This is a genomic window from Parafrankia sp. Ea1.12 (assembly GCF_900465275.1).
Lineage (GTDB): Bacteria > Actinomycetota > Actinomycetes > Frankiales > Frankiaceae > Parafrankia > Parafrankia soli.
On the sequence record NZ_UBIZ01000285.1, the window covers coordinates 1 to 57,126 of the forward strand.

A 57,126-nucleotide genomic window follows, 5' to 3' on the forward strand; every position below is an offset into this window, starting at 1 on the left:
CGTCAAGAAACCCGGCGAACCCGCCTCGACCCGCCACCCAGGCCCGCCAACGATCCGGCTCCACCCCCTCGCCCCACGCGCAGCATGACCAGATCCCAGCAAGATCAAACTACGCTTCACGGCATTGGATCAGGACAGGCAGCGGACACACCAGAAGGAGAGCCCGGCGAGGGCGAGAGTGAGGGCGACATAGATTCCGGTCTTGTACCACTGGAACGGCCAGAAGCGGCTCGCCGGGTGGTAGTGCCGCGTCAGGCTACGTTCGCCCCTGTCAACGACCTGGCGTAGCTGCTTGTCTTGGACGTGCTTGTTCCGCCAGATGATGTAGCGGCGGATCACCGATGCTTGGGTGCGGTGGTTGCGGTGGTCGGTGCCGTCCAACGCGAAGTAGCGCAGGGCGGTGAACTGGGCCTCTATGCGGTTGAGCCAGCTATTGCAGGCGGGGTGTAGGCGATCTCGACGTTGCTCGCCGCCACCCAGTCCCCGACCCGGCTGTCGACCCGGGTCGACAGGTGCGGGCTGCAGTTGTCACAGACGATCGCGATCCGGGCCTGGTTGAACGACACGCCCTCCTCACGGGGCAAGACCCGTAGGCCCTCATGGCTGATGTCGGCGACCACCCCCTCTGCGACCAGGAACTCTGCGAGTTTGGTCAGGCTCCAGGTCGAGAACGGCAGCTGGTGCTCGGAGGGACGGGACTTCGCGATCTTCTTGATCTCCCTGCGCTCGGGTGGGTGAACTTCCGGGGCCGCCCGCCGGCGTACTTCGAGTAAAGGGAGTCGAACCCGTCGGCGTTGAAGTTGTGGATCACATCGCGGACCCGGTCCTCCGACGTGAACGTCACCTCGGCGATCTTCGTCAGCCTGCGTAGCTCGCCGACCGGTTCGCGGGCGTCGTCGACCCGCAGATCGACCTCGCCGCTGACCGGACGCCCGCTTCGCGTGTCGCCGACGGCGTGGCCGGGTCGACGACCCGCAGGGCGGCGGACTGCCCGCCGCGTAGATCGCCGCCAGTCTGGTCCGCCGCAGCCAGCGCGGCGACCAACCGCGCTGGGAAGGGCTGCGTCGCCGAGGCGTCATAAGCCGCGACGGTCCGCTCGGCGACTCCGGGGTGTTCCATCAGGTTCGCCGCCACGCAGACGTCCTCGCGCCGGGCGACGCTGACCTCCGCTTCCACCCGCGGCCCTGACACGACCGCGACTCCGCCGCCGGCTGCCACGATCCCAAGCTGCGCCCCGTCCGCCCCGGGCAGCCGGGCAGCCGGGCCGCCGGGCCGCCGGGCCGCGACGTTGTCTGCCGACAACCCCGCGTGAAGCCAGTCGAGCGCCAAGTCCCCCCAGCGCCACGGCGAGTACACCGCTCGCGGTCGCGACCCCCAGCCACCCCGTCTCAGGGTCACGGGCCACGATCGAGACCGTCACCCGTGCAACCCTAGAGGTAGCAGCCGAACCCTCCGCTGGAGCTCTTCCCTCTGCCGGAGACCGCCCATCCCTGATGCCGATCGGGCACCCCGGAGAACTCTGCGAGGGTGGGCCGGCGCGTGACCTCACCGGCTCGGCAGCCTTGCCGCGCTCGTCACGACAGGTTGAGCGCGTCCGCGACCGTGGCGAGATAGTCGACGTGACCGTCAGCGGAGTCCAGGCCGCGTCCCATCGTGGCCACGGAGACGTGGGTTCCGCCGGCTTCGCGCCAGGCATCGATCTCCGCCGTGAGGTCGCCTACTCCGCCCCGGGGAAGAACCACGTAATCGGCGCCGAACTCCTCGACCGACCGGCCGAGGCCGTGCAACTTCTCGCGTAGCCGCTTCCAGGCGGCCAGGGCGTGATCGACGCCGAAGCCGCCGAAGAAGACGAAACCGTCCGCGAGCCGGGCCGCCCGGTCGAACGCGGCCTCGCCGGACCCGCCGAGCCAGATCGGGACGGGCCGGGACGGCTTCGGCACGAGCGCGGCCCGGTCGACCCGGTCGAAGCGGCCGGAGAAGTCGACGACGGGTTCGGTGAACAACCGGCGAAGCAGCGTGATCTGTTCTTCCTGCCGAGCCCCGCGGGTGCGGAAGTCCTGGCCGAGGGCCTCGTACTCGACGGAATTCCAGCCGACCCCCACACCGAGACGCAGCCGACCGCCGGACAGGAGATCGACATCGGCTGCCTGCCGGGCCACGAGTGCGGTCTGACGCTGCGGGAGAATCAGGACCCCGGTCGCGAAACCGATACGTTCGGTGATACCGGCCAGATAAGCGAACATCACGAACGGGTCGTGGAACGGGTCCTGCTCGGTGTAGGGGCCTGACAGCGCGGGCGTCCTGTCGGCATGTACGGCGCCGAGCACGTGGTCGTAGGCGAGCAGGTGGTCGAAGCCGAGGTCCTCGACGGCGGTCCCGATCCGCCGGACGGCGTTCGGATCGCCTCGAAGCTCGATCTGCGGGTAGACGACACCGATCTGCATGGACGTCATTGTGCGCTGCCGATCTTGAGGATGTTGATCGCCACCCCACTGACACGCCGGTCGGGGCGGCTCGGCCGGCTCGGCCGGGACCACACCACGGCCGATCCTTCTACCAAACGTAGAAAGTAGACTGGACCCGGTGCAACGAAGATCGCTCGCCGCGACGTCGACCGCAGCGCTCACGACCCTGACGGCAGTCGCCGTGATGATGCTGGCCGTCATTCTCGTCACGCCCCGTCCCGCCTGGGCGCACTCAACGCTACACAGCACCGACCCGGCCGACGGGTCGACCCTGGAGGCGCCACCCACCCGGATCTCGCTGGTGTTCAGCGAGGCCGTCTGGGCGGACTACGCGACTGTCGCGGTCACCCGCGCCGGCGGCGGCCAGATCCCGGCCGATCCGCCGCAGGTCACCGACACCACCCTCTCGGTCGCGGTGCGGGACGTCACAGCGGGCGACTACCACGTCGCCTGGCGTGTGGTCTCGACTGACGGGCATCCGATCAGCGGCGAGTTCTCCTTCGCGGTGGCCGCTCCCCCCGCCGCTGTGGCCACGACGGCCACACCCGAACCCGCGGCACCGCCGGGCGGCGCCACGACCCCGGGCACGGCGACCACCGCCGCGCCGCGGCCGACAGACCCCGCGCCGACGCCGCCGGCCACCTCGGAACCCGCCGGGGACGGCGGCAACGGCTGGGTCATCGGAGTGGTCATCGCCGGGCTGGCCGTACTCGGCGGCGCGGTACTGCTGATCCGACGGAACCGGGAGTAGGAACGATGGCCGTTCCCGTTGTCGCACTGGCCGCGCTGCTGGCGCTGGTCGCGCTGGTGGCCGTCGTCGCCACCGGCCCCGCGGGGGTGGACCTGCCGGGGCTGCCCGACGCCGGTTCGCTCACCCACTGGGGGCTGCCGGTGGCCCGGGTGGTCAGCGAGGTGGCCGCCGTCGGGACGGTCGGCTGGCTGCTCGCCGCGGCCGTACTCATCCCCGCCCAACAGGGCCGGCTCGGCGCGGTGGCACGCCGCCACGGGCGGGCGGCAGCGGTCTCGGCGGCGGTGTGGGCGGTGGCGGCGCTGGCCGAGCTGGTGTTCACCGCCTCCGACATCACCGCGCGCCCACCCGGCGAGGTGCTGGACCCTGCGGCGCTGCGCTCCTTCGTCTCCGCCGCCCCGCAGGGCAGGGCGCTGCTCATCGTGGCCGTCGCGGCGCTGGCCGTCGCGCTGGTGAGCGCGACGCTGATGTCGACTGTGGCCGCCGGATGGCTGCTCGCGCTCGCCTGCGCGGCGCTGCTCCCCCCGGTCGTCACCGGGCACGCGGCCGGATCGTCACAGCACGCGCTCGCCGTCATCGCGCTCGGCCTGCACATCACGGCGGCCGTGGTCTGGATGGGCGGCCTGCTGGCCCTGCTGACCATGCGGGCCCTGCCGGACACCACCTTCTTCGCCGCGTTGCGGCGCTACTCGCGGCTGGCCGCCTGGGCCGCGGGGGCCACCGCGGTCGGAGGCGTGGCCAGCGCCGCCGTCCGGCTCGGCGGGTTCGGCCCGCTGTTCGACGACCGGTACGGCCTGCTGGTGCTCGGCAAGGCCGCCGGCCTCCTCACCGCCGTCACGCTCGGCGCCCTCGTGCGCCGCCGGGTGATCACCGCTGCCGTGGCCGGCGACCGCGCCGACGCGAGTGCCGTCCGAACGGACCCCAAGCCCGCGGACACCGTCGACGCGGCCACGGCAGGCGCGGGCACGGCAGGCGCGGGCACGGCGAATGCGGCCGCCGGCGGCGTACCCACCCGCCTGAGCGCGTTCCGGCGGCTCGCCGCGGTCGAGATCTGCGTTCTCGCGGCGACGTTCGGACTGGCAGCGGGCCTGGCGCAGACGGCGCCGCCGGTCAACGACTCGGCGCTGCCGACCGACCCGACCGAGGGCCTGCTCGGCTACCCGATGCCACCGCCGATCACACCTGGACGGCTCCTCACCTCCTGGCATCCCGACTGGGTGTTCCTCGGCCTGGTCGCCCTCGCCGCCGGCCTGTACCTGACCGGGGTCATCCGGCTCGCGCGCCGCGGCGACAGCTGGCCGATCGGCCGCACGATCGGGTTCCTGACCGGACTCGCGCTGGTCGCCGTCGTGACGTCCGGCGGCCTCGGCACCTACGGGCCGGTGCTGCTCAGCGTGCACATGACCCAGCACATGATCCTCACGATGCTGGCGCCGATCCCACTGGTGCTCGGCGCGCCGATCACCCTCGCGCTGCGCGCGCTGCGGCCGGCGTCCGCGCCGTACCGCGCCGGGCCGCGCGAGTGGCTGCTCGCCGGGCTGCACTCCTGGCCCGCGCGGGTGGTGACCCATCCGCTGTTCGTCACCGCGAACTTCGCCGGCAGCCTGTACGTGCTGTACCTGAGCGACCTGCTCGGCTACCTGATGAACAGCCACCTCGGCCACCTGGCGATGAACGCCCACTTCCTGATGACGGGCTTCTACTTCTTCGAGGTCCTCATCGGCATCGACCCGCTGCCGAAGCGGCCACCGCACCCCGGGCGGGTGCTGATGCTGATGGCGGTGGTCCCGTTCCACGCCTTCCTCGGGCTCACGATCATGAGCACGTCCACGGTGCTGGGCAGCAGCTGGTACGAGCAGCTCGTCCGCCCCTGGGGGGTCAGCCCGCTGCACGACCAGGGCACGGCCGGGGGCATCACCTGGTCGTTCGGGGAGGTCCCGACCCTGGTGGTGCTGCTCGTCCTCGCCGTGCAGTGGGCCCGCACCGACGAGCGCCGCGCCCGCACCCGCGAGCGCCGCGTCGACGCCGCCGGGGTGGACGAACAGCTCGACGCCTACAACGCCTACCTCGCCCGCCTCAACGGCGGACGGTCCGCGCCGGCGAAACAGGCCGCACCGACCGTCCCGCCGGTACCGGCCCAGCGCGGCGACACCGGCTCCCCCACCACCGGACCAGGCTCCTGACCGTTCCAGCTCCCAATTCCGAAGATGATCATCTGACGTGGGTGGTGTGGCCATGCCCACTGGTTTAGCAGGCGCTATACTTCTCGAGTGGGCGGGCGACAGTGGGAGGTCTACCTCGTCGACGAGGTCCGCGAGTGGATCGACGACTTGGATACGGCTACACACGCACGAGTCGTGCAGGCTATCGACCTGCTTGCCGAGGCTGGCCCCGGATTGGGCAGGCCGCTGGTCGACACGATCAGCGGCTCGGCGGTGCCGAATCTGAAGGAACTCAGGCCGGGTACGGTGCGGGTCCTGTTCTGCTTCGACCCGTGGCGGTCGAGCATCCTGCTCGTCGCGGGAGACAAAGCCGGGCAGTGGAACGCGTGGTACGCCGAAGCGATCCCGCTGGCCGAGCAGCGCTACAAGACCTATCTCGTGGAACGCGGTCAGGAAGAGAGCGATCGGCGATGAGTGGTTACACACGGTGGGCCGACATCCGCGCCGAGCAGGTTGTCAGGGCTGGCGGAGAGGAGGCAGTCGCAGCCGGCAGACAGGAGCTCCTGGCGGTCGCGGTCGGGCACCGGCTTGCCGAGGTCCGTCGGGCGCGGGGTCTGACCCAGCAGCAGGTGGCGGAGCGCATGGGGGTGACCAAGGGCCGGATCTCGCAGATCGAGCAGGGCTCTGTCTCCGGTCAGGACATCGTCGCCAGATATGCCGCTGCTCTCGGGGGCCGGTTGCACCAGGCGATCTACTTCGACGACGGGGACATCGCCGCGATCGCATGATCGAGAACGCGCCCTTCGACACTCTGGCCACGCTAGGTCGGACGCGCAAGCACCGATATTCAGCGTCTGCGGGACGCAGCGGCTGCTACGCGGGAGAAGAGGCGGTGCCGTGGGCTACTCGTTCGCGGAGGTGACGGTCGTCCGGCATGGTCTGAGCGCCGCCAACATCGCCTTCGCCGAGGCCGAAGCCGCGGGACGGGCCGAGACCGGCATCACCGGCCGCGATGTCGACGTCCCGCTTTCCCCGTTCGGCCGGGCGCAGGCCGCCGCGCTGGGGCGGGGCCTCGCCGCGCGACCGCCCATCATGCGTCGCCCTGAGGTCGTCGTCTGCTCCCCCTACCAGCGCGCGCGAGAGACCTGGGAGATCGCCGCCACCACCGCGGAAGCCACCGGGCTACGGCTACCGGAGCCCGTCGTGGACGACCGCCTGGGCGACCGGTTGATGGGGCGGCTGGAGCTGCTGACATCCGCCGCGATCGCCGACCGGTTTCCCGCCGAGGTCGAACGAAGTCGCGCAGCGGGGCCGTTCGCCTACCGGCCGCCCGGGGGTGAGTCCTTCGGTGACATCGCGGTCCGCCTCACCTCGCTGCTGGAAGACCTGGATCGCCGCTACCCGGGCCGTCGGATGTTCCTCGTCGCGCATGACGCCGTTGTGATCATGATGCGGTATGTGATCGAGAGCCTGTCCTTCGACGACCTGGCCGCGATGGTCGCCGAGGGGCCGGTCATCAACGCGGCGATCACCCGTTTCGCCCACGATGGTGACCGGCTGACGCTGGTGGAGTACAACGCGGCCACCCACCTTTCTGACCCTGCTCAACCGCACCGGGCCCCTCCTCCTCGAGACCGGTGACGGCGCCGCCGCTGAGCCCTCCGCTCGCCGCGGATTGACCAGGTCGTCAGGAACGGGCCGGTGTCGGGCGGCTCCGGGTCGCTTCGGCGTCGAGGTGGCGGCGGGTGAAGACCCAGCTGATCTCCAGCGCGATGCCGCCGGCCAGGGCGACGGCCGCACCCGTCCACGGGCCGGTGGTGCCGACCAGCGAAAGCTGGAAGAACTCCTGCCCGTAGGGGACGGCCAGCACGACCGCGAACGCGAGCGCCATCGTCGCGACGAGCAGGATCCGCCACCAGGTGTAGGGCCGGGCGACGATCGCCAGCGCCCACAGGGCGACGAGGAACAGGGTGAGCGTCGCCATCGACGTCTCGGCGTCGAGGTCGCCGTCGTAGATGGAGCGGGCGAGGAAGTAGGAGGTCAGGGTCGCGGCGGCGGCGAGCACCCCGGCGGGCAGCGCGAAGCGCAGGACCCGGCCGACGAAGTCCGGGCGGGCCCGTTCGGCGTTCGGGGCCAGGGCCAGGAAGAAGGCGGGGATCCCGATCGTGAGTGATCCGATCAGGGTCAGGTGGCGGGGCAGGAACGGGTAGGGCACCTGGGTGATCACCACGACGATGGCGAGCAGCACCGAGTAGACCGTCTTGGTCAGGAACAGGTTCGCGACCCGCTCGATGTTGCCGATCACCCGCCGGCCCTCACCGACGACCGAGGGCAGGGTGGCGAAGCTGTTGTTCAGCAGGACGATCTGGGCGACCGCGCGGGTTGCCTGACTCCCGGAGCCCATCGAGACGCCGATGTCGGCGTCCTTGAGGGCGAGCACGTCGTTGACGCCGTCGCCGGTCATCGCGACAGCGTGCCCGCGGGACTGCAGTGCGGCGACCATCTCCCGCTTCTGCTGCGGGCTGACCCGGCCGAAGACCGAGTTCGCCTCCAGGACGTCGGCGAGGGCCTCCGGGTCGGCGGGGAGCGTGCGGGCGTCCACCGGGTTCTCGGCTCCGGGCAGGCCGAGGGTGTGGGCGACGGCGCCGACGGACAGGGCGTTGTCTCCCGAGATGATTTTGGCGGCGACGCCCTGCTCGGCGAAGTAGCGCAGCGTGTCCGAGGCGTCGGCCCGCAGGCGCTGCGCGATGACGACCAGGGCGACCGGGGTGGTCAGTCCAGGGACCTCGGCGGGGTCGGCCACGGCCCCGGCGAGGGTCGCGCCGTAGGTGGCGAGCAGCAGGACGCGCAGGCCCTGCTCGCCGAACCGGTCGGCCTCGGCGAGCGCCGGATGGCTCTCCGGGAGGAGCACGTCCGGTGCACCGAGCAGCCAGGTGGCCGCCGGGCCGGTCGGGTCGGCTGGGTCGGTGATCTCGGCGCCGCTCCACTTGCGCGCCGAGGAGAACGGCATGTCGGCCTGGACGGTCCATCCGGCGGGCGCCGGCCAGGCGTCGATGATCGCCTGCATGCTGGGGTTGGGACGTCTGTCCGCGGCGCCGAGGGTGCCGAGCACCGCTTCGGCGGTCGCCTTGCTCCCGTCGGTCTCCTTGCCTCCGCCGGTCTCGATGTCGTCGTCGAGCATGCGCAGCTCGACGACGTCCATCGCGGCTTCGGTGAGGGTGCCGGTCTTGTCCAGGCAGACGACGTCGACCCGGGCCAGCCCCTCGATCGCCGGCAGTTCCTGGACGAGGCACTGGCGGCGGCCGAGCCGGACCACGCCGACCGCGAACGCCACCGAGGTGAGCAGGACCAGGCCCTCGGGCACCATCGGGACGAGGCCGGCGACCATCCGGCGGATGCCCTCCGCCAGGTCGTCGTCGTTCACCAGGATCTGACTGATGATCAGCGCCACCCCGGTCGGGATGATCATCCAGGTGACGACCCGCAGGATGGTGTTGATGCCGTTGCGGAGCTGGGAGTGGACCAGGGTGAAGCGGCTCGCCTCCTCGGCGAGCTGGGCGGCGTAGGCGGCGCGGCCGACGCGGGTCGCGCGGAACGCGCCGGACCCGGCGACGACGAAGCTCCCCGACATGACCGTGTCGCCGGGACGTTTGTGCACCGGGTCGGCCTCGCCGGTGAGCAGCGACTCGTCGACCTCGAGGTTCTCCGCCTCGAGGACGAACCCGTCCACGGCGATCTTGTCGCCCGAGCCGAGCTCGACGACGTCGTCGAGCACGATCTCGGACGCCGCGAGCTCGGCGGCGACGCCGTCGCGCCGGACGACCGGGCGGGCCTCGCCGACGACGGCGAGCCGGTCGAGGGTCCGCTTGGCGCGGATCTCCTGGATGACGCCGATCAGGGTGTTGGCGATGATCACGCCGCCGAACAGGGCGTCCTGGACGGGGCCGACGATCACGATGAGGACGAAGAGCACGCCGATGATCGCGTTGATCCGGGTGAGGACGTTCGCCCGGACGATCTCGCCGACCGACCGGCTGGAACGGACCGGGATGTCGTTCACCCGGCCGTCGGCGACCCGCTCCGCGACCTCGGCGGCGCTCAGGCCCCGCGCGTCAGTGCCAAGGTCGGCGCCGGTCTCGGTGCCGGTGTCCATATCGGTACCGATGTCCGTGTCGGCGCTGGGATCCGTGTCGGTACCGGTGTCCGTATCGGCGCCGGGATCCGTGTCGAGGTCGGTCGCCGTGCGCGGCTCGTCCCGGGGGTCGTCCTGTTCGGTGGACGCGGACGTCGTGGCCGCTGGCCGGTCCATCGTCACTCACTTTCGTTCGGTCGGTCCTCGGATCCCGGGTGTCCCTGGGCGTGTGTCCCCCGAGCGCCAACGGTATTGGACACCCCGCCGCCGACAGTTCGGGCCTCCCGGGCCGCTCAGGCCGGCGTCGCCGGGATCCTGCCGCCGAGCACGAGCGCGAGCAGCAGCAGCCCGAGGCCGATCCGGTACACGACGAACGGCGCGAAACCGTGCGCCGAGACGTACCGGAGGAACCAGGCGATCGCCGCGTACCCGACGACGAACGCCACGACGCTCGCGCCGACCAGCGGACCCCAGGCCGGCTCGGCCGCCCGCTCGCCGGCCTCGCCCGTCGTGCCCGTCGCACCCGTCGCGGCGTGCGGCCGGACCTCGCGGTAGAGACGGTGGAGCCCGAAGGTTCCCGACACCAGGACGGCGGGAACAGCCAGCAGGAACGAGTAGCGCGCGGCCGCCTCCCGGGAGTAGCGCAGCAGGAGGCCGCCACCGATGGTCGCCCCCGAGCGGGACACCCCCGGCACCAGCGCGGCGGCCTGCGCGAGCCCGATCAGGAGCCCGTCGCGCACGGACAGCTCCGCCAGCGGCCGGCCGCCGCGCGGCGCACCGCCGATGGTCATGGCACCGCCGCGCGCCGCGCGCCGGGCCGTCAGGCTGTCGGCGGCGCCGAGCAGCGCGCCGACGCCGACCAGGGCGCCCGCGGTCAGCCGCAGATCACGGAACCGGCCTTTGATGACGTCCTCGAAGAGGTACCCGACGGCTCCGATCGGCACGGTACCGAAAATGATCAGCCAGGTGAGCCGGGCGTCCGCGGCCAGCGCCGGATCCGGCGCTGGATTCGAGTACGACCCCGACCCCGGCCTCATCTCCGGCCCCGGTCGCGCGCCGAGCGCCGTGAGCTGCCCCGGGACCGGGCCGGCAAGCGACCGCAGCCAGGCGCGGCCGAGGCGGGCGATGTCGGCGCGGAGGTAGACCATCACGGCGGCGGCCGTGCCGAGCTGGGTGACGGCGGTGAACGCGGCGCCGGGGTCGTCCCAGCCGGCCAGCGCGGCCACGACCCGCAGATGCGCGCTCGAGGAGACCGGCAGGAACTCGGTGAGCCCCTGGACCAGACCGAGGACCGCGCCTTCCGCCCAGTTCACTGCAGGATTCCGTTCACCGGGAGCACCGTATCGGCCCGCACGCGGCCGTCGGATGCCGGCTTCTCCGCCTGGCCATCCACTCGAGCCCCGCCCGTCACCTCACGTTAACCAGGCTGGCTCACCGTAACCGCAATGCCATCTGCTGCTGGAAAGGAGGCGGGGTCATGACGGAGCTTCTCGCTGGTCTGCTCGTCGAGGCGGTCGGAACGGTGCTCGTGCTGCTGGTCACCGGGCTGGTCCGCCGCTGGCTGGGCGCTTCGCCCGCGGTGGGCGCGGTCTGACCCCACTGCCACCACGGTCGCCACGGACGCGGAGACCACCGCGATCGTCCAGCCGACCGGGCCGACGGGCCGGCAGCCGAACAGGGTGCTGACCACGGGGGTCTGCACGATCCCGGCGAGCACCGCGAAGCTCCCGGCCGCCGTGGCGATCACGAGCGGATCCCGGCCGGCCAGGGCGAGCGTCTGCCCGAGCTGCGATCCGACGACGGCCAGCAGCGCCACGGTCGAGGCCCGTCCCGGGGTGCCGGTGCGTCGGGCTACGGCCCAGGCGGCGGTCGCCGCGCCCGCGGTGGTCGCGCCGCGGAGCAGGATCGCGCGGCGCAGCGGGCCGGCGAGGATCGTGTCCGCGGAGTGCGGCGGGTCACCGCCGCGGCCGCGCACCGCCAGCGCCATCGCGGGCGCCATGTCCGTCAGCAGGTTGACCAGCAGGAGCTGACGCGGGCTCAGCGGCGCCCGGCCCGCCACGGCCGCGCCGAGCAGCGTGAAGGCGACCTCGCCCGCGTTCCCGCCGACCAGCACCGACACCGCGTCGGTGACGGACTGCCACATCCGCCGGCCCTCGATGACGGCGTCTGCCAGCCGGTCGACGTCGGCGGTGGTGAGCAGCAGGTCGGCGGCCCCGGTCGCCGCCGCCGACCCGCGTCCCTGGACGGCGACGCCGACGTCCGCCGCGCGGATCGCGGCCGCGTCGTTGGTGCCGTCACCGGTCATCGCCACCGTGCGGCCCTGCCGGCGCAGGGTCATCACGAGCCGTACCTTCTGCTCCGGGGAGATCCGGGCGAAGACCGCGGCGGTGCCGACCCGGCGGCCGAACTCCTCGTCCCCGAGCTGGTCGAGCTCGGGCCCGGTGACGACGGCGCCGGCGGTGACGCGGAGCCCGACCTCGGCGGCGATCGCGGCCGCGGTGCCCGGATGATCGCCGGTGACGACGAGGACGCGCAGACCGGCACCGGTCAGTCGGCGGATCGCGGGGGCGGCCGTCGGGCGCGGCGTGTCCGCCAGCCCGACGAATCCGACGAGTTCCAGATCCCGCACGAGCGCGTCCGGGATGTCGACCGGCCCGCACGCCACCGCGGCCCGCTGCGCCAGCGGCACCGATGGTGCCGGCGGCGCCGATGGTGCGGGCGGTGCCGGGGACTGCGGGTGGAAGGGCTTCGAACGAGCCACAGCGAGCACACGCAGGCCCCGCGCGGCGAGCGCGTCGACCGTGCGGTGGGCCGCCGCGACATCCCGGGCGGGCATCCGGCAGCGGTCGAGCAGCGTCTCCGGCGACCCCTTGACCGCCAGCACCGTGGCGTCACCGGCCTGCACCATCGTGACGGCGTAGCCACGCGCGGTCTCGAACGGCAGCTCGGCGAGTCGGCGGCCCAGCGGTTCCAGCGGCTCCGCCGCGGCCAGCACGGCACGGTCGGTGGCGTGCGGGATGGGCCCGTCCGGCCGGGGGCTCGCCGCGCCGGCGACGCGAAGCACGTCATCCCGGGACGCACCGCCCACCACCGCGACCTCGCGCAGCACCAGGCGGCCCTCGGTGAGCGTGCCGGTCTTGTCGAAGCAGACGGTGTCGATCCGGCCCAGCGCCTCGACGGTGCGCGAGGAGCGCACGAGCACGCCGAGGCGGGCGAGTCGGCGGGCGGCCGCGACCTGGGCGACCGTGGCGACGAGGGGCAGACCCTCCGGCACCGCGGCGACGGCCACCGCCACCCCCGCGCCGAGCGCCTCCCGCGCCCCGGCCCCGCGCAGCACCGACAGGGCGGTCACAGCGAGCCCGCTGGCCGCGGTCAGCGGCAGCGCGAGCCGGGTGAGATCACCCAGCCGGTTCTGCACGCCCACCGGCGCCGCCGTGCCGACCACGGCGGCGCTCGCGCGGCCGGCCTCGGTGGCCTCGCCGACGGCGACGACGATTCCCCGGCCCGTGCCGGCGAGCACGGTCGTCCCCTCGAAGAGCATGCAGCTGCGGTCGGCGAGATCGGCGGACGGCGTCGGCTCGACGGACTTGCCGACAGGGACGGACTCGCCGGTCAGCGACGCCTCGTCAACCTCGAGGGTGTCCGCGGCGAGCAGCCGCGCGTCGGCGGGGACGACGTCCCCGGCCCGTACCAGGATTCGGTCACCTGGCCGCAGCTCGTCGGCCGGCAGCACGCGGAGGCCATCGGTCGTCTCGACCCGGGCGAGCGCGAGGTGGCGCGCCATCAGTCCGCGCATCGCGGCCTCGGCGCGGGCCCGCTGCGCACCGCTGAGAACGGCGTTCGTCACCGAGACCCCGGCCACCAGCGCCGCGTCGACCGTCGAGCCGAGGACGGCGCTGGCCGCCGCGCCCACCATCAGCACCGGTACGAGCGGGTCCCGCAGGTCCGCGACGACCGCGGCGCCGAGCTCCCGGGCGCCCTTCCCGAACGACCTGACCGTCGGGTGGGCGCCGGCGCCGTCCGATCGGACCCCGCCCGGCTCCGCCGGGTCGCGCGGTGCGGCGGGCAGCCGGCGGCGCACCGCCTCCGCGTCCAGCGCATGCCAGTCCGTACGCCGCACCGGCGCCGGCGGTGGACGTCGGTCCGCGCGGGACGCGGCCACGAGACCCTCAGCCATCGAGCTGACCGCGGCGGCGCTCACCGGGCCGCCCCGGGCCAGCGCTCCGGCCAGTGAGCGGCCTGGACGTCCGGAGGCTCCCCCACCGACGACGGTGGTCAGGGCGGACAGCGCCGAACCGGACACCGCCAGGGAGGCCGCCCGGCGGCTGGTCGCCCGGGCCGGCACCGGGTACTGCAGCACCCGCCACACATCGGCGAGCCCGCGCACGCAGAGCAGATCCGCGCACCAGGGCGGCCGCTCCCCGGGACGGACAAGCCCGACACCGACGTCGGCGACGTGCAGCGCGTCCGTGTCGGAGCCGCAGCCGACCACGAGGACGACCGCGCCTCTGGCCTGCGCCCGCCACACCTCGGTCGCCAGATCCGTCCCGCCGCGTACCCGTGCGTCGACGAGCGGGGTGAACTCGGCGGTGCTGACGTGCTCACCGAGCAGGACGCTGCCGCAGGCGCGCGCCGCCCGCAGCACCGCCTCCGCGTGCCCGTCCGTCTCGACACCGACGAGCCCGCTCACCACGGGCCGGGTGCCGCGCAGCTCCACGGGCAGGCCGTCGGGGTCGGCCGCCCGGCGGGCCCCGCGGGCGTGCGCGGCGACGAGCCGGACGGCGCCGTCCCGGGCCACGACCGCGCCGGGGCGGAACGGGCGCCACACGTCCAGCCCGTCCACGAGGGCGTCGACGACCGTCCAGCTGGGGCCGTCCGGTGCCGAGAGCACCCGCGCCGCGCCGGACAGCAGGGCGGCCGGCGACACCACCACGGTGTCGACACGGTCGAGGCGGCGCAGGCACGACCGCTCCAGCGCCAGTACGTCGTGACCGGCCAGCCGGCGGCCCGCCGTCGCGGCGAACACCTCCCGGCCCAGCCACGCGGCGCGGGGAACGGTGGTGAGGAGCAGGTCGCCGGCGAGCACCGGCGACCCGGACACCGCCAGGGTCGCCGCGCCGAGTGCCAGCCCGGCCGCGGCCATCCGGTCGGCGCACCGCTCCACCGGGCCGGCCGGCAGCGGGCGCGGCCGTCGCTCCCGCGCGACCTCACCGAGACGGCCGAGGGCCGCGCTGTGCGCGCCGCGGGTCGCCCGGCCCAGCTCGGGTTCGAGCCGGGTGAACGCGGCCCGCGCGGCGAGGAGCTCTCCCAGCGTGGCGCAGCGGTGCGCCGCGCCCACGAGGATCATGTCGGGGCTCTGGCTGAGCGCGGCGACCCCCGCGTTCGCCAGGCCGAGCGCGAGGTCGGTGCCCGTGCGGCCGAGCCCGCGCTCGACGGCGCGCCGGGCCCGCGGCTGGTGGTCGACCAGCGCCACGGCCGCGGCGGCGGCGCGCGGCACCGCCGGCAGCCGCAGCAACCGTCCGGCCACGGCGAAACCGAAGGCGGCGGCGTCCACGCCGAGCGCGACGAGCTCGGCGGCGACCGGTCCGGGATCACCGGGGTGCCCGTTCCGATCCTGCCCCCGCGGCCGGGCGTGCGGCCCCCCGGCTGACGGGGCTTCTGTCGACAGGGCTCTGGTCGACGGGGCTTCGGTGGCGGGCCGCGGTCGCGCCGCGGCGGCGTTCTCCACCTCGGCCACGGCGTCGATCACGTCAGCGACGTCGACCGCGTCAGCGTCGAAGGCGACCAGGAGACGACCGAGGCCCTCGTCGACCTCGGCCCAGTCGACTCCCTCAAGCGCCCGGACGGCGGCGGCCGCGTGGTCGTGCACGTCCCGCCGGAGCAGCTCGACGTGGGCGGAGCCAGCGCCGCACCACACCGCGCGGGGCCGCCGCGACGGCCGGTGAAGCTCCGCGACAAGCGCCCGCGCGGCGCTGCGAGGCGAGGGCAGCGGGAGGCGCCCCACCACCGGTCAGGCGCTCGGCGAACGGTGGCCGGTGCCGCCGTCGCGGCCCGCGCTCACGGGCCGGCTGTGCTGGGAGACATAGGTACCCGCGGCGATCGCGGCCGCGATCGGCCACTCGATGATCTCGATGGCGGCCAGCGCGCCAAGGCCCGCGTAGTAGGCGGTCCGCTTCGCCGACGGGAGGGCGAGCGGCCCGATCCGGACGCCGTCGGTCCGCGGTGGCGGCGCCACCTCCAGCCGCGCGGTGACATAGGGCAGGCGCATGACAACGACCCGCCCCGCCCGCTCCCTGCGCCCACGAAACAGCTTCTGGACGGCGGTGACCGCCGACGCGGCCGCTTCGGGAACCGTGCCAGCCGCCCGGGACACGACCGACCGGGACGTCGTCGACCGGGCCCCTGCCGGCCGGGCCGCCGCCGCCCGAGCCACCGCCGGCTGCGCGGGCTGTGGCGCCGCCGTGCGCGTCGACCGCCCCCGGGTCGCGGCGGCGCGTTCCGGCTTGGGACCGCTCCCCGTCGGACGGGTCGTGCTCCCACGCGCCGTTGTGCTCCGTGCGCTGGTCGTCCGCGCCGTAGTGCTCCGCGCGGCCGTGCTCCGTGCCGTGCCCGTGCGGGCCGTGCCGCCCCGAGCCGCCGTCCCGCGGGACGGCGTGCCCGTGGCCCTGGTGCCGGTCGCCGCGGCGCGGGCCGTCGTGCCGCGGGACGCGCCCGCCCGCGAGCCTCGGGCGGAGGTGGACCGGCCGGACGCCGGGCCCGCTGTCGAGGCCGCGGCAGTCGAACTCGCGGCAACGGGCGAGCTCGTCGCGGTGGGCGAAGACGGGGCAGGCGAGCCGCCGGCGGGCGCGGTCACGGCGGGCGAGCTGGTGGAGGCCGGCTCCATGGCGGGCGGGCGGGGCGCCGTGTGCTGGTCGGTACCCGCCTCGTCAGCCCGGGTGGGAGCGCTTCCCGACCTGGTCGCCGCCGAGGCCGTGGCACTCGCCGGCGGCACGGCGGAGAAGGGAGGGGTGACCGCCTGGATCGACTCCGGGCGACCGACCGAGCCACTGATGGCACCGGCGCCGTTACTGGACGTACCGGTCTCCGATGAACTGGTCGCCATGGTCCCGTTCCCTCCGTCGCGCGTCCCGAAGCAGCAAGCCTAGGTTAGATCATTATTACCCAGCGTATATTACTGATGACGGATCGTCGAAACCACCGGGTGACGCGACGGCTGAGCGACGAGGACTGAACAGCGCGGACCAGGGCTGGACGACGGCGTACCCGTCCAGGATCTCCGCGTCGGGGACGCATCCGGCGGGGGCCACCGAAGCGTGTTGGCCGAGCCACCTCATACGTCAGCGGGACAACTCGGACCAGAACGGCCCGGGCCGGTTCGACGTGAGGGCTGAATGACGGCGCAGCAGAATGACCGGGGGCGGGGACGGAGCCTCCGCACGAGGCCGACCGCAGCACACAGCTGACCACGGGACGTGGCCGACCGTGCCATACGACCAGCCACGGCACGAGGCCGCGAACGCCACGGGATCGACGAAAACGGTACCCGTCGACGACTAATCGCGTGCGTTCACCAGGCGTAGTCGGGCAACGACCTCATGACCGGCCTGATAAAGCGCAGAAAAGGCATGTCCCGGTTCGCAGAGGTCCTTCTCCGACAGGTCCAGGTATCGGCGACCAACATACGTGAGAGCACGGAAGGTCACCCGCCCGGACTCCGGGACAGGCGCTCGCTCCGAGTCTTCGTCGAAGGTGTCGAGGTGTGCTCCGACGACCGAGAGGAAATGGCGGGTCGCGGCGACCACGACACGGTGTGCGCCACCGCCCACCAGGCCGCCACCGGCACTCGTGTAGAGGCTGGTGGTGCCATCGGCCAACGAGACAACCGTGGCTGTGCCCTCGGTCATCCCGATTTCCATCAGCGCACCCCACACTACGGTGCCATCTATGGGACGACGCATTCCCTCGACCGCGGGATCAAGGGTGAGAACACCCTCGCGAAGTCGATGGAACAATAGTGCACAGTTGTCGGAGCGAAGAGGCACGCGGCTACCGAGCATCGTCCAAATCGTAGTGGGGGAACCCGGGTCCGTCCCAGCATCCGACCGAATCCGATCCCTAATGATCAGTGCTGACCACACTTATTGGTGGTGGGGTCGGCCGCGTGCGGACCACACGCGACTCCAAGGTCACCGTCAGGCATCACGCCGGTCTGCGGCCGTGACCGCGTCCGGCCCCTCGGGGCCAGATCCGGGCAACAGACCCGGGCCACGGACCCGGGAGGCCACCCGGGCCGAGCCGCACCTCGAGGAGGAACGCATCAGTCACTTAAGGCACACTTTCGACCCGTGAGTGTCCGGAGCACCACGGTCAGCCGCGACGGCGAGCCTCCGCCGTACACCCCGGCGGCCGACCACGGCCGTCCCGCGACGCCTACATGGTTCCTGATCTGCGCCGTCATGTGTGTCTGCCTGTGCGCGGCGGCCGGGGTGGGCGCCATCGCCGTGGTTGAGCGGCGCGCCCACGCGGTGTCGGCGATCAGTAGGCAGACGATGGCCGGCACCCAGGCGTCCTGGGACATCCACCGGCACCTGGCTGAGGCGGCGGCGGCCGAGGCCTCGACGTTCCTCGGGATCAGCACCACGCCGGGCGCGGCTCCCTACGACGACTTCGCCGCCGCGATGCGGGCCGCGAACGAGGCGATGGTGCGGGCCGGAGCCACCACCGATCCGGGGTCCGGCGGCCTCGCCTGCCCCGGGCAGGAGCCCCCCGCCACCGTCAGGCCGAGTCCGACCAGCTCCGGCCCGACCAGCTCAGCCACGGCCGGGGCCACAGCCGGAGCTGGAGCCGGAGCCGGAGCCGGGGCGGCCGGAGCCAGTGGCGGACCAGGCAAGGGCGGATCAGGCAGGGGCGGCGCCCGGTCCGCGGCGCCGCCGAGCAACGAGGCCGCGGCCGCGGCGCTGGCCACGCTGGTCTGCCTCACTCCGGTGTACACGCGCTACGTCGGCGAGGCCCGTGCCAACGACCGCATGGGCATGAGCGTCGGCGGAGCCTACCTGCGCATGGCCAACTCGCTCATGAACGACCACCTCCTGCCCGCCAGCGCGACACTCGCCCGTTCCCACACGGAGGATCAGGCGCAGGCGTTCCGGCGCGCGACCCGGGCGGGCGACGTCGCGGGGCTGGCCGTGGTCGCGTTACTCGCGCTCGCGGCGCTGGCGGCCGCCCAGGTGCTCGGCGTGCTGTGGACCCGCCGATGGCTGAATCCGGGCCTTCTCGCCGCCACGCTCCTGGTCACGGTGGGGATCATCTGGCCGCAGGCAGCCCTGGCCACCGAGCGGGCGAAACTGGCGAGCGCCCGGTCCGAGGGCTATGACGTCCAGGCGATGCTGGCTCGGGTCCGCCATCTCGCGCTGCGCGCGGAGGGGGACGTTCTCTACTGGCGGATCGCTCAGGGCGGTGAGATCGTCTTCGACGCCGACTTCGACCAGACCGCCGCGCAGCTCGCCTGCGCCGCCCGAGGCCGTGAGCCGGGCACCACACCCCTGAACGAACCGAGGGCCCTGAACGAACCGAGCAGTGCGGGCGCGGCGAGCGCGGCGGTGGAAGGCCTGCCCGGACCGCACGAAGCGGCGACTCGCGACCCGAATCTCGTGCGCTGGTGCGGTCCGGCGACGGCCCGCCCGCTCGATCCGGGCATCGTCAAACTCGTCGACACCGCCCGCCAGGCTGGGGCTACCGCGATCGACGCCCCGGTCGGCGATTCAACGCCCAGGGCCACGGGTCGGTTCATGGAGCTGGACAGGGCGCTGACGAAGGCGGACGGCGTGGCCGAGGCACGGTTCGGCACCGAGGTCGCCGGGGCCGGCGACGCGCTGCGCGGCGTGGCCGCCGGCGCGGGGGCGCTGTTCCTGCTCGCGGCGGTGCTGGCCGCCGCCGGGCTGGCGCCGCGGATCCGGGAATACGGGTGAGACGCGCCGCGCTGGTGGCGGCGGCGCTGATGACCGCAGCGGCGCTGGTCGGGTGCTCGACCGTTTCCGGTGACCTGCCCCGCGCGGCCGACCAGCCATGGGAGCCGCTGGTGACCGCGTCGGCCGAGGCAACCCAGGAGGCCCGTCCTGAGGCTGCGGTGCCCACGAACCTCGTCCCGCCCGCCGACGCCGGGGACTTCGTGTCGGGAGGCTCACTCGACAGGATCCGCAAACGCGGCTTCCTACGGGTGGGTGTCTCGCGCGACACCCAGACCCGCGGCGCGTGGAGTCCGGTGTCGCACCGGTTCGAGGGCTTCGACGTCGAGCTCGCCCAGCGGATCGCAGAGGCCCTGTTCGGTCCGGGTACGGCGGACGAGAAGGTGCGGTACCGCCCGGTCAGCTACGCGGAACGCCTGCCGGCGGTCGAGAACGGGGAGGTGGACATCCTCGTCAGCACCCTGACCTACTCGGAGTCACGGGCCGAGCGTGTGGGTTTGTCCGCGGCTTACTTCACCGCCCATCCACGGCTGCTCTCCCATCGGGAGAGCACGCACTCGGAAGCGGGGCCCGGCATCGACTCCCCGGAGGAACTCGCCGGGAAACGGGTGTGCGCCCCGCGGGGGACGACGACGCTGACGAACCTGGAGAATACCCATCAAACCCATCCCACGTTCGAGATCGTGGATCACCTTAACGAGCTGTCCGACTGTCTGGTTGCCTTCCAGCAGGGTGAGGTCGACGTCGTGGCCGCGAACGACGCGAGTCTGGTGGGGATGCTGGAACAGGATGCCACCGCCGTACTCGGAACGTTCTCAGTCGGGCGGGACAAGTACTACAGTGTCGCATTCGAGCGGGACGACACCGAGCTCGCCGGATTCGTCAACGGGGTTTTGGAGCGTCTACGGCGTGACAAGCCGGAGTGGCTGAAATTATGCGAGAGGTGGAAGGCTCCCGAGATGCCCTGCGAGGAGTCGCTGCCACCCGAGCCGCAGTGGGCGCGCTGACCAGGCACGGGGCGGGTGGTACCGGTGGTGGGGACCGCCCGGCGGCGCCCGGGAAAGGGGGATGGGTGGTGACCGGTGAAGACCGGACAGTCTCGGCGGGCGGGATCGCCCGCGACCTGACGGCCGCCCGCGAGCAGCTCGCCAGCCTCAGCGACCTCGTACGCGAAGCGCTCGACTCACCCGAGCACGTGCGTGGCCGGATCGTCGCGCCGGTCGGCCTGGTCACCTTCGCCGACCGCGACGTGCTGGAACAGGACGGCGTGGGCCTGCGCCCATGGCTCGACGACCTGGCCGCCGCCGCGCTCGGGGGCCGGCGCGACGGCGACGTCGCCCGTGGCCTCGCCGAGTGGCGCGAGCTCGCCGTCAGCACCGAGCAGGCCGCGCGGGCGGTGACGAGCGCGAACGCGGTCGGGCTGAACCAGCGCCGTGAGCTGCGTGGACGTCTCGCGGCCGTGCACGGGAAGGCCGCTCGGCTGGGGCTGGCCGAGGACGAGGAGCTCTCCGCGCTGCACGCACGGGCGTTCGAGGAGCTCTACCGGGCGCCCACCGACCTGGCCGAGGCCGAACGGCTCACCATGGCCTACGTCCGCGCCCTGCACAGCCGGGACGTCCGAGCCGAGGGGCCGGGCCGGTGAGCGAGCCGACGGGTGTCGCGTGCGTCCGGCCCGGCTGTGTCGGCGGGGTCATCATGACCAGCGGCTTCTGCAACCGGTGTGGCGCGCCCGGCCCGGAACCGGCATCGGAGACGGAAACAGAGTCGGGACCGGCACCGGCAGCGGTAGTGGTACCGGCACAGGCGGCGCCCCCGGAACGAGAAGCCGTACCGGATCAAGCGGCGACACCGGAGCAGGAAGCCGAGCAGCCAACGGAACAGGGAGCTGAACAGGCACCGGAACAGGGAGCCGAGCAGGCGCCGGACACCGCCGATCCCGTGCTGGTCACCACCCAGCCGATCAGCGTCTCCCGCCCGGCCGCCAAGGATCGCGACCCGCTGCGCCTGCCCGTCCGGCGCGACGTCGTCGTGGCGAACCGTCCCGTGCTGCTGTCGAGCCCGAACGTGCCGACGAACCTGCGCGAGTGTGCCGCGTGCGGTACCAGGGTCGCCCGGCCCGGCCCGGAGGGCGCCGTCGAGCTGGAGGGTGTCTGCCCGCGCTGCCGGCAGCCGTACTCGTTCACGGTCAAGCTCGCGGCCGGCGACCACGTCGGGCAGCAGTACACCGTGCACGGCGCGATCGGCCACGGCGGGATGGGCTGGGTGTACGCGGCGACGAACGACAACCTGGGTGACGACGACATCCAGGCCTGGGTGGTGCTCAAGGGCCTGCTCGACGTGGCGAACCCGGAGGCGCGGCGGATCGCCGAGGTGGAACGGCGGATGCTGATCTCCGTCAACCACCCGAACATCGTGAAGATCCGTGACTACGTCTCGCACCAGGGCGAGGACTACATCGTCATGGAGTACGTCCCGGGAGTGTCGCTGTCCCGGCTGGCCGAGACCCAGCCGCCCGGCCCGGACGGGCGGCCGCGGCCGCTGCCCCCCGCGGACGCCATCCGTTACCTGCTGCGGCTGCTGCCCGCGCTGAGTCACCTGCACCGGCGGGGGCTGGCGTACTGCGACCTCAAACCGGACAACATCATGGTCAGCACCGAGCAGGTCACGCTGATCGACCTCGGCGGCGCGCGGCGGCTGGACGACCAGTTCTCCAGCTTCCTGTCGACGCCCGGCTACCGCGCCCCGGAGCTGGAGGAGGGCGAGTTCCGCCCGGCGGAGGTGACCCGGCACAGCGTGCCGACCGTCGCCTCGGACGTCTTCGCCGCCGCCCGCACGCTGGCCCGGCTCGTCCTCGGCCGGTTCCCGGGCTTTTTGGACGTCCACCGGCACGGGCTGCCGCCGCGGGGTGAGCACGCGCCGCTACTCGAGTTCGAGTCCCTCGACCACCTGCTGCGCCGGGGCACGGCGAGCGACCCGGCCGACCGGTTCGCGACCGTCGCCGAGTTCGCCGAGGAGCTCACCGGGGTGCTCTACGAGATCGCCTCGCGCACCGAGGGGAACGTCCCGCCGCTGGCCAGCCGCTGGTTCGAGCCGGATCTGCATCCGACGGGCGAAGCCGACGACGGCCACGGCGAGGCCGACGAGCCGCCGACGGTCTGGGAGATCCTGCCCGACCTGCGGATCGACGCGGACGACCCGCAGGCCCGGGTGCTCGCGACGACCCCCGGGGAGGACCCGGCCGCGCTGGCCGACCGGCTCGCGGAGGTCGCGCAGCCGACCCGGCAGACGCGGCTGGCACTGGCCCGCGCCCAGATGCGCGCCGGCTACACCGACAAGGCCGAGGTGACGGTGCGGGAGCTGGCCGCCGCCTACCCGCGGGAATGGCGGGTGACCTGGTGCCAGGGCCTGCTCGACCTGGCAGCGGGGCGATCGACGCAGGCCGCCGAGGCGTTCGAGAAGGTCTACGCGCGCATGCCCGGCGAGCTGGCGCCGCGGCTCGCCGTCGCGACCGCCAGTGCCGACGCCGGCGACCGGGCCCGCGCCGCCGAGCTGTTCGACGTCGTCAGCCAGGTCGACCCGGCGATCACCAGCGCCGCGTTCGGGCTGGCCCGCTGCCTGGACGACCGGGACGGCAAGCTCGACGCCTACCGTCGGGTGCCGGCGTCCACGCACGCGTACACGGCCGCCCGAGTGCGGATGATCGGCGTGCTCGTCGGCTCGCACCTGCGCCCCGAGCAGGCCGGCGCGGTGCCGGTCGTGGTCTCCCTGGACGACCTGCGCAGCGCCGAGGCCATCCTCGAGAGCTCCCGGCCGCGGCTCGGTCTCGACCGCCGGCGCCGCGCCGAGCTGCGGCTGGACATCCTCGCCGCCGCGCTGCGCATGGTCGGCGCCGGCCCGCCGGGGCCGACCCGGACGGGGCCGAAGCAGGTGTTCGGGCGCAGGCTCGTCCCCCGTGAGCTGCGTCTCGGGCTCGAAGCGGCGTACCGGGACATCGCCCGGCTGGCCGGTGACCGCCGCGAGCGCATCCGGTATGTCGACGCGGCGAACCGGATCCGCCCGCGGACCCTCTGGTGATCTGCGGGGCGACGTGATCGGTTTTCGGGTCGACGTCTACACCGACGAATACCTCCCGGACGGCGTCACCGACGCGGATGCCCTGCTCACGGTCTGCGCCGAGGATGACGGCGCACCGGGCGAGCCGGACGTCGAGCACGTCGAGGTGATCGTCATCGACTGCTCGGGGTCGATGAGCACACCCGCCACGAAGATCTACGCCGCGCGGCGGGCCGCGTGCGCGGCCGTGGACGGCCTGCGCCCGGGGACGCTGTTCGCCGTGATCCGCGGCACCGGCACCGCCCAGGTTGTCTACCCGCCGGGCGGCGGCCTGGCCCGCGCCGCCACGGACACCCGCGACCAGGCCCGGCGGACCATCAACCGGATGAGCGCCGCCGGGGGCACCGCGATCGGGAGCTGGCTGCTGACGGCCCGGGACCTGTTCGCCGGCCATCCCGACGCCGTCCGGCACGCCATTCTGCTGACCGACGGGCGGAACGAGCACGAGAGCGCCGCGGACTTCGCGGACGCGCTGGCCGCGTGCCGGGGGCACTTCCAGTGCGACAGCCGGGGCGTGGGCCGCGGCTGGGTCGCCGCCGAGCTCACCGCGGTGTCCGACACCCTGCTGGGCACGGCCCGCGACATCGCCGACCCGGCCGACCTGGTCGCCGACTTCCAGGCGATGACGAAGGCGGCGATGGCCCGCGCGCTGCCGGCGGTCTCGCTGCGGGTGTGGATCCCGCACGGGGCACGGATCAGCACGTTCAAGCAGGTGCATCCCACCCTCGAGGACCTGCTCGAACGCGGGACGGCCGTCGGCGGGCAGGAGACCGAGTTCCCCACCGGGGCGTGGGGCGCCGGCTGCCGTGACTACCACCTCTCCGTCTCCGGCCTGCTCCCGCACCGGATCACCCGACCGAGCCGGCTCGCCCGCATCGCGGTCGTCACGGACCGGCGGCGGCTGGCCGGTGGGGACGTCCAGGCGATGTGGACCGCGGACGAGCAGCTGCACACCCAGGTCTCCCGGGAGGTGCGGCACAGCAGGGGTGTGATCGACCTGGCGGAGGCGATCAGGCTGGGCATGGCCGCGCGGGGCCGCGGCGACCTCGCCGCGGCCGGCGCGCACCTGGGCCGCGCGCTCGACCTGGCCCGCGCCAGCCACGATCAGGCGACGGCCGAGATTCTCGAGCAGGTGGTCGAGGCCGACCCGGCCGGGGACGCGCCGTGGGTGCGGCCCGACGTCGACCCCCACCTGTTCGAGGTGCTCGAGGTCCGCTACCGGTTCACCCGGGCTCTCGAACCGAGGAGGGCGCGGTGAGCACGGAAACCGGCCCGGCCGACGGTGACGGGGACAGCCCGCACAGCGAGGGCGAGGACGGGCCGGCCTACCGCCCGCCGACCGGATGGCTGGCCGGCCCCGGCCCGGGGCGGGCCTATCCCACCCCTGAGCTGTCCGGGGCAACCACCCAGCATGCCGCCGGCCGCGGCGGGACGACCGGGCGGCGCACCGATCCGGACACAGACGACGACCCCGACGAGCCCGACGACGTGCCGGACGACCCCGACGACTACGCCGACGGCGAGCCCGCGGACGACCTGCCCGCAGGCGATGCCGGCATCGCCGGCGCCGGGCCGGGCGGCCCCCCGGCCGCGGCGGGCGGGCTCGCCCTGGCCGGCTCCGGGGAGCCGCCGGCACCACGGGCCGGCCGCGGACGGCCCCCGCTGGGCAGCTGGGACCCCGACGACAGCTTCGCCCCTCGATTCCCGCGGGCCGAGGCGACGCCGGCGCACTGCCCGCACTGCCGGGCCCGCCCCGCGCCGACCGACCGGTTCTGCCTGCGCTGCCGGTACGAGTTCGCCACCGGCCGGCGTCCGGTGGTGCCGCGGGTATACCCGGCACCCGCCGCGTCGCCGCGTTGGGATGCGGTCGTCGAGGTCGACGAGGCCCACTTCGCCCGGGTGATCGGGGACGGCGTGCGCCTCCCCGAAGGCCGTCTCCCCTGGGTGGTCCACCTGGACGGGCCGGAGATCCTGATCGGCGCCGGGCCGGATGGCCCGCCGGTGGGCGTCGACCTGTCCGGGCCGGCGGACGACCCGGCGGTGTCCGGGCGGCACGCGAGCCTCGTCCGGCAGCCGGACGGCGGCTACGCCGTCGTCGACCACGGCTCCCTCAACGGGACCAGGGTGAACGACAGCAGTCAGCCGATCCCGGCCGGGCACCTCGTCTCGCTGCGTGACGGGGACCGGGTGTTCGTCGGCGCCTGGACCCGGATCACGATCCGCCGCCCGTGACAAGCACGCCGTCCGGCCAGTTCGGCTGGATGGCGTTCGGGGGCACGCCCGGGACCCGCAGGACGTCGCGCAGGTAGCGGGTGTGGAGCCTGTTCCAGGTCGGGCCGGTCATCATGTCGAGCAGCACCCGGTTGACGAAGGCGACGAAGGCGTCGTCGGCGGCCCGGTTCGCCGCGGCCTCGGCCGGGGAGAGGCCCGGCGCGAGATCCGTCCGGCCGATCGCCACGCCGTAGGGCTCGTCGAGGCCGGCGCGGCCCGCCGGGCCCAGAACGCCGTCGAACGCCTCGGGACCGAGGACGGTGACGGTGGCGTCCTCGGCACGCATCCCGGCGAGGATCGTGTCGTCGGTGGCCACCGCGTCCACCTCACCGCGCTGGAGCGCGGCCAGGCAGTCCACGATCCCCACCCGGTTCACCGCGATCGGCCGGCCGGGGCCGCGCACCAGGTTCGCGATCTTCTCGAACGAGGTGCTTCCCTGCGACGAGCAGACCGGCCGTCCAGCGAGGTCACCGACGGTGCGCAGGCCCGCGCCGGCCGGCACCAGGATGCGCATCGCGGCCTCGTAGTACACCCCGGAGAAGCGGACCCGCTCCTTGCGGGCGCAGGTCATCGTCATCGTGCCGGTGACGATGTCGACGGTGCCGTCGGCGACCAGCGCCTCCCTGTCCCGGGTGTCGACCGCGCGGAACTGCACCAGTTCGGGGTCGCCGAGAATGGCCCCGGCGATCTCGCCGGCGATGGCCGGGTCGAAGCCCTCCACCTCCATGGTGCGCCAGTTCATCGACCCGAACGGCGGGGCCACCGTGGTCACCCCGACGCGAAGGTAGCCGTACCGCCGGATCGCCTCGATCCGCGATCCGCGCGCTCCCGGCGGCGGCAGGGCGGCGAGCGGGGGCACACTCGCGCGGGCGATGCAGGGCTGCGCGGACGGACCCGGCTGGCCTGGTGTTGACGAGGGCCCCGCCGAGCCGGCGGCCGCCCCGGGACGGGCCGGGGCGGCGACGCCGTCGGCGGGCGGCAGCGGCCGAGCCTGGCGGGGCAGCGGACTGCCCGTCGTCGCGCACCCCGGCAGCGCGGCCAGCCCCAGCCCGATCCCGAGCGCGACGAGAACGGCGACGACACGGGCGCGTCTGTTCACAGGTACTCCCGGACGCGGGCACTGATCCCGATCACGCAGCAGGACGCCGCGGTGAGCAGGGCGATCGGGAGGACGGCGGCGAGGAGGCGCACGTCGGCGGCCCCGGCGTCCACCTCACCGTTGAAGCCCTCGAGATGGGCGCCCACCAGCCCGTCCACCCGGGTGATGAACCGGTCGAAGTGCTCCGACCGCAGGGTGACGCCGACGACGTCGTCGAAGACGTCCGGACTGCCGGCGCCGGCGGTCGGGCGCGGGGGCCGCCGCAGGGTCGCCACCACCTCACCGCGCTCCCGCAGCCAGGCGGTGAACTCCGCCGCCAGCTCGGCGCGCTCGGCGGGGAGCTCGGCCAGAGCGGCCGAGAGGGCACCCGCCGTCGGGGTGGGGCGGCCGTCCAGGCCGTAGCCGAGGCCGGCGACCGCGCGCTGGAAGCACGCGTCGGCGCCGTCGCCGTTTCCCAGCGACGCCAGGGACAGGTACTCGCAGGTCCGCGCCTCGAGGGCGAGAGTGCGCGAGGCGGCCAGCAGGGTCATGGGCACGAAGTCACCCCGCTGCGCGGCGGACAGCCGGCTCTGCTGCCCGCCGAGCAGGACCAGGCAGGCCACGGCGACCGCACCGAGCACGCCGGTCGCGGCCAGCAGGCCGGCGTTGAGGATCCGCCGCGTGCGGCGGTACACGTACACCTGTGCGCCGACGAGGGCGACCAGCGCACAGGCCAGCACGAGGAGCAGCAGATCCTCGCCGTGGCCGCCGGTCGCCCGGCGGTAGTCGGCGTCCACCCGGTCGCCGTAGGCGGTGACCAGCAGGTTCGTCTGGCCGAGGATGCTCGTCGCCATCAGGTCGGACGCCAGCCGCTGGTAGGAGCCGCCGACCGTGTTTCCCGCGCGGATGTTCGCCGACGCCTCGGCGACCAGCCCCACGTACTCCGGGATCAGGGTCGCGATCCGGTCCATCGCGCAGTGCGACGTCGAACCGGGTGCGCGGGCCGACTCGCACTCCCCCGGGTCGACCTCGCGCAGTTCGAGCAGCGCCGTCGTCGCCGAGCGCACCGCGGCGCTGTACTGGTTGGGGGCGGCCGGCCCGTCCCCGGCGGGAGCCGTGTCGTCACCCGCGAGCCCGGAGACGGCGGCGTCCCCGCTGTGGTCACCGGTGTAGTAGCCGCCGGCCTTCACCTCGTCGTAGTTCTCCCGGCGCTCCGCGGGCGACGACGGGCGGGACGGCACGAGGTCGACCCAGGAGAAGACGTTCGCCGCGGCGGTCGCGTCCGCCCGGGCGAGGGCCGCCCGCAGCCGCTCGGCGATGATCAGCGCAGCCGCGGACCGCTCCCGGATGCTCTCCGTCGCGTCGAGACGCTGGGCGACCACCGCGCGGCTCACCGTTCCCGCGAGCAGGAGCGCCCCGATCAGCACCGCGAGGACCCCGACGAACCGCGAGCCCGCGCCGACAGCGAGAAACTGGCGAACGGACCGGACGGCAGCCGGAGCCTGCATCGTCACAGTCACGCATCGTACACAGTTCGCACAATCACCGCAGCCGCAGTATCCGCCGCCGGCGGACGTCCGATCACGACCCGGTGAACCGCCAGGTGGGGGGGTCGCCGGGCCGCTCGTGCACGAGCCCGCGCCGTTCGAGCGCCCGCAGGTGCGCGAGCGCCTCGGAGACGGCGCTGCGCTTCATGAAACCCCCGATCTCCTCCCACGGCCGCGACCACGTCATGAGCCGGGCGACCTCCCAGGCGGTGGTCGCGCCGGGACGCAGCGCGGCGATCACCTCGGCGAACCGGTGCTCGTGGTGCAGGCGCAGCTCGGCCAGCCGGGACGACAGGCCCTCGAAGCGGTACTCGTGCGCGGGCAGCGTGCCCTCCGCGGGCAGGGCGTCGACCTTGTCCAGCGAGCGCAGGTAGTCGCCCAGCGGGTCGTCCGCGACACGCGCCTCGAACGGGATGTTCGGCGTGATCCGCGGCAGCACGTGGTCGCCGGAGAGCAGCAGCCGGTTGGCCGGCTCCCAGAAGCACAGGTGGCCCGGGGAATGGCCGGGCGTCCAGACCGCGCGCAGATCCCAGCCGGGCACGTCCGGGCGGTCCCCGTCCTCGAGCAGGATGTCCGGCTGCGGCAGCGCGGGCAGCGGGCCGGGCGGCAGCATGTCGACGGTGAAGTCCCGCAGGGCGTCGGCGGGCGCGCCGGCCCGCACCATCCCCTCGTTGACGGCCTGGAACAGCTCCATGGGGTCGGTCGGATGGTCGCGCAGCAGCGCGGCGTCCGCAGGGTGCAGCGCGATCCACGCCCCGGACGCCTCGCGCAGCCGGCCGGCGAGACCGTAGTGGTCGGGATGCATGTGGGTCGGCATGATCCCGCGCAGGTCCGTGACGGCGTAGCCGGCCGTGGCCAGGCCCGCCTCGACCGCCGCGTAGGCGGCGTCGGTGTCCCAGCCGCTGTCGATCACGTAGGCGCCGTGATCGGTCTCGAACAGGTAGACGAAAACGTGGCTCAGGCCGGACGTCGGCAACGGCACCGGAATGCTCCACAGGCCGGGCCGGAGCTGTTCCACGGGCGGCAGGCCCACCCCGGGGCGCCGCGCCACGGCGGTCACGAACCGATCACCGCCAGGCGGCCGGACTGCGTCATCCGATCACTCTCCCGCTCCGGCCCGCACGACGTCACAGGTACCGCGAGTGGGACTGGTACCGCCGACGGCGGACGGGCAGCGGTCGCCCGCTCCCAGCCGGCCGAAGCCGCACCGGACACAGAGAGCGAACAGCCGGGACGATACTAGATACCTGTTTAACACTACTAAACGACAGGCTCGAATACGCACCAAGCCCCCACGATCAAGATCGCAAATAGGAGGGCGGAGGCGGAGTCTCGTCCTTTTTGTCACACTTGGCGCATGTGGTGTGGATGGCGTTCGCGTCGCTGGGGATCAGCTGCGGTGCTTGTCGTTACGGGTGTTCTGCTGGTCGGATGCGGTGCGGATGACGGCGAGTCGTCGGGTGATGGTTCAACCGGCCCGGCGCCGACCGGCCCCGCGGCGGCTGCGGCGGACGCGGCTGCGGCGTGTGTCGCTCTGGCCCGCAGCACGGACGACCTGCGACTGCCGGCGGATGCGTCCCAGCCTTGGGTGGCTGGTGACCGGCTGAAAGGTGCGCAGCGTCTCACCGGCGCGGCGGCGGAGCAGGACGGCCGTTTCACCGTGCTGAAGGAGGCCGTCAACCGGATCGGAGACGACACCGACCGCCTGGATATCGCCGGTCTGACCGACACCATCCCGGCCGCGCTCGCCGTCTGTCGCACCGCGGGTCTGCCCGCCGACCCGGTTGAAGCGACCGACGCCCAGGCGGACGCGGCGGCGGGATGCGCCGCGGCGGCACGAACCCGGGACCAGTTCGCCATCACCGACTACCGGTCGCTCGTATTCGCGACCACACTGCGTATCGAGGGCGCCGTGGGTTTGTTGACCGCGGCGAGCGAAGCGGACAGTCGCTACCAGCCCCTCGTCGAGGGGATCGAACCGGTCCAGCAGGACCTGCAGACCCTCGCGTTCGATCAGCTGCGCACCGACGGCCCCAATCTGCTCACCGCCTGCGACCGCCAGGGATTGCCGCACGAGTAGAGACGAGACCGTCCAGAGACCTGCCGGGGTGCAGGTCGAGGACGTCGACCGCGCGGCGGACGGTCAACCCGTTCATCGGCAGCATCGAACGCCGGTGATCGGCACTGTCGCCGTCCGTACCATCCTGATGCCGCCAGCTGCAGACTTCGATCAAGATCACCGCGGCAACCTACGCCGTCAACATCGTTGACTATCTTGATGCGGGTCCTTCTGTCCGGCCCCGATAGATGGCAGGGTTCCGGTCGCGTTGTTTGGCAGGGCCGATGATCGTGTGGCCCGCGCCTATGATGATCGGCCATGGCCGAGTCTGCCCCGAGCTATCTGGCGACCGTCGCGGCGGCGTACGACGGTGTGGCCGAGGTGTATGCCGAGCTTTTCGCTGACGTGCTCGATCGCCAGCCGCTGGAGCGTGCGCTGCTGTCCGCGTTCGCCGACGTCGTGCGCGATCTCGCGGGCCCGGTCGCGGACCTTGGCTGCGGGCCCGGCTATGCGACGGCCTACCTGCACAGGTTGGGGCTGGACGTGTTCGGTGTGGACCTGTCGCCGGAGATGGTCGCCTTGGCTCGAAGCTCTCATCCAGGGTTGCGGTTCGAGGTGGGCACGATGACCGCGCTGGACCTGCCGGACCGCGCGCTCAGCGGTGCCCTCTGCCGCTACTCGCTCATCCACACCCCGCCCGCCGACATCCCCGCCGTCCTCGCCGAGGTCCGCCGCGTCCTGGCGCCCGGCGGCCACCTGCTGCTCGGCTTCCTGGCCACAGACGAGTCCGCGGCCGGGGTGCACGCCTACGACCATCGGGTGACAGGCGCCTACCGCTGGCCGCCCGACCACCTCGCCGGGTTGGCGCGGCAGGCAGGGCTTGTCGAGGTCGCCCAGTTGGTGCGAGCACCGACGGACGAAGAACGAGGCCGACAGGCACAGCTGCTGGCCCGCCGCCGGCAGGAGGCGTAAGCCTCCGCCCCCTCGCGAACGTGCGACGCCGCCCGGTACACGATCGATCAGGTCCTCGCCGACCACGACCACACCGCCCGCGCCCCCAGAACGGCCCCACGACACCCAGGGAACTGACCGCTCCTCCTGCACAGCTCGTCCAAGCGCCGCAAGCATGCCCGATACGGCGAACCAGAACGCCGAAGAACCACCGCCACTTGTCGATGAAGATCACACCCACGCCCGGACGGATTTCCGACAAGATCAGTCGGGTGGGTTAGGTCGATGATCAGGCGGGCGTCAGAGGGCCGGGCCGAGCTGTTCGAGGAGGAGCTCGAGCTGGCCGGCACTGTCGCGGGTGTGGGGGTGGTCGTCGCCGAGGAGGCGCCGGCGGCGGGTGAGGGTGTCTTCGGCCAGTTCCCGGGCTGCCTGGTGCTCTCCCAAGGCACTGAGATCGATGGCGAGGTTTTGCGCTGAGGCCAGGGTGTCGGGATGGTCCTCACCGAGGATCCGGCGGCAGCGGGTCAGGGTGTCCTCGGCCAGCTCCCGCGCCACCTGGTGCTCCCCCACCGCGGCCCGGTGGAAAGCGAGGTTGTTCGCCGAGCGCAGGGTGTGGGGGTGGTCGTCGCCGAGGATCCGGCGGCGGCGGGTCAGGGTGTCCTCGGCCAGCTCCCGCGCCGCCCGGTGCTCACCGAGGTCGGCCAGCAGAAGGGTGAGGTTGTTCGCTGAGGCCAGGGTGTCGGGGTGGTCGTGACCGAGGAGACGCCGCATTCGGTTCAGGGTGTCTTCGGCCAGCTTGCGGGCGGCCTGGTGCTCGCCGAGGGCGGCCATCTGGTTGGCGAGGTTGTTCGCCGATTGCAGGGTGAGGGAGTGGTCGTCGCCGAGGATCCGGCGACGGCGGGTCAGGGTGTCCTCGGCCAGCTCCCGCGCCGCCCGGTGCTCACCGAGGTCGGCCAGCGCGGTGGCGAGGGCGGTGGTGATGATCTGACTGTCGGGATGGTCAGGGCCAAGCGTGGTGATCCAGCGGGTGCGGGTGGTGTGGCTGAGGGTGCGGACACTGTGGTTCTGGCCGCTGCAGTGCAGGTACCAGCAGGTCCGGTGCAGCAGCAGCCGGAACCCGTCGGGTTCGGCCAGGCCGGGAAAGTCAGCGAGATGGCCTGCGACCGCGGTGACGTGGGGGGTGAGCGTGGCGTAGGTCGGCCAGGCCGAGGGGTCCTCCGCCTCGCCGGGGTAGACGGTGGCGAGCAGGTCAAGGGCACCGGCGAGGGCGATGCGCCGCTGGTCCGCGGTGAGGCGGGCCCGCAGGAGGGCGTGGACGAGGCGGTGCAGCTGGAGGGTGGTGTCGGTGCGGCGGGCGAGCGCGAGTCTGCTGATCGCGGCAAGCGCGGTGTGCGTGGTGTAGGGATCCCCGAGGGCCAGCCATTCGCTGCCGGCGGGGCGGAGTGGGATGGGTTCGGGGGCGAGGAACGCCAGCCGATCCAGCAGGCCAGCAGCACCCGGATGGTCGCTGCCGAGCCGTTCACGGGCAGCGGTGACGGTCGCGGCCAGCCCTGGATGATGCAGCGTCTCCTCAGCGAGCAGCAGAGCGGGGCGGGTGGCCAGCAGGGCCAGATAGTCGTGCACGGGGAGACCACTGGTGGCCAGGAAAGCCCCGGCCTGGTCGACGGCCAGCGGTAGATCACCGAGCGCGTCAGCGAGCTGGTCGGCGGCGGTGTCGGACAGGGTGGGCAGATAGCGGCGCAGAAGCGCGAACGATTCGGCACGGGTGAACTCGCCGACTTCGACCAACTCCACCCCGACCCGGCCCACCCCCGGATCGCGGCAGGTCACCACCAGCCGTCCCGTGGCCGGCGGAAGCATCCGCGCCAACGTCGCCGGGTCGCCGACGTTGTCATAGACCAGCAGCCAGCTCTGTCGACGTCCCAGCTCCGCCAGTGCCTCCCCCGCCCGGACCGGCAGATCCCCCGAGCCGATCCCGAGAGTGTTCGCGAGAGCGGCAAGACCGGCGAGCAGACCCGCGGGGGTTTCCGCGTCCACCCACCAGACCAGTTGGTAGTCCGCGGCATACCGCCAGGCGAACTCCACCGCCAGCTGCGACTTACCCACCCCACCGGCGCCCCGCAACGCCGCGATCGCGACACGGCCGGTACCGGCGGCGAGCTGGGTGCGCAGGCCGTCCAGGAGGGTGTCACGGCCGGTGAAGAGCAGGTTCCGCGCGGGCACGTTCCACACCGCGGGCAGCCGCCCCGGGAACACCGCCCCCACCGAGGGCGGGGCGGCCGGCCGGCCGGGGAAGCCACCGGACACCCGCACGGGGTGGACCAGGCCGACCGCCTCCAGCAGACGCCGTCGCGCTACGGGCTCGTCGACATCGAACAGGTCCCGGTAGGAGATGGTCGACAGCACCGGCGGGACTGGACAGTCGGCGACACGCAACGGGGTCAGTCTCCGCCCGGCCAGGGCGCCGGTCCACTCCTGGGTGCACCAGTGCGAAGCGAAATACGCCTGCGAACAGACCGCAACCGTCCGGGCCGCAGCGCCCATCTGCACGCTGATCCAGGTCACGAAGTTCTCCCCCGCCGGGGAATCCCACGCCTGCACCGCCACCGTGCGGCCCGCGGCTTCGAGCACCTCGGCGACCCAGGTCGCCCACGCCTCATCCGCCCCGGTGTAGGAGACGAAGAAGTCCACCCCACCGCCCGAACCCGCCGAGGACGTTGATTCCCCGCCGACCGGTCCCCGGGCCCCCGTGCCCACATCCATGCCCGCAGCTTGCCAGAACGACCACAAGCCGTCACCAACCAGACGCGTCCCGCCTCCCCGCCGCGCCAACAACCGAGCCGCAGGCAGAGGGCCGGCAAGCCGACCATCCTCAGGCACAGGTGACGGCGATCCAGCCGTCCGACACCCATCCCGGCCCTGGCCGGAAACCTATGGTTTCCCGACAAGATCGAATCAGGGGTGGCGGCCACGGCCCGCGACCGAGCTCAGCTACCCGACCACAGTCGGCGGATGTCCTCCTGGTGGCCCCGGGCCCACCGGACGACCCAGGTTCGTGGGCCCGCCGGAGAGTTGTCGCGCCATCCGACGACGTCCCAGCCGATGACTTCGGTGAACAGGTCCCGGCCGGCGTCGGCCGCGCCGAGGGCGGCCAGGTCGAGTGCGAGGTGCAGCGCCGCGTACAGGGTCAGCGGATGCTCGTCGCCGAGCCGTGCCCGCGCGCCGGCCAGCGCGCGGGTGTGCAGGTCGCGGGCGTGCGCGCCACGGCCGAGGCCACGCAGCGCGACACCGAGCACCGCCGCGGTCCACACGGTGTCCGGGTGGGCGGCGCCGGACGTCCGGCCACGGCGGGCGAGCGTCTCCGCGAGCAGGTCGTGGGCCGTCCCGTACTCCCCCAGTCGGGTCAGGGCGTGGCCGAGGCTGTGCGCCGAACGCAGGGTGTCGCGGTCGTCCGGGCCGAGCTCCGCCCGCTGCCGGGCGACGGTGTCTCGCAGCAAGCGGGCGGACTCGTCGTGGTCGCCGCTCTCCCCGGCCGCGCGCGCCAGGTTCCACGCCGAGTGCAGTGTGTCGCGGTGCTGCTCGCCGAGCACCCGCACCCGGCGGGCGTGGACGTCGCCCAGCAGTGCCCGCGCGGTGTCGTGATCGGCGAACCCGTCGGCGCGGATCGAGGCCTCGAGGTCGGCGGCGGCAAGCGTGTCCGGGTGGTCCGGGCCCAGCCGTTCACCCCAGAGGGCCCGTGCCTGGTGCGTGAGCCGTTCGCCGGCTTCGTAGCGGGCGGAGGCGGCCAGGTACCGGGCCGTGCGCAGCACCAGCCGGCGGAAGTCCGCGCACTCGTCGTCGAGCCACGTGGTGAGTGTGCGGATGTGCGGGTCGAGCGTGGCGAGTGACGGCCATGAGGCCGGGTCCGCGGGGTCGCGACCGGGCAGGTACGCACAGACCAGCAGCCGCTGCGCGCCGAGCAGGGCGGCTGGCCGCCGGCCCCCGGCCAGCCGCCGGCGCACCAGAGCCTGGACGTGCCCGTGCACGCGGATCGTGGCCCCGTCCCAGTCGGCCAGGCCGAGGCGGTCGAGCCGGGCGGCCGCGGCGGCGGTGCCGGCTGGCGCCCGGGTGAGTGTCAGGGGGTCCGCTGCGAGGAACGCCACCTGGTCGAGGAGGCCGGCCGCGGCCGGATCGACCACGTCCAGTCGCGCGCGGCTCGCTGCGACAGCCGCGGCGACCGGATCGGAAGCGGCCTCCCGCCCGAGCAGGGCCAGGTAGTCGGCGGCCGGCTGGTCGGTCGCCGCCAGGTGGCGGCCGGCCAGCGCGACCGCGAACGGGACGTCCGCCAGCGCCCCGGCGAGTGTCTCGGCGGCCGGCGGGGTGATTCCGCGGTGGTGCTGGCGTAGTAGCAGGACCGACTCGTCCCGGCGCAGCTCGCCGACCTCGAGCAGCACGGGAGTGAGCCTGGCCACCGCTGGTCCGCGGCTCGTCACGAGCAGCCGGCCGCTGTCCGGCGGTGCCACGGCGGTCAGGTCGCGGGGATCACCGACACCGTCGTAGATCAGCAGCCAGTCCGTGCGCTGGCCGAGCTCGGCCCACAGGCGGCGCAGCACGGCGGCCCGGTGGCCAGCCCCCGGCGGGGCGATGGCGGCGGCTAGCTCGGCCAGGCACGACTCGGCGCGCTCGGGAGTGTCCGCGTCCACCCACCACACCAGGCCGTAGTCGCCGGCGTGCCGATGCGCGTACTCGACGGCGAGCCGCGACGCGCCCATCCCACCCGCGCCGCGCGCGGACACCAGCCCGAGATTGCGCCCCCGGCCGACGTCACGTCCCTGACCTGCGTTGCGCCCCCGGCCGGCGCCGCGCCCCCGGCCGAAGTCGTGTCCCCGGCCAGCTCCCGGCGGACGCAGTTCGCGGTGGATGCGCTGGAGCAGCGCGTCGCGGCCCACGAAGAACGGGTCGCGGCGCGGGACGTTCCATTCGGCCGGCTGCCACTCGCCCGTGGCCCGGGTCGCGGGGAGCCTGGGACGGACACCCTCACGTGGGTCCGGTCGGCCGCCGGTCAGCACCCGCGTCACCTCGGATCTGCTCAGCGGTCAGGTCGGTGTAACCCGCGTCGATCCCCCGCGGGACGAACCCGTCGACCGGATCCCCATCTTCACCGACGGTCCGTGCTGTCGGCCGCGTCCGCGCCCGGCCGGGTAGGGGTGGCGGCATCGCCGCAGGCCAGGGGCGTGCCGCCGACTCCCGCCGCCGCCACCTCGGTGGGGATCCGCGCCGGGCGCCCGCGGGCCGTGTCACTGTTCCAGGTGGACGTCCAGCCTGATCAGGATGGACTTCGACGTCGGGGTGTTGCTGCGCTTGGCGGTGCTGTCGAGGGGCACCAGGACGTTGGTCTCCGGGAAGTAGGCGGCGGCGCAGCCGCGGGCGGTGGGATACGAGACCACCCGGAAGTCGGGGGCGCGGCGCTGCACGCCGTCGGTCCAGACCCCGACCAGGTCGACCCGGGCGCCGTCGGCGATGCCGAGCTCGGCCAGGTCGTCCGGGCTTACCAGCACGACCCGGCGGCCGTGGCGGACCCCGCGGTAGCGGTCGTCCAGCCCGTAGATCGTGGTGTTGTACTGATCATGGGAGCGGATCGTCTGTAGGAGCAGGTGGCCGGGGGGCGTCGGCCGGATCTCGCAGGTGTTCACGGTGAAGGCGGCCCGCCCGCTCGGTGTCGGGAAGGTCCGGCTGTCGCGTGGCGGGTGCGGGAGCAGGAAGCCGCCGGGCTCGTCGAGGCGGGCCTCGTAGTCGGCGAACCCAGGGACCACGTTCGCGATGTGCGCGCGTACCCGCCGGTAGTCCTCGGCCAGCGCCGCCCAGTCCACCGCAGGCGCGGCGTTGGCGGCGGAGGCAGCGGTGTCCGCGGGCGCGGTGGCTGTGACGGAGTGGCCGAGGGTCGCCGCGGCCAGGCCGCAGATGATCGCGATCTCGGAGCGCAGCTCGGGCCCGGCCGGGGCCAGCCGGCCGCGGGAGGCGTGGACGGAGCCCATCGAGTCCTCGACGCTGACCCGCTGCGGGCCGCCGGCCTGGACGTCCAGCTCGGTGCGGCCGAGTGTGGGCAGGATGAGGGCGCGCTCGCCGGTGATGGCGTGCGAGCGGTTGAGCGCGGTGGAGACCTGTACGGTGAGCCGGCACCGGCGGATCGCGTTCTCGGTGACGGCCGAGTCCGGCGTCGCGGCGACGAAGTTGCCGCCCATCGCGACGAACACCTTCACCCGGCCGTCGCGCATGGCCCGGATGGTGTCGACGACGTCCAGGCCGTGGTGGCGGGGCGGCGCGAAGCCGAACTCGGTGCCGAGGGCGTCCAGGAACGCGTCGGGCATCCGCTCCCAGATGCCCATCGTCCGGTCGCCCTGGACGTTGGAGTGGCCGCGCACCGGGCAGACCCCCGCGCCGGGACGGCCGATGTTGCCCCGCAGCAGCAGGAAGTTCACCACCTCCCGGATCGTCGCTACGGCGTCCGGGTGCTGGGTCAGTCCCATCGCCCAGCAGACGATCACCTTGTCGGCGGCGAGGACCCGCCCGGCGAGCTCGTCGATCTCATCTGGGCGTAGACCGGTGGCGGTGGCGACGTCGCCGGGGGTCAGGTGGGCGCGTACGTGCGCCGCGAACTCCTCGAACCCGGTCGTGTGCCCGGCGATGAAGGCCTGGTCGAGGACGGTGCCGGGGCTGGCCTCCTCGGCGGCGAGCAGCCGGGCGGACAGCGCCTGGAACAGGGCCATGTCCCCACCGAGGCGGATCTGCAGGAACTGGTCGGCGAGCGCGGTGCCCCGGCCGAGCACCCCGGAGACCCGCTGCGGGTTACGGAACCGCATCAGCGCCGCCTCGGGCAGCGGGTTGACCGCGACGACACTGCCACCGGCCCGCTTCAGCCGCTCCAGCGACGTCAGCATCCGCGGATGGTTCGTGCCCGGATTCTGCCCGACGACGAGCACCAGGTCCGCCGTCTCCAGGTCCTCCAGGGTGACGGAGCCCTTGCCGACCCCGATCGTCTCGGTCAGCGCGGCACCCGACGACTCGTGGCACATGTTCGAGCAGTCCGGAAGATTGTTCGTGCCGAACGCCCGGGCGAAGAGCTGGTAAAGGAAAGCGGCCTCGTTGCTCGTCCGCCCCGAGGTGTAGAAGGCGGCCTCGTCCGGGTTTTCCAGGCCGGTCAGCTCGTCCGCGACGATCCGGAACGCCTCGTCCCAGCCGACGGGGACGTAATGGTCGCTGCCCGCGGCCTTGTACACGGGGTTGATGAGCCGGCCCTGCTCACCGAGCCAGTGCCCGGAGCGGGTGGCGAGGTCGGTCAGGCTGTGCGCGGCGAAGAACTCCGGTGTCACCCGGGCCCGGGTGGCCTCCTGCGCGACGGCCTTCGCGCCGTTCTCGCAGAACTCGGCGCGTGAACGGTCGTCCGGCCGCGGGTCGGGCCAGGCGCAGCCGGGGCAGTCGTAACCGTCGTCCTGGTTGAGCAGCCGCAGGGTCTGCACGGAACGGCGCACGCCCATCAGCTCCCGGCAGCGCGCCAGCGCGTGTGCCACGCCGGAAACACCGGCGGCGGACGTCGCCGGTTCACCGATCCTCAGTTCGCCGGTGCACGGTTCGCCGGTGCGCGGTTCGCCGGTCCTCAGCTCGGGGTCCATAGCGGTCCGTCCGTCGTCGGGGAGCTCGCTGGTCGGGCGGCCGTCCGTCCGACGCTACGCGCGGCGCGTGCGAACGGGGAGGTCCGCCGCGTCAGTCGAGGGGACGCCCCCGGTCGCGCAGGGCGTCCAGGACGGGTGCGTACATCCGTTCCTTGATGGTGCCCAGGGTGGTCCCCGCCCGGCCGGCCTGGGCTCGCGCGATCTCCACGCCGGTGCCGCGTACCTCCTCCTCCGCCACCGCGCGATCGACGATGGCGGCGGCGCAGGCGTCGCGGCCGCCGTAGCGGCGGGCCGTGGTCATCGCCTCGTGCGCGGTCTGCGGGCTCAGCCGGGCCTGGATCAGCGCGGACATCGCCGGGGTGAAGGGGATGTCGATGTCGGCTTCGGGCAGGCACCAGTAGCCGCGGTCGGCCCGCATCACCCGGAAGTCGTGCGCCAGGGAGAACATCGCGCCCGCGGCGAACGTGTGCCCCTGCAGCGCGGCCACGGTGACCACCGGCAGGGCCAGCATCCGGGCCAGCAGTTCGTGGACGCTGACCGCGTACTCCTGCTGCCGGTCGGCGTTCGCGAGCAGCCAGTCCAGGTCCAACCCATTGGAGAAGTACTTTCCGGTCGCGGCGGTCACCAGGGCCCGAGGCCCCGATGCCTTCTCCACCTCGTCCAGTGCCGCCTCGACGGAGGCGATCCAGTCCGGGTGGAAACGGTTCTCCCCGTCGCCGATGTCGAGGACGAACACGTCGTCATGGCGGTCGAGCGTGGGCACGGCGGCTCCTTCTGGACGGACGGCGGATCGGGCTGGTGGGACTGACTCTGCGGGACCGGGCTGGCGGGGGTTCGGCCGGTGGCGTCGACCAGGCCGAAGACCACCTGCCCCGCAACGGTTCCCGTACCCGCACCACTTCGACCCACAGCTGGATCACTCTGTCGCGCACGCGACCCCGATGCACTGCTCCTGATGCAGCGCGTCAGAAGAAATGTCCGTATCGTCCCGAAAGTCAACAAGGGACGACAATGAGACACGCCCGGACCCGATGGACCCAACTACCCCGCCTGGCGGCGGTCGTGACGGCGATGGGACTCGCTCTGACCCTGGGCGCCTGCGGGGGTGGCTCGGACGACGCCGGCGAGGCCGCGGCCACCGGTTCCCAGGCGGGCTCAGGGGCGAGCGGTCCACTCAACGGCATCGAGACCAAGCCCGCCGCGGAGATCATCTCGGCGGCCGCCAACGCGCTGCGCGGCGCCGACAGCGTGCACTTCGCCGGCGACGGGGTCGACGAGGGCAAGCCGGCGTCGGTCGACCTGCGACTGGACTCCCACGGCGCCGTCACCGGGTCCATGGACACCAACGGCATGCACCTCGAGGTGCTGCGGGTCGGCGGCGTGGCCTACGTGCGCGGCGAGGGGCTGGTGGCGGCGTACCCGGGCGCCCGTCCCGAGCAGTGGGTCAAGACCGGGCCGCTTCCCAACGACGACAACCTGAGCCTCGACGGCGCGGCGGACGACATCGAGGACATGGCCGACGATCTCAAGGCCGGCGAGACCCCGACCATCGAGCAGGTGACCGAACAGGGCCAGCCCGCGGTGAAGGTGACGACGAAGTCCCACACCCTGTACGTCGCGAACGTCGGCGAGCCCCTGCCCCTGCGCCAGACCGGCACCGGCGTGGACAGCGGCACGCTCGACGCCACGTTCACCGAGTACGGGCAGCCGGTCACGGCCACCGCCCCCACCGACGTCTTCGAGATCCCGCAAGCCGCCTCCTGATCCGGGTTCCGCCGGGTCATCCGGCAGCGCCCGCCGGGTGCGCGCTTCCGCGCGCCCGGCGGGCTTCACGCGTCCGCGGTCGACCGTGACCGCCGCCACGGCGGCCCTCCGCCCGGTTTTCCGAATACAACCGGGATCAATAAGAAACAGAAAACGGCAACGACGAACACTGGTTCGCTGTTATCTCGAACACAGCCCATCCGGGAATCCCCGGGCGACAGTCCGGCCACGGCACGACCGGCCGGCATCCAAGCGGCGCAGGTCACACATTCGGACGAGCTATGTGAAAAGGCCATCACCCACGAGGGAGGTGATTTGCCGGCGGCCCGCCATATCGTGGGAAGCCAAGTAACCCGCGGGAACCCCGGCTACCGTGCTGCGGCCATTGGCCACGGCCAGCGGGAGCCACGGCGAGTGGGAGCCGCGGGCGCGCGCACCGAGGAGCGGGTGCGCGCACGACAGCAGTGATCGGAGTACGCGCATGGCGCACGGTCAGACGGCCCCCGTCGCCGTCCAGGCATCCCCGACCCAGGTGCCCCGCCAGGCCCCCGGCCGGACCGGTCCCCGCAGTCCGCACACCGGCCGGCCCCGGTCCGGCGAGGATGCCCGCCGCTCCGGCACCGGCGGCCCCCGCACCGGCCAGCCGCTCCCCGGCGCCGACACGGCCGTCGGCCAGTGGCCGGGGACCACCGGCTCGGCGCAGGGCACACCGCCGCGCCGCCCCGGCTCCGTCCGGCGGACGACCTCGATCATGATGGAGCGCCCGGACGGCCTCACCGGCCCGCTGCACCTCACCGGTGTCGGCCGTGACCTGCTGACCACCGCCACGGGCGAGGTGGAGGTCCTCGGCGAGGCCCGGCTGCGTGTCGTCCTCGACTACATGGCCGCGCCCGGCCCCGTCCTCGAGATCGAGTCCGAGCCCGCCGTTCCCGGCCTCGCGAGCCTGGTCGGCGCCTCGGCGCGGGCCGGCTTCCGCGGCGCCGCCCGGCAGATCCTCGCGGCCGCCGACGCCGCCGGCGCAGAAGGCGACGCGGCCGACACCGACAGCGGCGTGGCCGACAGCAACGGCGACGGAGCTGGTGGGGCGTCCACCACCCGGCGCTCGCTGCTCGAGCAGCTCCTCGACGACGTGCCCGTGGCGACCCTGGTGTCGGGCTCCGCGCTCGGGCGCAACGGCATCTTCCGCGACGACCCCTCGCGGCACGCCGGCGCGGAGGCCGGCGGCAACCCGATGCTCGACGTCTGCGCCGGCTGGCAGCGGGAGGGGCTGCTCGCCCGCGTCTCCGCCGAGCGCAGCGCCGACCCCGAGGCCCCGGTGCGGACGACCATGGTCGTGGCCGGCGACCTCGCGGTCGACGAGGACCCGCTCGGGTGGCATCCGCTGCCGCCGATGGGCACCCATGCCATGCGCCGCCTGCGCCGCATCGACCTCGTCCCGATCGGCGGCGAGCCCGCCGGCGCCGGACCCGCCCGTACCGGGGCCGCGGACGGGGCCGCCGCCTTCCGGGCCGACGCCTTCTTCCGCGACACCTACCGGGAGGCGTCCGGCGCCGAGGTCGTCGTGCACGAGTACGGGATCGACGCCACGGTCGACCAGTCGGCCCGCGTCGTGCGCTCGATGGGGCGGGCCGGGGTCCTGCCGGGCCCCGAGTGCCCCCAGGCACTGGCCAGCGCCGAGCGCATCGTGGGGCTCGGCGCCGCGGACCTGCGCCGCACCGTCTCGCGCGCCTTCACCGGGACGACCACGTGCACGCACCTCAACGACACCCTGCGCTCCCTGGGCGATCTCCCCGACCTGATCGAGCGGCTCCGCTCGGCCACCGCCCGCTGAGGATGGCCGACCGGTCGCCGTCATCGGGCCTTCCGCGCCGGGCATCAGGGACAAAAGTCCTGCACCCGGAGTCCGTACCGGCCGACCTCCCGTCCGGGAGGCCGCGGCGCGTCTCCCCGCGGGTACCTTGACGATCATGACTGGTGTTCGCGTCTTCCTGCTGGACGATCATGAGATCGTCCGCCGGGGCATCCGGGAGATGCTGGAGGACTCCGGGGACATCGAGGTCGTCGGCGAGGCGTCGACCGCGGCGTCCGCGCTGCGGCGCATCCCGGCCGCCCGTCCGGACGTCGCGGTGCTCGACGCCCGGCTGCCGGACGGAAGCGGGATCGAGGTGTGCCGGGAGATCCGCTCGGCGCAGCCCGCCGTGGGCTGCCTCATCCTGACCTCCTACGACGACGACGACGCGCTCTTCGCCGCGATCATGGCGGGGGCCTCGGGGTATCTGCTGAAGCAGATCCGGGGCAACGACCTGGTCGGGGCGATCCGCACGATCGCCGCCGGGCGCTCGCTGCTCGATCCCGCCGTCACCCAGAAGGTGCTGGCCCGGCTGCGCGACGAGCCCGCCGAGGACGAGCAGCTCGCCGCGCTCGGCAGCCGCGAGCGCCAGATCCTCCGGCTGATCGCCGAGGGCATGACGAACCGCCAGATCGCGGGCTGCGTCCACCTGTCGGAGAAGACGGTGAAGAACTACGTGTCGGCGATCCTCGGCAAGCTCGGTCTGACCAGCCGCACGCAGGCCGCCGTGTTCGCGGCCCGGCTCAAGAGCTGACGGCGGCCCGGCCGCTGACACACGGGGCCGGTGGGCGGCACTCCGTCAGCTGCGCGTAAGTGCCTCCCGCCAGTGCCAGGCGGGCGAGGTGCCATCGCCGCGCGGCCGCCCCAGGTAGAGGGCGGAGGCACCGGCCACGGGGGCGGGCGGGAAGTGCCGGACCGGCCCTGGAGCGGTTTTCGAAACATTCCCGAGCAGGTGCCCGCGGACGTCCGCACCTCGCTTCGGACGTCCCGCCCGATCGGTCCATCGCCACCACCATCGGACCGCCACCGCGCCCGGACTGTCCGGTTGCCGACAGTGCGGGCCCTGACACGCAACCAGGCGTGATTACTCCGCATCATGACTGACGGAACGGCGCGCGGCCCGGCGTGCCGGCCAACCGCCGGAGGGCCCATGGACGCGTGCCGCAGCGCCGAGGAGCCAGTCACCGCGCCCGGCGGCCAGCCCGCCGCCGACCCGCTGCGGCCTGACGATCCCTCCGAGCTGGGGCACTACCGCGTTCTCGGGCGGCTCGGCGAAGGCGGGATGGGCACCGTCTTCCTCGGCGCCGCCCCCGACGGGCGGCCGGTCGCGATCAAGATGATCCGGGCGGAGGTGGCCGGCATGCCCACCTTCCGCGCCCGCTTCCGCCGGGAGGCCGAGCTCGCCCGCCGGGTGGCCCGGTTCTGCACCGCCGAGCTGCTGGACGCGGTCGACCCGCCCGACGGGCCGCCCTTCATCGTCACCGAGTTCGTGGACGGGCCCACGCTCGCCGCCGCGGTCGCGGCCGGTGGCCCGCTCGGCGCCGCCGACCTTGAGCGGGTGGCCGTCAGCGTGGCCGCGGCGCTGACCGCCATCCACGGCGCCGGCCTGGTCCACCGTGATCTCAAGCCGGCGAACGTCCTGCTGTCGTCCCTGGGGCCGCGCGTCATCGACTTCGGGATAGCCCACGCGGCGGACATCACGCACGTCACCCGGGACTCGATCGTCGGAACGCCGGCGTTCATGGCTCCCGAGCAGGCCCTGGCCCAGCCGGTGTCCGGCGCGGCCGACGTGTGGGCCTGGGCCGGCCTGGTCGCCTTCGCCGGAACCGGCCGGTTGCCGTTCGGGGACGGCCCGCCCGAGGCGCAGATCTTCCGGATCGTCCACGGCGACCCGAACCTCGACGGGCTCGACCCGGCGCTGGGCACCGTCGTCCGGCGGGCGATGAGCCGCCAGCCCACGGACCGCCCCACCGCGCAGGACCTACTGCAGCAGCTGGTCACCCTCGGCGGCGAGGTCCCGGCTTCGGCGACATCCGCACTCGCGCTCCCCGCGGCGGCCGGCGGTACGCCGCCCCAGGGTCGGGCGCCCGCGAGCGACCCGATCCCGCCCACCAGCCCAGCCGGCCCGTCCAGCTCACCCAGCCCACCCAGCTCACCCAGCGCGGCCCGGCGGACGCGACCGGAGCACCGGCCGTCCGGACGCATGCTCGTCGCAGCGCTGGCCGGGGTCGTCGTCGTCCTGGTCGGCGCCTGGCTACTGCTTCAGGCACAGCCGCCGGACGGCCGTGACAACACCGATGCCCGGGTAAGCGCCACCCCCGCTCCAGGCGACCCCACCGGTCCGTCGGACGGCCAGTCGCCAGGAGGCGGGGAGGCAAGCCCGGGCACCGCGACGGCCACCGGGCCCGGGCCGGGCGGGACCGCCGGGGAGGTCATGCCGCCCGGCGAGCCCGTCGAGATCCCGGACGTCGTCGGTCGGCCGGTCGCCGAGGCGGAGGAGGCGCTCCGCACCGCCGGGCTGACGAACATCATCCGCACCACGCGGCTCGACGACCGGCCCGCGGGCTCCGTCATCGGGATGCACCCCGCCGCGGGCAGCGAGGTGAGCCGGGACGCGGCGATCGAGCTCGACGTGTCCGACGGGCCGGGGCACACCACCGTCCCCGACCTCGTCGGGCGGTCGGAGGTGGACGCCCGCTCCGGGCTGTACAGCGCCGGCCTGGTGATGGTCATCCAGGAGAACAGCGGGCCGTCCACGGTCGGGCCGGGGCTGGTGGAGCGGACCGTCCCGGCGGGCGGGACCCAGGTCGCCCACGACACGACGGTGACGATCACCATCGTGAGCCGGCAGGTCGCGGTTCCCGACGTGGTCGACCAGAGCGCCGCCACGGCCACCGCGACGCTGCGGGACTATGGCTTCGACGTCGTCGAGGAGCGCGGCGCAGGCTCCCAGCCGGCCGGGGTCGTCATCGCCCAGCTGCCGCGGGCGGGCCTCGTCACCCGGGGGGCGACCGTCACGATCACCGTGAGCCAGCCCCGGTCGAACGGCGACTCGCAGGTCACGCAGACCCCGGAGCCACCTCCAGTCCCCTGACCAGCGCGGGATCAGGGCGGCCCGCTCCCCCGGGCCGGGGTACCCGCGGGAACGGGCCGCCCTGATCCGCGAGAGCGCTCGGGAGCTCACCCGTGTGGATCACTGCCAGGGAGGTCACCGCCCGGGTCAGCACCACGTAGAGCCGGCGCAGCCCCTGGACGGAGCCCGGCCCGGAGCCGGCGACGGACGCCGGGTCGACGAGGACCACATGGTCGAACTCGAGTCCCTTCGCGAGCGACGCGGGCACGACAGTCACCGGCCGGGACGCCCGCCCTTCCGGCACGGGCTTGTCGGTGAGCGAAGCGCCCTCGGTGGGCTCGGCGTCGCCGGTGAGCACAGCCTCGCCCGCGGGCTCGGCGTCCACGGTGAGGGCGGCGTCCTCCGTAAGGGCGGCGTCCTCCGTAAGGGCGGCGTCGTCGGTGAGGGCGGTGGCGGGCAGGCCCGCCGCGCGCAGCGACGCCGTCAGGCCGCCGACGGCCTCGTCAGGGGCGATCACCGCCACCGAACCGCCGCGGCCCAGCCCGGCACCGACCTGGCGCGCAGCCTCGCCGGCCAGGTCGTCCAGCGGGGCGGCGATCACCCGCAGCGCACCCGGGACGGCGCGGGTCGACGACACGGGAGGCAGATCCGGCGCGATGCTCGGGAGCAGACGGTCGGCGAACGAGAGGATCTCGGCCGGTACCCGGTGGCCCCGGGTCAGCACCTCCAGCCGCGCGGCGGGCTTACCGAAGTGGGCAAGCGCCTGCTCCCAGGAGCGCGCGGCCCAGGCGGTGGTGCCCTGGGCCAGATCCCCGAGGACGGTGAGCGAGCCGGTGGCGCAGCGGCGTCCGACGGCCCGGCACTGCATGGCCGAGAGGTCCTGGGCCTCGTCGACGATGACGTGCCCGAACGCCGGCACGCCGTCGATCAGGTCCAGTGCCTCGTCCAGGCAGAACAGGTCGGCGGGCGACCAGCGGACGGCCCGCCGCGACGTCGGCCGGTCGGCCAGCAGCAGGCGCTGCTCGGGCGCGGAGAGCACGCCGTCGGCGGCGTGGGCGAGCAGGGCGGGGTCGGTGAACAGCCGGTGGATCAGCCCGGCCGCGTCGGTGCGCGGCCAGACGGCGTCGACCGCCGCCCGGACGGACCGGGTGCGGGCGAGGCGCTCCACCGCGGAGTCGGCCGGCAGGTGCCCCCGCTCCTCGGCGCGGCGGACCACCGCGGCGGCGATCCGCCGGGCGAGCAGGTCCCGGGCCACGCGATGGCGGTGGCCGCCAGCCTGGATGCCGGCGGCCAGGCCGGCGATCTCGTCGCCGCTCACCGTCCACCGACCGAGCGAGCTCGTGATCAGGGCAGCCGGCGGGGAGGCGCCGGGCCGGGTGGCGCCGAGCGCCCGGCGGATCACCACGGCCATCCGGGCATCGCCCTTGATCTCGGCCACCGGCTCCGGGTCGGTTCCGCGCGCCGTCGCGACGTCCACGAGGGCAGCGAGACTACGGTGGGTGACGGTAAACTCGCCGAGCGCGGGCAGGACCGCGCCGATGTAACGCAGGAAGGCCCGGTTCGGCCCGACGACGAGCACCCCGGCGCGGCTGAGCCGCTCCCGGTAGGCGAACAGCAGGTAGGCGGCCCGGTGCAGGCCGACCGCCGTCTTGCCGGTGCCCGGCGCGCCCTGGACACAGACGCTCACCTCGAGATCGGCCCGGACGATCTCGTCCTGCTCCGGCTGGATCGTCGCGACGATGTCACGCATGGGCCCCGAGCGGGGCCGCGCGATCTCGCGGGCGAGCAGGTCGCCTCCGGCCGGCCCGCCGACCCGTGGCGCGCCCGCCGGGCCGGGCGACGGTTCGACGAGTGGCTCCTCCTCGAACGCGGTGAGCTCGGGGCCGTCGAACCCGAACCGGCGCCGCGCCACGAGCCCCATCACGTCGCCCCGATGGGCGCGGTAGTACGGACGGGCGATGTCGGTGCGCCAGTCGACGACCAGCGGATCATCGCCGGCGGCCTCCCGCACATGGCGCCGTCCCAGGTGGACGCGCCGCTTTCAGGGACGCGTTCGTCACCTTGTCAGCGACGGGGTCGCCTTCGGCGATCTCCGTCGCCTCGGCCTCGTGCCGCATCCGGACCAGCGCCGCGCGGGCGCGGTCCAGGTGACGGCGCTCGGCGGCGAGCTCCGCCGACCACGGATCCACCGACCGGGCGTCCGCCGGCCGGAGATCCGCCGGCCGGACATCCACGGACCGGGGATCCTCATCGCGCCCCTCGGCCGCGCCGTCGCCCATACCGACCCCTCCACTTTACGAAGTCAATAACTTGACCGAGTAAAGCAGATCGAAACCGCTCACCCGGCCCCGGGCACCGTCCGACCCTGAAGATCCGTCCGATCGGGGAAGTCCGCCCGGTCCGCACGATCCGCCCGGTCCGGGAGATCCACGAGTCCCGGGAGGTTCGCGAGTCCTGGAAGGTTCGCGAGTCCGGCGAGCGCGCCGAACGCCCGGCGGGCCGCCGCCTCGGCGGCGGGCAGGACGTCCACCGCGGCCGCGCCGGCGTCGAGGCGGCGCCAGTTCTCCCGGGCCAGCACCCGTTGGACGGTGAGGACCGCCGCCGCGGCGAGCCGCGCGTCCACCTGGGCGGCGGGCGAGCCGGCCGCCTCGGCGAACGCGTCCGCCAGGGCGTCCTCGTCGGCGGCGGTGTACTGGGCCATCCGGCCCAGCAGGCTCGGGGTCGAGAAGACCAGGCGATGGTAAGCGAGCACCTCGGGCGCGTCGCACAGCCCGGTGACCGGTTCGTGCTGTCGCAGGCCCGCGAGGAAATGAGCCTCGAGAGCGGCGAGCGGCGACTGGTCGGCCGACCGCGCCCGCACCACCCGGGCCGCTTCACCACGGTGGTCGAGCACGCGGTGGAGGACGAGGTCCTCCTTGGCCGGGAAGTAGCTGAACAGCGTCGGTTTCGACACCTCGGCGGCCGCGGCCACCTCGGCGACGGAGACGCGCTCGAAGCCCCGTTCCAGGAACAGCGAGACGGCGGCGGCGGACAGCGCGTCGCGGGTGCGCTGCTTCTTGCGGTCCCGCAGGCCGAGTGGCTCGGTCATCGTCGCCGCCTACCCGCTCCGCTCCCCCACGAGCCGTCGAAGGGCCTCCGGGGCGCGGCTGTGCCGCCGGGCCGCCGGGCGTCCGGCGGTTCGCTCGGGTGCGATCTCGTACTTCACGACATGCACAGTAAGGCGCGCCGGCGCCGGACCGTCACGACCCCGACGGGCCCGGGTGCGACCAGGACCCGCCGGCCGGCGCGCCAGCCGCGCCGGTGTCCGCTACCAGGCGTCAAGAGCGGCCCGGAAGGGAAAGAAGATGGGACAGGCACGCGGACCACCAGGCGTCACAGCCAGTTCCCCGGCGGCCCGCTGCACCGCTCCGGCGGCTCCGGCGGCAGGCGTCCCGCACTGCCGGCGGGCCGACGACGCAATAAAGGGGGACGGGATGACGCGACAGCGCCGATCACGCCCACCTGGGGCGGAGATCGCCGCACCGGGGACAGATCGTCACTTATCGCATCCGGGCCAGGCCCGAAGTTAACACGAAGGAAGCCTGGATTTAATTTCTGTTGAATCGCCGTGTGCAATTCTGCAGTATGCAGACAGGTGGTGCTCCCGTGGTCGATATCGTTAAGATAGCAGCGTCGATCGACGATATCCCCACCGTTGAGGAAACAGACGCGATGCTGGAGGAGCTGCGCAGGCTCCCACGCACCATGGAGACGATCAGGTTGATGGATGACCTGCTGGAGCTCCGATCGCTACTCGGCGCGACGTGCTGAGAACGCGCGCCGAGTAGCGTCGGAGGGCTTGGCGGCGCACCGCTGGACGCACTGTTCAACTGTGGTGCGCCGACATTCCGGCCTGGCCGGTCAGCAGGAGGGTGTTACTAGGCGCCGAAACCCTGCTGGCCCTGCTGGCCCTGGTTGCCCTGCTGGCCGCCACCGAAGCGCTCGCCGGCCTGACCCTGGCCGCCGCCGACACCGGCCAGCTCACGCAGGCGGTTCTCGACGTAACGCTCGCTGTGGTGCGTCTTGTCCGCGATCCGGGCGACGAGGTCATTGATGTCGGTCGCGGAGTCGAGGTCCGCCGCGCTGACCTGACCGAACTGGTCAAGGAGGCGGTAGCGGAGCTGCCGCCAGTTCTGACGGAGCTGCTGCTCCACCTGCTGGCGCTGCTGCTGCTGCTCCTGCTGGCTCATTTTCTGATCCCTTTCTCAGTGGTCATTTACTGGCGCGCACCGAGGTGCGGGGCGAACGCTACCGCAGCGACTTCGGGCAGCGTCAAACCCACGCCGGAATCCGAATGTATGCGGCCAGTCCGGGGCCACCACGGCGGAAACAGCCCGCCGGGCGCATAAACGGTGCCCAGGGTTCAGTACGAGGCCGACCGATGAATACCGGCTCGCCGGCCATCATTTCGCCGTTTCCCGCCGAAGCGGATGGCGTCGCGGCCCGACGCCACGCGCTCGCCGCTCGCATCACCGGCGAACCGCCGACCCGGCCGCGGCGGAGTGCCGCGATCGCGCCGGTTCGCCCAGGGACCGCCGGGGGCGAGAACGTGCGATCAGGAGCGCACCGAAAGTAGCGTCGGGACGTCCTGACGCAAGGAGGCTGTCATGCGTGCGTGCGACACCTGCGGAAACGATTACTGGATGTCCTTCGAGATCCGGGTCGTCAGCGGTGAGACGTACACCTTCGACTCGTTCGAGTGCGCGGTGCAGAAGCTCGCCCCGCGCTGTGAGCACTGCGACTGCCGGGTGATCGGGCACGGCGTGGAGGTCTCCGGGCGTTTCTTCTGCTGTGCGCACTGCGCACGCCAGGCGGGCGGAATGGGCCGTGAGATCCGCGACGCCGTCGGAGCGCACCCCGACGGATCGGCGGCCGGGGCGGGAGACGGTGCGCACCGGCGACGGGTCGGCCAGGCGACGGCGGGCGAGCGGTCGGATGGGTGACAAACACCCTGGAGCGCCCGTTTTCCGCAGGTGAACTGGATGGGTGACCGGACCCACCACGCAATCAGAACGCTGGCATCCGGAACGGCGGAAACGAGAACGGCGGAAACCGGAACGGCGCCGGCTCGTACGCCGGAGCCGCGTGCGAGCCTGCCCGCCGCCGGGGCCGCGAATCCGCCTGCTGCGCCCCGGCGAGCAGGCCATCGTCGACGAGGTGTTCGCCGGGCTCTCACCGAGAAGCCGTTACCTGCGTTTCCACGCGCCGCTGGGCGCCCTTCCGGCAGCGCACCGCCGCGCCCTCGTGGACGTCGACGGCCGTGACCGCATCGCGCTCGTCGCGGTGGAACGCCGTCCGCTGGGAATCGCGCGGCTGATCCGCACCGGACCGGCCGAGGCCGAGGTGTCGGTCGCGGTCGTCGACGACGCCCACCGCAACGGGGTGGCCCGTCGGCTGCTCGCCGAGCTCGAACGTCGCGCGTGTGCGGCCGGTGTCCGCGAGCTGCACGCCAACGTGCTCGCCGAGAACACCGCCGCGCTGGCGCTGTTCCGGGCGAGCTTCGCGCAGGGCCCGTGCGTGGTGGAGGGCGATGTGCTGCGCCTGACGTGCCTGCCGGGCCGCCGTGCGCGGTGGACGGCCCGGCCGGCCGGGCCGGCCCGGCGCCGCCGTGGCAGGCGCCGGGCGACGCCTGCCACGGGCTGACGCCGGACGGGACCGGTCGGGATCAGGTGACCCGGTCCGCCGGGCCGCTCTTGATCGCCTCGACGAGAGCACCGAGCTTCTCACCGGAGAGGTTCCTGGCCAGGTCCGCCTCGCTGATCATCCCGACGAGCCGCTTGTTGTCGATGACCGGCATCCGCATCACCCGGTGCTCCATCATCTCGTTCAGGACGGTGTCGAGGTCGGCGTCCGCCCGGACGAACAGCGGCTTGCCCTTCCCGAGGTCACCGGCCCGGGTCGACGCCGGGTCCCGGCCCTCCGCCACACAGTTGATCACGATGTCGCGGTCGGTGATGATGCCACCGAGGCGGTCGTCGGCGCCGCAGATCGGCAGCGCGCCGACGCCGAGGTCGCGCATCATGCGGGCCGCGCTGGCCAGTGACTCGTCCGCGCCGACGCACTTCGCGTCGCCGTGCATGATGTCCCGAGCGGTCGTCATGGCTGTTTCCCCTTCGTCGTCATGCCTGCTGGGAGCCGTCCCGCGGCTTCCGGGGAAGCCGCGATCCGACTCGACATGACATACCCACCGCGACTGGGTGCACACGATCAGTCCACAATGGCGACGGTGCGCCAGGGAGGCGGGGCGCCGGGAATCAGTGGCGGTGCGCCGGGGCCAGCTGGTGCACGGTCACCCTGCGCACGTCGCACGGGTCGCCGCCGGCGGGCGAGCACGGCTCGCACTCCGTCTCGACGGTGGCGTGCACGACGCCGTGCTTCTCCGCCAGCACCGCCTTGACCCGGTCGGAGACCGCCCGCGCCTCCTCGAGTGTCGGATGGCCGGCCACCTCGACATGGGCGCTCGCCGCGGCGACCCGGTCGGACAGGCCCCACACGTGCACGTCGTGCACCCCGGTCACGCCCTCCACGGCAAGGACGTCCGCCTGCACTGCCGCCAGGTCCAGCCCGGCGGGGGTCGCCTCGAGCAGCACCCGGGACGACTCGGCCAGCAGGCGCACGCCCTGGATCCCGATCAGTGCCGCCACGACCAGGGAGAGCGCCGGGTCGAGCCAGTACCAGCCGCCGGTGAGCCAGATGACGAGCCCGGCGCCGGCCACCGCGACCGACACCAGCGCGTCGCCGGCCAGGTGGGTGACCGCCGCCCTGGTGTTGAGATCACCGTGCCGTTCGTGGACGAAGAGCGCGCTGACCCCGTTGCCGACGGCCGCGGCGATCGCCACGATCAGGACGACCAGGCCGTCGACCGGCTCGGGGTGGGCGAGCCGCCCGGCGGCCTCGACGCAGACCAGGGTGGTCACGACCAGCACGCTCGCCGCGTTCGCCTGGGCGGCGAGCACCGGCCAGCGCAGCCCGCCGAAGGTCCGGGTGGCGGACGGCGCCTGCCTCGCGAGCCGGATCGCCATCAGCGCGAACGCGACGCCCGCCGCGTCCACGAGGTTGTGCGCGGCGTCGGCGAGCAGGGCGACCGACCCGACGAGCAGCCCGGCCGCGGCCTGGCCGACGACGATCGCGACGTTCAGGCCCGTCGCGAACGCCAGCCTGCGGCGCTGGGAGTCGAAGCCGCGCGGAGCGGACCGACCCGCCGCGTGCTCGTGCCCGCCCGGCGCGCCGGGCCCGCCGTGGGCGTGGGTGTGGCCGGAGTCGTGGCCGTGGGCGGGCCGGGTCTGCGGCGGGACGAGACCCTGACCGTTGTCGTGCCCGTGGTCGCCGTGGCGGCCTTCGGGGGTGTTCACCGGTCCACCAGGTCGGTGAGGTCGCGCGCGGCGACGCTCCCACCAGTGGGCACGAACCGGGCCGGCTGCTCCCCCGCGGGCGCGACGAGATCGCCGCCGGGCTCCCCGTGGGCGTGGTCGGGGTCGACCGCGAGCACCACGCTGAGCAGGTCGTCCAACGCGTGCGCGAGGGCGTCGTCGGCGAGCTCGTAGCGCAGGCGCCGGCCCTCGGAGACGGCTACCACCAGCCCACAGCCCCGCAGACAGGCGAGGTGGTTGGAGAGATTCGTCCGGCTCACCGAGAGGACCTCGGCGAGCTCCGTCGGGTAGGACGGGCCCCTGCGCAGCACGAGTAGCAGGCGTGCCCTGGTGGGATCGGACAGAGCGTGCCCGAACCTGGCCAGGACCTCACCGTGCACCACAAGCTTCACCATAGACTGAACAGTACAGCGACCGCTGACGTCAGTCGAGCCTGAACAATCGACACAGCCCGAACGGTCGACACAGCCACCTGGCGCCCGCCGGGCAGCGGGCAGCGGGCAGCGGGCGCGAGCCTCAGCCGGCGATCAGGTCCTCGAGGAAGAGCAGCACCCGGGCCGGGACACTGCGCCGGCCCGGCCCCGCCAGCACGGCGTGCCCACCGGGGACCACGGTCAGCTCGGTCCGGGCGGCCGTCCGGGTGGTCATCCGCACCAGCTGCAACGGGCTGATCGGGTCGTCCCGGCCGTGGATGAGCAGGATGGGGAGATCGGGCAGCACCCGCGGTGGCGGGTCGCCGACAGGTATGCCGGCGACCGGCACGTGCAGCAGCGGCAGCCCGAGCAGGACGAGCCCGTCGGGGCGCACGGCGGGTGAGCCGGCCATCGCCAGTGCGGCCAGCGCGCCCGAGTCCGAGCCGAGGAGGACGAAGGGGAGTCCGGGGCGGCGCACCTCGCCGACGGCGTGCGCCACGTTCCCGCCGGCGGGAACGACCGCGGCGGCGTAACCGTCGAGCGCCAGCCGCCGGGCGAGCCACTCGTAGGGCTCGCGGCTCTCGCCCCGCCCCATGAGTATCGCGACGGCCACCCGGACCGGCTCGGCGAGGAGGTCGTCACCCGGGACGGCGTCGTAGTCCGCGAGCGGGGGGCTGATCGTTGTCGAGGGCGTCATGGCGCCGTGGTCTCCTTCTCTGGCGCTCCGTTGCGCCGTCACGGCCCGCGGCGGGAGATACGCGAGGCTCGTGCCGCCGGCGTCACCGGCGCCGCGGCCCCGGGCCCACATGAGTCACGGCGGGGCCAGGAACCCCGGCAGACTATCTCCCGCGCCGGGGTAGCGGCGGAGGCCGGGGTGTCCGCCGAGCGACACCGCCAGGCGACACCACCGAACCGCACCGCCCACGGCGGGCCCTCCGCCGATCCCGGGGCGCGGCGCCCCGGGATCGGCGCGACCGGCGCCAGCAAGCCGTCGCCGATCCCCGACTAGCTCTCGTGGATCTGCTGCGTGAGGTAGTTCGTCGCGCCGAGCTGGGCGATCAGCGTGAGCTGGGCGTCCAGCCAGTCGATGTGCTCCTCCTCGGAGACGAGGATCTTCTCCAGCAGCACCGCCGAGCCCACGTCCTTCTTCGACCGGCACAGCGCGATTCCGTCGCGCAGAAGGCTGACCGCCTCGTCCTCCTGCGCCACATCGGTCTCCAGCTGCTCCTGCACGGTCTCGCCGATCCGCAGGGTGTGCAGCCGCTGCAGGTTGGGTAGGCCGTCCAGATAGAGAATGCGCTCAATCAGCGCATCGGCGTGTCGCATCTCGTCAATGGACTCGTGGTAGAAGTAGTCCGACAGTCGGCGATATCCCCAGTTACGCTGCATCCGCGAATGCAGGAAGTACTGGTTGATGGCCGTCAGCTCGTTCGTCAGCACCTTGTTCAACAGGTCGATGATGTCCTTGTCGCCACGCACCGTCTACATCTCTCCTCAGTCGTCTTCGACGCGCCCACAGGCCGCGGGGGTGCAGCCCTTCCGGACGAACGGCCACGGTCACCGGGACCTCCGGCACCGTTCCGGCACGTCCGCGCCGGTCCGTCCTGGGCGGCGTCGCGACGCAAGGTACCCGGACCGTCGCCGGACACCCTGGCCACCGCCACCGGAGGCCGCCGCCACCGGATTGGGCCGGCGCGCCGCAAATTCGCCCAGGAAACAGGAAATCACAGTGGAGCCCGGCGCGCATACCGGTAAGAGCGCCGCGAACCTCACATCGACGCCTATTTAGGCTAGCCTGTCCTCAGTTAGGGAAGGCTTCGCTGACGCGTCACCGGCGAGGCAGCCGCACCAGACCGAGATAGAAGTCGTCGATCCGATGAATCACCTCGGTGAAGGCCTCGAAGTCCACGGGTTTCGAGACGTAGGCGTTCGCGTGCAGCGTGTAGCTGTACAGCACGTCGTCCGGCGCCTCCGAGGTTGTCAGCACAACCACCGGGATGGACAGCAGCCGCGGGTCCGCCTTCAAAGCGCTGAGAACCTCCCGGCCGTCCATCCGCGGCATGTTGAGGTCCAGCAGGATGAGGTCGGGCCGAGGGTTCGCGGGGTCCCGCAGGTAGGCCATCGCCTCCACGCCGTCGACGGCCACGTGGAGCTCGTGGTTGACACCGCGGTCGGTCAGCGCCTCCTCAACCATCAGCGTGTCGCCGGGGTCGTCCTCCACCAGCAGGATGTTGAACGCGCGAACAGCGGCGGCAGCGGTCACGAACGGCCTCTCTTGTCACGGAGTCTGGATCAGGTCACGGAGTCTGGATCAGCTCGGAGCACCGGCCGGACGCCGTGGCGTCACGCCCGTGTCCGGCCATCGTGCGACCGCCGGGCACGACCGTCGGCGCGGCCAACGATAGGCCGATCGACAGCGGGGCGGGGCGCGGGGCGTCCACCCGCGTGCTCCCGTCCGCGGGTGCGCCACGAACCACCAGCCACCCGGACCAGCCCCGACGACGAGGCGTAGCCGTCGTGCGACGCTGAGGCTGGATCGGTCCCCACCGGGACATCGTCAAGACAGCATGGAGTGCCATCAATGCGACGTGCCGTGGACGCGGACGCGGCGCTGTTCGTGGGCTGCGCGCTGACCAACGCCCTCGGCATGACCGGGCTGGTCCGCACCTTCGGCTATCCCGGCATGCTGAACGACCCGGCCGCGGCGACGCTGGCCGCGCTGGGCTCGCGGACCTGGACCCTCACACTGTTCACCCTGCTCACGGCGGCATCCGCGGTGCTGCTCGTGCCGCTGACGACGCGAATCGTCCGCCTCGGGGCCGGCCCGGGCCCGGGCCGGCCGGCCGCGAACCCGAACCGGGCCGCCTGGGTGCTGCTCCTCACGGGGCTCGCCGCCGCGACCGCCATGATCTTCGAGTGGTCCTTCTGGCTCATCGGGGTGCCGCTACTCACCCGCAATCCGCCAGGACCCGGGCCGATCTCCCCCGGTGTGACCACCTTCGACGCGTTGCGCGTCACTCTTGGTGTCCTGTGCGGCGAGACGATCGGCCCGCTGCTGCTGGCCGCCTGGACCGTCCTGGTCGCGTCCCGTTTCGTCGCGTCCGTCTTCGATGACTGGTGGCCGCTCGCGCCCGCCCGTCCTGACCGTCCTGACCGCCCCGGACGCAGCCCGCTCGGAGGCCGGCTCGTCGGGCGCGGGCTGGTCGAACGCGGTCGCCGCGTTGTCGCCGCGGCGGCGGACTGGCTGCGGTTGGAGGTCCTGCGCTGGGCGCGGCCCGTCCTCATCGGGAGCGGCCTCGCCTGCGCCGCGCTGCTGTTCGCGGCCGCCGTCTCGGCGGCGGGCCTGCTCCCCACGCCCCACCTGCCCGTTCTCGCCCGCCTGCTGTGGAGCCTGTGGCTGGCCGGGATCGGGGCCCTGGTCTGGATCTCGCGGGCCCGGGGAGCGGGCCCCCGGCACGGGGCGGGGGCCCGCTCCCCG

General features: G+C 73.5%; 45 protein-coding genes and 3 pseudogenes. 23 read left to right on the forward strand and 25 right to left on the reverse strand.

The genetic code is table 11. The features are described 5' to 3' along the window. Positions 1-255: 255 nt before the first annotated feature. From FMEAI12_RS39890 to FMEAI12_RS13615, 3 genes and pseudogenes are all read right to left on the reverse strand, one after another. Positions 256-907, reverse strand: a pseudogene (locus tag FMEAI12_RS39890) (helix-turn-helix domain-containing protein); the annotation flags it as partial. Next, positions 859-1,398 carry a DUF1028 domain-containing protein gene (locus tag FMEAI12_RS13610; protein ID WP_112106303.1) on the reverse strand — a complete coding sequence of 180 codons (540 nt, stop codon included), beginning with the start codon at positions 1,396-1,398 and terminating at the stop codon, positions 859-861. The gene FMEAI12_RS13610 and the pseudogene FMEAI12_RS39890, both read right to left, overlap by 49 nt. A 176-nt stretch (positions 1,399-1,574) precedes the next feature. Then, a complete protein-coding gene (locus FMEAI12_RS13615) occupies positions 1,575-2,444 on the reverse strand; it encodes an LLM class F420-dependent oxidoreductase (RefSeq protein WP_112106304.1) in 870 nt (289 codons plus the stop codon). A gap of 139 nt (positions 2,445-2,583) precedes the next feature. Between FMEAI12_RS13615 and FMEAI12_RS13620 the strand changes: the two genes are divergently transcribed. From FMEAI12_RS13620 to FMEAI12_RS13640, 5 genes are all read left to right on the forward strand, one after another. After that, positions 2,584-3,216: a copper resistance CopC family protein gene (locus FMEAI12_RS13620; RefSeq protein ID WP_112106305.1), complete on the forward strand. Its 633-nt coding sequence runs from the start codon at positions 2,584-2,586 to the stop codon at positions 3,214-3,216. A gap of 5 nt (positions 3,217-3,221) precedes the next feature. Continuing rightward, a complete protein-coding gene (locus tag FMEAI12_RS13625) occupies positions 3,222-5,396 on the forward strand; it encodes a cytochrome c oxidase assembly protein (protein ID WP_112106306.1) in 2,175 nt (724 codons plus the stop codon). Positions 5,397-5,483: 87 nt separating this feature from the next. Further along, the gene (locus FMEAI12_RS13630; protein WP_112106307.1) at positions 5,484-5,849 is read left to right on the forward strand and encodes a type II toxin-antitoxin system RelE/ParE family toxin; all 366 of its coding nucleotides are present in this window, start codon (positions 5,484-5,486) and stop codon (positions 5,847-5,849) included. Further along, entirely contained in the window at positions 5,846-6,163 is a 318-nt protein-coding gene (locus FMEAI12_RS13635) for a helix-turn-helix domain-containing protein (RefSeq protein ID WP_112106308.1), read from the forward strand. The genes FMEAI12_RS13630 and FMEAI12_RS13635 overlap by 4 nt, the downstream gene beginning before the upstream one ends. Before the next feature lie 109 nt (positions 6,164-6,272). Then, positions 6,273-7,016: a histidine phosphatase family protein gene (locus FMEAI12_RS13640; protein WP_235013970.1), complete on the forward strand. Its 744-nt coding sequence runs from the start codon at positions 6,273-6,275 to the stop codon at positions 7,014-7,016. A gap of 46 nt (positions 7,017-7,062) precedes the next feature. Here the strand turns inward: FMEAI12_RS13640 and FMEAI12_RS13645 are convergent, their stop codons facing one another. From FMEAI12_RS13645 to FMEAI12_RS13660, 4 genes are all read right to left on the reverse strand, one after another. After that, complete coding sequence (locus tag FMEAI12_RS13645; protein ID WP_368672070.1) at positions 7,063-9,528, reverse strand: cation-translocating P-type ATPase; 2,466 nt, start codon at positions 9,526-9,528, stop codon at positions 7,063-7,065. Positions 9,529-9,800: 272 nt separating this feature from the next. Continuing rightward, positions 9,801-10,820 (reverse strand): undecaprenyl-diphosphate phosphatase, encoded by a 1,020-nt coding sequence (locus tag FMEAI12_RS13650; RefSeq protein WP_112106311.1) that lies wholly within the window; start codon positions 10,818-10,820, stop codon positions 9,801-9,803. A 104-nt stretch (positions 10,821-10,924) separates the two neighbouring features. Next, positions 10,925-15,424, reverse strand: coding sequence for a cation-translocating P-type ATPase (locus FMEAI12_RS13655; protein WP_235013971.1), 4,500 nt, complete (start codon positions 15,422-15,424; stop codon positions 10,925-10,927). Positions 15,425-15,517: 93 nt separating this feature from the next. After that, positions 15,518-15,775: a hypothetical protein gene (locus FMEAI12_RS13660; protein WP_235013972.1), complete on the reverse strand. Its 258-nt coding sequence runs from the start codon at positions 15,773-15,775 to the stop codon at positions 15,518-15,520. Here FMEAI12_RS13660 and FMEAI12_RS13665 point away from each other — a divergent pair. After that, positions 15,774-16,652: a hypothetical protein gene (locus FMEAI12_RS13665; protein ID WP_165938712.1), complete on the forward strand. Its 879-nt coding sequence runs from the start codon at positions 15,774-15,776 to the stop codon at positions 16,650-16,652. The genes FMEAI12_RS13660 and FMEAI12_RS13665 overlap by 2 nt on opposite strands. Before the next feature lie 408 nt (positions 16,653-17,060). On the opposite strand, the gene FMEAI12_RS13670 is transcribed toward FMEAI12_RS13665, so the two are convergent. After that, positions 17,061-17,411, reverse strand: a complete 351-nt coding sequence (locus tag FMEAI12_RS13670) for a hypothetical protein (RefSeq protein WP_235013973.1) — start codon at positions 17,409-17,411, stop codon at positions 17,061-17,063. Positions 17,412-17,852: 441 nt separating this feature from the next. Between FMEAI12_RS13670 and FMEAI12_RS13675 the strand changes: the two genes are divergently transcribed. The 6 genes from FMEAI12_RS13675 to FMEAI12_RS13700 all read left to right on the forward strand — a co-directional run bounded on the left by FMEAI12_RS13675 (position 17,853) and on the right by FMEAI12_RS13700 (position 25,817). Beyond that, positions 17,853-19,475 carry a hypothetical protein gene (locus FMEAI12_RS13675; protein ID WP_235013974.1) on the forward strand — a complete coding sequence of 541 codons (1,623 nt, stop codon included), beginning with the start codon at positions 17,853-17,855 and terminating at the stop codon, positions 19,473-19,475. Further along, complete coding sequence (locus FMEAI12_RS13680) at positions 19,472-20,479, forward strand: glutamate ABC transporter substrate-binding protein (protein WP_112106315.1); 1,008 nt, start codon at positions 19,472-19,474, stop codon at positions 20,477-20,479. The genes FMEAI12_RS13675 and FMEAI12_RS13680 overlap by 4 nt, the downstream gene beginning before the upstream one ends. Before the next feature lie 68 nt (positions 20,480-20,547). Further along, positions 20,548-21,114 carry a hypothetical protein gene (locus tag FMEAI12_RS13685; protein WP_235013975.1) on the forward strand — a complete coding sequence of 189 codons (567 nt, stop codon included), beginning with the start codon at positions 20,548-20,550 and terminating at the stop codon, positions 21,112-21,114. Positions 21,115-21,410: 296 nt separating this feature from the next. Further along, entirely contained in the window at positions 21,411-23,546 is a 2,136-nt protein-coding gene (locus FMEAI12_RS13690; protein ID WP_235013976.1) for a serine/threonine-protein kinase, read from the forward strand. 13 nt (positions 23,547-23,559) lie between these two features. Then, positions 23,560-24,843 (forward strand): VWA domain-containing protein, encoded by a 1,284-nt coding sequence (locus FMEAI12_RS13695; RefSeq protein ID WP_112106335.1) that lies wholly within the window; start codon positions 23,560-23,562, stop codon positions 24,841-24,843. Beyond that, positions 24,840-25,817 (forward strand): FHA domain-containing protein, encoded by a 978-nt coding sequence (locus FMEAI12_RS13700; protein ID WP_235013977.1) that lies wholly within the window; start codon positions 24,840-24,842, stop codon positions 25,815-25,817. The genes FMEAI12_RS13695 and FMEAI12_RS13700 overlap by 4 nt, the downstream gene beginning before the upstream one ends. On the opposite strand, the gene FMEAI12_RS13705 is transcribed toward FMEAI12_RS13700, so the two are convergent. The 3 genes from FMEAI12_RS13705 to FMEAI12_RS13715 form a co-directional block, all read right to left on the reverse strand. Next, positions 25,798-26,955 (reverse strand): transporter substrate-binding domain-containing protein, encoded by a 1,158-nt coding sequence (locus FMEAI12_RS13705; RefSeq protein ID WP_071064498.1) that lies wholly within the window; start codon positions 26,953-26,955, stop codon positions 25,798-25,800. The genes FMEAI12_RS13700 and FMEAI12_RS13705 overlap by 20 nt on opposite strands. After that, on the reverse strand, positions 26,952-28,442 hold the full coding sequence (locus tag FMEAI12_RS13710) for a hypothetical protein (RefSeq protein ID WP_235013983.1): 1,491 nt from the start codon (positions 28,440-28,442) through the stop codon (positions 26,952-26,954). Before FMEAI12_RS13710 ends, FMEAI12_RS13705 begins: the two co-directional genes overlap by 4 nt. Positions 28,443-28,515: 73 nt before the next feature. Continuing rightward, positions 28,516-29,541 (reverse strand): MBL fold metallo-hydrolase, encoded by a 1,026-nt coding sequence (locus tag FMEAI12_RS13715; protein WP_200835278.1) that lies wholly within the window; start codon positions 29,539-29,541, stop codon positions 28,516-28,518. 528 nt (positions 29,542-30,069) lie between these two features. On the opposite strand from FMEAI12_RS13715, the gene FMEAI12_RS13720 reads away from it, so the two are divergent. Both FMEAI12_RS13720 and FMEAI12_RS13725 read left to right on the forward strand, forming a co-directional pair. After that, positions 30,070-30,561 (forward strand): hypothetical protein, encoded by a 492-nt coding sequence (locus FMEAI12_RS13720; RefSeq protein WP_112106319.1) that lies wholly within the window; start codon positions 30,070-30,072, stop codon positions 30,559-30,561. Positions 30,562-30,858: 297 nt separating this feature from the next. Then, complete coding sequence (locus FMEAI12_RS13725) at positions 30,859-31,512, forward strand: class I SAM-dependent methyltransferase (protein ID WP_112106320.1); 654 nt, start codon at positions 30,859-30,861, stop codon at positions 31,510-31,512. Positions 31,513-31,791: 279 nt separating this feature from the next. Here FMEAI12_RS13725 and fxsT read toward each other — a convergent pair whose 3' ends face one another. The 4 genes from fxsT to FMEAI12_RS13750 all read right to left on the reverse strand — a co-directional run bounded on the left by fxsT (position 31,792) and on the right by FMEAI12_RS13750 (position 39,903). Continuing rightward, on the reverse strand, positions 31,792-34,254 hold the full coding sequence (fxsT, locus tag FMEAI12_RS13730) for an FxSxx-COOH system tetratricopeptide repeat protein (protein WP_112106321.1): 2,463 nt from the start codon (positions 34,252-34,254) through the stop codon (positions 31,792-31,794). A 224-nt stretch (positions 34,255-34,478) separates the two neighbouring features. Next, positions 34,479-36,548, reverse strand: coding sequence for a tetratricopeptide repeat protein (locus tag FMEAI12_RS13735; RefSeq protein ID WP_235013978.1), 2,070 nt, complete (start codon positions 36,546-36,548; stop codon positions 34,479-34,481). Positions 36,549-36,767: 219 nt separating this feature from the next. Next, entirely contained in the window at positions 36,768-39,140 is a 2,373-nt protein-coding gene (locus FMEAI12_RS13745; RefSeq protein ID WP_112106324.1) for an FdhF/YdeP family oxidoreductase, read from the reverse strand. 91 nt (positions 39,141-39,231) lie between these two features. Then, on the reverse strand, positions 39,232-39,903 hold the full coding sequence (locus FMEAI12_RS13750) for an enoyl-CoA hydratase-related protein (RefSeq protein ID WP_112106325.1): 672 nt from the start codon (positions 39,901-39,903) through the stop codon (positions 39,232-39,234). Between the two features lie 308 nt (positions 39,904-40,211). On the opposite strand from FMEAI12_RS13750, the gene FMEAI12_RS13755 reads away from it, so the two are divergent. The 4 genes from FMEAI12_RS13755 to FMEAI12_RS13770 all read left to right on the forward strand — a co-directional run bounded on the left by FMEAI12_RS13755 (position 40,212) and on the right by FMEAI12_RS13770 (position 45,847). Continuing rightward, on the forward strand, positions 40,212-40,904 hold the full coding sequence (locus tag FMEAI12_RS13755; protein WP_112106337.1) for a hypothetical protein: 693 nt from the start codon (positions 40,212-40,214) through the stop codon (positions 40,902-40,904). 481 nt (positions 40,905-41,385) lie between these two features. After that, on the forward strand, positions 41,386-42,735 hold the full coding sequence (locus tag FMEAI12_RS13760; protein WP_112106326.1) for a DUF2889 domain-containing protein: 1,350 nt from the start codon (positions 41,386-41,388) through the stop codon (positions 42,733-42,735). A gap of 136 nt (positions 42,736-42,871) precedes the next feature. After that, positions 42,872-43,507 (forward strand): response regulator transcription factor, encoded by a 636-nt coding sequence (locus FMEAI12_RS13765; protein ID WP_020460044.1) that lies wholly within the window; start codon positions 42,872-42,874, stop codon positions 43,505-43,507. A 396-nt stretch (positions 43,508-43,903) separates the two neighbouring features. Beyond that, positions 43,904-45,847 carry a PASTA domain-containing protein gene (locus tag FMEAI12_RS13770; RefSeq protein WP_112106327.1) on the forward strand — a complete coding sequence of 648 codons (1,944 nt, stop codon included), beginning with the start codon at positions 43,904-43,906 and terminating at the stop codon, positions 45,845-45,847. On the opposite strand, the gene FMEAI12_RS13775 is transcribed toward FMEAI12_RS13770, so the two are convergent. From FMEAI12_RS13775 to FMEAI12_RS13780, 3 genes are read right to left on the reverse strand one after another with little or no spacing between them, the layout of a single operon-like run. Then, the gene (locus tag FMEAI12_RS13775) at positions 45,813-47,837 is read right to left on the reverse strand and encodes an AAA family ATPase (RefSeq protein ID WP_235013979.1); all 2,025 of its coding nucleotides are present in this window, start codon (positions 47,835-47,837) and stop codon (positions 45,813-45,815) included. The two genes, FMEAI12_RS13770 and FMEAI12_RS13775, sit on opposite strands and share 35 nt — an antisense overlap. Further along, positions 47,815-48,105, reverse strand: a complete 291-nt coding sequence (locus FMEAI12_RS38115) for a hypothetical protein (RefSeq protein ID WP_235013980.1) — start codon at positions 48,103-48,105, stop codon at positions 47,815-47,817. Before FMEAI12_RS38115 ends, FMEAI12_RS13775 begins: the two co-directional genes overlap by 23 nt. Positions 48,106-48,164: 59 nt before the next feature. Further along, complete coding sequence (locus FMEAI12_RS13780; protein WP_112106328.1) at positions 48,165-48,914, reverse strand: TetR/AcrR family transcriptional regulator; 750 nt, start codon at positions 48,912-48,914, stop codon at positions 48,165-48,167. Between the two features lie 557 nt (positions 48,915-49,471). Between FMEAI12_RS13780 and FMEAI12_RS37125 the strand changes: the two genes are divergently transcribed. Beyond that, positions 49,472-49,636, forward strand: coding sequence for a hypothetical protein (locus FMEAI12_RS37125; RefSeq protein ID WP_020460040.1), 165 nt, complete (start codon positions 49,472-49,474; stop codon positions 49,634-49,636). 107 nt (positions 49,637-49,743) lie between these two features. Here FMEAI12_RS37125 and FMEAI12_RS13785 read toward each other — a convergent pair whose 3' ends face one another. Next, a complete protein-coding gene (locus tag FMEAI12_RS13785) occupies positions 49,744-50,055 on the reverse strand; it encodes a hypothetical protein (RefSeq protein ID WP_071066897.1) in 312 nt (103 codons plus the stop codon). 417 nt (positions 50,056-50,472) lie between these two features. Between FMEAI12_RS13785 and FMEAI12_RS13790 the strand changes: the two are divergent. Both FMEAI12_RS13790 and FMEAI12_RS38120 read left to right on the forward strand, forming a co-directional pair. Next, positions 50,473-50,724, forward strand: a pseudogene (locus FMEAI12_RS13790) (Prokaryotic metallothionein); the annotation flags it as partial. A 226-nt stretch (positions 50,725-50,950) separates the two neighbouring features. After that, positions 50,951-51,508 carry a GNAT family N-acetyltransferase gene (locus FMEAI12_RS38120; RefSeq protein ID WP_235013982.1) on the forward strand — a complete coding sequence of 186 codons (558 nt, stop codon included), beginning with the start codon at positions 50,951-50,953 and terminating at the stop codon, positions 51,506-51,508. 22 nt (positions 51,509-51,530) lie between these two features. On the opposite strand, the gene FMEAI12_RS13800 is transcribed toward FMEAI12_RS38120, so the two are convergent. The 4 genes from FMEAI12_RS13800 to FMEAI12_RS13815 all read right to left on the reverse strand — a co-directional run bounded on the left by FMEAI12_RS13800 (position 51,531) and on the right by FMEAI12_RS13815 (position 54,345). Continuing rightward, positions 51,531-51,965 carry a CBS domain-containing protein gene (locus FMEAI12_RS13800; protein WP_020460036.1) on the reverse strand — a complete coding sequence of 145 codons (435 nt, stop codon included), beginning with the start codon at positions 51,963-51,965 and terminating at the stop codon, positions 51,531-51,533. 154 nt (positions 51,966-52,119) lie between these two features. After that, positions 52,120-53,217 (reverse strand): cation diffusion facilitator family transporter, encoded by a 1,098-nt coding sequence (locus tag FMEAI12_RS13805; protein ID WP_112106329.1) that lies wholly within the window; start codon positions 53,215-53,217, stop codon positions 52,120-52,122. Beyond that, positions 53,214-53,630: a helix-turn-helix transcriptional regulator gene (locus FMEAI12_RS13810; protein WP_071066894.1), complete on the reverse strand. Its 417-nt coding sequence runs from the start codon at positions 53,628-53,630 to the stop codon at positions 53,214-53,216. Before FMEAI12_RS13810 ends, FMEAI12_RS13805 begins: the two co-directional genes overlap by 4 nt. Positions 53,631-53,751: 121 nt before the next feature. Continuing rightward, the gene (locus tag FMEAI12_RS13815; protein WP_020460033.1) at positions 53,752-54,345 is read right to left on the reverse strand and encodes a non-heme haloperoxidase; all 594 of its coding nucleotides are present in this window, start codon (positions 54,343-54,345) and stop codon (positions 53,752-53,754) included. 177 nt (positions 54,346-54,522) lie between these two features. Between FMEAI12_RS13815 and FMEAI12_RS39235 the strand changes: the two genes are divergently transcribed. After that, complete coding sequence (locus tag FMEAI12_RS39235) at positions 54,523-54,657, forward strand: hypothetical protein (RefSeq protein WP_255565694.1); 135 nt, start codon at positions 54,523-54,525, stop codon at positions 54,655-54,657. On the opposite strand, the gene bfr is transcribed toward FMEAI12_RS39235, so the two are convergent. Then, a complete protein-coding gene (gene bfr, locus FMEAI12_RS13825) occupies positions 54,654-55,127 on the reverse strand; it encodes a bacterioferritin (RefSeq protein WP_112106331.1) in 474 nt (157 codons plus the stop codon). The two genes, FMEAI12_RS39235 and bfr, sit on opposite strands and share 4 nt — an antisense overlap. Before the next feature lie 349 nt (positions 55,128-55,476). Then, positions 55,477-55,911, reverse strand: coding sequence for a response regulator (locus tag FMEAI12_RS13830; protein WP_112106332.1), 435 nt, complete (start codon positions 55,909-55,911; stop codon positions 55,477-55,479). Between the two features lie 318 nt (positions 55,912-56,229). Between FMEAI12_RS13830 and FMEAI12_RS13835 the strand changes: the two are divergent. Then, positions 56,230-57,126: pseudogene (locus FMEAI12_RS13835) on the forward strand (hypothetical protein); the annotation flags it as partial.

Bases quoted from the DNA above. Each gene is read 5' to 3' on its own strand.
- FMEAI12_RS13670 (WP_235013973.1), bottom strand. From the start codon at position 17,411: ATGACCGAGGGCACAGCCACGGTTGTCTCGTTGGCCGATGGCACCACC.
- FMEAI12_RS13710 (WP_235013983.1), bottom strand. From the start codon at position 28,442: ATGCAGGCTCCGGCTGCCGTCCGGTCCGTTCGCCAGTTTCTCGCTGTC.
- FMEAI12_RS13660 (WP_235013972.1), bottom strand. From the start codon at position 15,775: ATGCGCCTGCCCTATGTCACCGCGCGGCTGGAGGTGGCGCCGCCACCG.
- FMEAI12_RS13625 (WP_112106306.1), top strand. From the start codon at position 3,222: ATGGCCGTTCCCGTTGTCGCACTGGCCGCGCTGCTGGCGCTGGTCGCG.
- FMEAI12_RS13780 (WP_112106328.1), bottom strand. From the start codon at position 48,914: ATGACCGAGCCACTCGGCCTGCGGGACCGCAAGAAGCAGCGCACCCGC.
- FMEAI12_RS13615 (WP_112106304.1), bottom strand. From the start codon at position 2,444: ATGCAGATCGGTGTCGTCTACCCGCAGATCGAGCTTCGAGGCGATCCG.
- FMEAI12_RS13760 (WP_112106326.1), top strand. From the start codon at position 41,386: ATGGCGCACGGTCAGACGGCCCCCGTCGCCGTCCAGGCATCCCCGACC.
- FMEAI12_RS13770 (WP_112106327.1), top strand. From the start codon at position 43,904: ATGGACGCGTGCCGCAGCGCCGAGGAGCCAGTCACCGCGCCCGGCGGC.
- FMEAI12_RS13765 (WP_020460044.1), top strand. From the start codon at position 42,872: ATGACTGGTGTTCGCGTCTTCCTGCTGGACGATCATGAGATCGTCCGC.
- FMEAI12_RS13725 (WP_112106320.1), top strand. From the start codon at position 30,859: ATGGCCGAGTCTGCCCCGAGCTATCTGGCGACCGTCGCGGCGGCGTAC.
- FMEAI12_RS13810 (WP_071066894.1), bottom strand. From the start codon at position 53,630: ATGGTGAAGCTTGTGGTGCACGGTGAGGTCCTGGCCAGGTTCGGGCAC.
- FMEAI12_RS13815 (WP_020460033.1), bottom strand. From the start codon at position 54,345: ATGACGCCCTCGACAACGATCAGCCCCCCGCTCGCGGACTACGACGCC.
- FMEAI12_RS13665 (WP_165938712.1), top strand. From the start codon at position 15,774: ATGACAACGACCCGCCCCGCCCGCTCCCTGCGCCCACGAAACAGCTTC.
- FMEAI12_RS13645 (WP_368672070.1), bottom strand. From the start codon at position 9,528: ATGGACACCGGCACCGAGACCGGCGCCGACCTTGGCACTGACGCGCGG.
- FMEAI12_RS13745 (WP_112106324.1), bottom strand. From the start codon at position 39,140: ATGGACCCCGAGCTGAGGACCGGCGAACCGCGCACCGGCGAACCGTGC.
- FMEAI12_RS13800 (WP_020460036.1), bottom strand. From the start codon at position 51,965: ATGACGACCGCTCGGGACATCATGCACGGCGACGCGAAGTGCGTCGGC.
- FMEAI12_RS13785 (WP_071066897.1), bottom strand. From the start codon at position 50,055: ATGAGCCAGCAGGAGCAGCAGCAGCAGCGCCAGCAGGTGGAGCAGCAG.
- FMEAI12_RS13635 (WP_112106308.1), top strand. From the start codon at position 5,846: ATGAGTGGTTACACACGGTGGGCCGACATCCGCGCCGAGCAGGTTGTC.
- FMEAI12_RS13755 (WP_112106337.1), top strand. From the start codon at position 40,212: ATGGGACTCGCTCTGACCCTGGGCGCCTGCGGGGGTGGCTCGGACGAC.
- fxsT (WP_112106321.1), bottom strand. From the start codon at position 34,254: ATGGATGTGGGCACGGGGGCCCGGGGACCGGTCGGCGGGGAATCAACG.
- FMEAI12_RS38115 (WP_235013980.1), bottom strand. From the start codon at position 48,105: ATGGGCGACGGCGCGGCCGAGGGGCGCGATGAGGATCCCCGGTCCGTG.